This is a genomic window from Siccibacter turicensis LMG 23730 (assembly GCF_000463155.2).
GTDB classification, from domain to species: Bacteria; Pseudomonadota; Gammaproteobacteria; order Enterobacterales; family Enterobacteriaceae; genus Siccibacter; species Siccibacter turicensis.
The window spans coordinates 245,336-303,006 of sequence record NZ_AWFZ01000042.1 but is presented as its reverse complement, the minus strand read 5'-3'; the positions used below and the strand labels follow the sequence as shown (position 1 = coordinate 303,006).

The following is a 57,671-nucleotide window of genomic DNA, read 5'->3' as shown; positions in this document are numbered from 1 at the left end:
GGCCGAAGCAATCCGCCGTATCAGCAACGAAGAATCTATCTCAGCCATGTTCGAACATTAATCGGACTGCGCTTAAAGACCCGCTCCGGCGGGTTTTTTTATGATCCGTTGCTTTTGTATGATCTATGTTACCTTCATCTGTACCAGATGAAACAGATGATGCGCTCACGGATGATTTATAGTGAAACGTTCAACTTTCTCTCAGACACTGCCCTTTCGCGCCCTGATTGACGCCTGCTGGCGTGAAAAATATACCCTTTCCCGCCTGAGCCGCGACGCGGTCGCCGGTATCACGGTCGGCATTATTGCGATCCCCCTGGCAATGGCGCTGGCGATTGCCAGCGGCGTACCGCCCCAGTACGGCCTCTACACCGCCGCGGTAGCGGGCATCGTTATCGCATTAAGCGGCGGCTCGCGCTACAGCGTCTCCGGCCCGACCGCCGCGTTCGTGGTCATTCTCTACCCGGTGTCCCAGCAGTTTGGTCTGGCGGGTCTGCTGGTTGCGACCCTGATGTCCGGGGTATTTCTGGTGCTGTTCGGTCTGGCCCGCTTCGGGCGGCTTATCGAGTACATTCCGCTGCCGGTGACGCTGGGCTTTACCTCCGGGATCGGTATTACCATCGCCACCATGCAGATTAAGGATTTCTTCGGGCTGGAGCTGGCCCAGGTGCCGGAGCACTACCTGCCGAAAGTGGCGGCGCTGGTCGGCGCGCTGCCCACAGCCCACATGGGCGATGCGCTGGTCGGCATCGTGACGCTGGCGGTGCTGATCCTCTGGCCGCGTCTGGGCATTCGCCTGCCGGGACACCTTCCCGCGCTGCTGGCCGGATGCGGCGTGATGGCGCTGGTGATGCTCACCGGCAGCGAAGTCGCCACCATCGGTTCGCGTTTTCACTACCTTCTGGCTGACGGCAGCCAGGGGAACGGTATTCCGCAGCTGCTGCCGCAGTTTGCCCTGCCCTGGCACCTCTCCGGCCCGGCCTTCACCCTGAGCTGGGATAGCCTGACCGCCCTGCTGCCGGCGGCCTTTTCCATGGCGATGCTCGGCGCGATTGAGTCCCTGCTGTGCGCCGTTGTGCTCGACGGCATGACCGGCACGCGCCATAACGCGAACAGCGAACTGCTGGGCCAGGGGATCGGGAATATGGTGGCGCCGTTCTTCGGCGGCATTACCGCTACGGCCGCCATTGCCCGCTCGGCCGCCAACGTGCGCGCCGGGGCCACCTCGCCGGTATCAGCCCTGATCCACGCCCTGCTGGTGCTGCTGGCACTGCTGGCGCTGGCGCCGCTGCTCTCGTGGCTGCCGCTCTCGGCCATGGCAGCGCTGCTGCTGGTGGTGGCCTGGAACATGAGCGAGGCGCATAAAGTGGTGGCGCTGCTGCGTCGCGCGCCGAAGGACGACATCATCGTGATGCTGCTCTGCATGTCCCTGACGGTGCTGTTCGACATGGTGGTCGCCATCAGCGTCGGGATCGTGCTGGCCTCGCTGCTGTTTATGCGGCGCATCGCGCGGATGACCACCCTGGTGGCGCTGCCGGTTAGCGTAGAACCTGACGTTGCCGCGCTGCGCGTTACCGGGCCGCTGTTTTTCGCCGCGGCGGATCGCATCTTCAGTGAGCTGCTGGAGATGGCCCAGCAGAAGCGGGTAATTATCCTGCAGTGGGATGCGGTGCCGGTGCTTGACGCGGGCGGGCTGGATGCCTTTACCCGCGTGATTGAGAAGCTGCCGGCCGGGTGCGAATTGCGCATCTGCAACGTGGAGTTCCAGCCGCTGCGCACCCTGGCCCGGGCCGGTATTCAGCCGATTCCAGGCCGCCTGACGTTTTATCCTGATTTATCCCACGCCCTTGCGGCGTAACGGTTAACGCGATGCAGGCCCGTTCGCCTGCATCAGCGTACCGATGGCCTGCTGCAGCCAGGCCAGCATCGGCGCCGTCATCCAGGTGCCTTTGCTCAGATGAGGCTCCTCGGCCATCGCCTGACGAAACTTCATCTGTGTACGCGGATCGGTTCCCGCAAAGGAGCTGAACAGCGTGAGCCACGCCGCCGCGATGGCTTGCCCCTCTTCCCCCTGCGGCGATGCCTCGCTGCGTACCGCCTCGTTAAGCCTCGCCACCAGCGGCGGCCACTCCATCATGCGATCGAAATAGTGCGCGCGCGTCCAGGCAAACTCCTCCGGCGTAAGATAGCGCTGGTAGATTGCCAGCTTGCTTTCGGCAAAGGCCCGGGTAATGAAATCGAGGATCGCGGGCGTGATGCCGGTCTGGCGCTGCATCTCCGGTTCCGCATGGTGCATGGCATTGAGCCGGGTGAGAAACGCCGGATCGCCGGCGGTATCGCGCTCCAGCGTTTCCATCCAGCACGTCGCCAGCGCCTGGGCTTCCGGCGCCTCCGGGGCCACGTCGCGGGCCAGCAGATCCGTTGCCTCTGCGACAAGATCGCGCCACGCCTGCTGGCGGAGCGGATCCTGACGGGCAAACGGCAGTTGGGTCAGTTCATCGGGGGAAAACCATTTATCAAACATTGTCATCATCTCAAGTGTCGTGAGCCACGTCTGGAGATCGGGCTCATCCCCGGTTTGCAGTCCGCTTCGCAGCGTTGCCAGGCGCGCATGAAGCCGTTGCGCCTGGTCAATCTGCTCGCGCAGCATGGTCATCTGTCTGTCGATGACCTGCCCCAGGGAGAGCATGCCGCTCTCCAGCATCTCGCGCACCTCCGCCAGGCTTAATCCCATGCGCGTGAGCGCCTGAATGGCATACAGGCGCTGAACATCGCGCTGGCTGTATAACCGATAGCCCGCATCGCTGCGCGCAGAAGGCAGGAGCAAACCGATTTTTTCGTAGTGATGCAGGGTCCGCACCGTCACGCCTGCGTGCCTGGCCAGCTCCCCGGTCTGAAGTAACATCGGTCTCTCCTCTTCTGCTGCCCGCCACTCTGAAGCCTGACGTTACGTCAGGGTCAAGCATCTTACTAAAAAAAACGGCCCCCTGTCGGGAGCCGTTGTATCGGGCAGAATCTGAGGCTAGCTGTGATGCTGGTTGCGGCGGCAGCGTTTGTCATAGTGGCGTACCCACCAGTAGCGATCGCAGACCTGTTCATGTCCGCCGACGCGCGCGCCGGCCAGCCACAAAACGGCCCCGACGAAGATGCTAAGCACCGCGCCATGTGCGAAATACTGTGGCAGATCGAGCTGCGGCAGCTGGTTCAGGATGGAGTACCCAACACCCACTACCATTACCACCAGCCCTAACCCCATGAGAAAGTTACCGAGCAACGAAGCGTTTTTGCGTTTCATCTGTTACCTCCGGATCTTTCGTATGATGGAGAATATCCCCATTCGTGATGGGTAAAGTATAGGCAATGCGTATGGATACCCGATGCGGGATCGATCACATTTATTCACCGCCAACGGACAAAAGTTTACAAATAAGTTGATGAATTACATGATATTCGAATGATTCATGGCAGCAATTATTGGTTTATCCGGCCAAAAGTGTCGCGCGCTTTGTCATCCTGCCAGCCGCAAAGTACACTACGCGGCAAAATGCGTGGTTCAGGAAGAGAGTAATGACGATTAAGCTGATTGTTGGCCTTGCCAACCCGGGTGCCGAATACGCAGCCACCCGCCACAACGCCGGCGCCTGGTACGTGGACCTGCTGGCGGAGCGCCACCGCGCGCCGCTCAAAGAGGAGTCGAAATTTTTTGGCTACACCTCGCGCCTGACGCTGGCGGGCAACGACGTGCGCCTGCTGGTGCCAACCACCTTTATGAACCTGAGCGGCAAAGCCGTGGCGGCCATGGCCACGTTCTACCGCATCGCGCCGGATGAGATTCTGGTCGCCCATGACGAGCTCGACCTGCCACCGGGCGTGGCGAAGTTCAAACTCGGCGGCGGGCACGGCGGCCACAATGGCCTGAAAGATATCATCAGCAAGCTCGGCAATAACCCGAACTTTCACCGCCTGCGCATCGGGATTGGTCATCCGGGCGATAAAAACAAAGTCGTGGGCTTTGTGCTGGGTAAACCGCCGACCTCAGAGCAGACGCTTATTGATGACGCGGTAGACGAGGCGGCGCGCTGCACGGAAGTCTGGCTGGCTGACGGGCTCACCAAAGCCACTAACCGCCTGCACGCCTTTAAGGCACAGTAAGCGACTTTTCCCCTGCCGGGCCGGGATTTCCCCCCGTCCGGGCGAAGTTGCGTGTATAATAGCGGGCAAAGTCGTTATTTATATCGATGAGTTAACCCTAACTCTTTGATTAACAAGTTATTAAGGTGATGTAAACCATGGGATTTAAATGCGGTATCGTTGGCTTACCTAACGTGGGTAAATCTACCCTGTTCAACGCGCTCACCAAAGCAGGTATTGAAGCGGCGAACTTCCCGTTCTGTACCATTGAGCCGAACACCGGCGTGGTGCCGATGCCGGACCCGCGTCTGGATAAGCTGGCTGAAATCGTAAAACCGCAGCGTATCCTGCCGACCACGATGGAGTTCGTGGATATCGCGGGCCTGGTAAAAGGCGCCTCCAAAGGCGAAGGCCTGGGCAACCAGTTCCTGACCAATATCCGTGAGACCGAAGCGATCGGCCACGTGGTGCGCTGCTTTGAGAACGACAACATCATCCACGTGAACAACAAAGTCGATCCGGCTGAAGATATTGACGTTATCAATACCGAGCTGGCGCTCTCCGACCTCGACACCTGCGAGCGCGCGATTCATCGCGTGCAGAAGAAAGCCAAAGGCGGCGACAAAGACGCGAAAGCTGAACTGGCCGCGCTGGAAAAATGCCTGCCGCACCTGGAAAACGCCGGCATGCTGCGCGCCCTGCCGCTGACTGACGAAGACAAAGCGGCTATCCGCTACCTGAGCTTCCTGACGCTGAAGCCGACCATGTACATCGCTAACGTCAACGAAGACGGCTTCGAAAACAACCCGTATCTGGATCAGGTGCGTGAAATTGCCGCCAAAGAGGGTTCGGTGGTGGTCGCCGTGTGCGCCGCCGTAGAATCTGACATCGCCGAGCTGGACGATGCCGATCGCGACGAGTTTATGGCTGAGCTGGGCCTCGAAGAGCCAGGTCTGAACCGCGTGATCCGCGCCGGTTACGAGCTGCTGAACCTGCAAACCTACTTCACCGCCGGCGTGAAAGAAGTACGCGCCTGGACCATCCCGGTCGGCGCTACCGCTCCGCAGGCGGCCGGTAAGATCCATACCGACTTCGAAAAAGGCTTTATCCGCGCCCAAACCATCGCCTATGAAGATTTCATCACCTACAAAGGCGAACAGGGTGCCAAAGAAGCGGGCAAGATGCGCGCAGAAGGCAAAGACTACATCGTCAAAGATGGCGACGTGATGAACTTCCTGTTCAACGTCTAAGCACTCGCCTGGCTCACGGAATACCACAACGTCTTATCCCGGCTGACAAAACAAAAATCCACGCTCCGGCGTGGATTTTTTTTTGCTTCTCTACAGCGAGTAACAGACGCGTCAGGCTCGTTCTTTCAGGCCGTCGCCGTTACTCCTCTTTCTCCGGCAGCGCGGCCCACACCAGCAGTTTGCCTTGGACCAGCAGTATCGCCGTGCGCACCAGCAGGAAGGCGATAATCAGGTTGGTGAAGATGAACAGCGGTACCGCGATCGCCTGAAACAGGCCGGACGGGCTGGCGTGACCGAGATGTAAACCGGTGCTGGCCAGCGCCGAGACGCCAAACGAGAAGCTCCAGAACGAGGCGTTAAAGGGCTGGGCGAGATACCAGGGCATCAGACGCAGCATAAACAGCAGCTGGAGCAGGCCGTAGCCGAACAGCATTTTGGTGAACACGTCTGCCTGGCCGCCGTTGACCGCCAGCCAGGCGTTGCAGGCCACCAGCGCCGGGGCGAGCTGGATGCCGAGCGAGGTGCGCAGCGGCATCGCCAGCTCACCCGCGCTGCGCAGGCGGTGCAAAATAGCGGGTTCCAGGCTCAGCCATGAAAAAATCCCGGCGCCCAGAAACAGATACCCGGCATCGTGAAAGCCCAGCGCCCCGCAGGCCATGGCGCTGATAAAATTATTGGCGACGGTGGGAAGATAGAGGCCGGGCGTCGTGGCTTCCACCGGGTGCGTTCCGCGCCACAGGCCCGCCGACTGCCAGGCCGCGTAGCCAAGCTGCACCGTGACGCCAGTGCCAAACAGCACCAGCGCCGCCGGGCGATACCACGGCACCAGCCCCATCGCCACCAGCAGGGTGGTCGCCGGAAACAGGCTGATAAAGCTGCTCTGCACCGGGTGACGCAGCTCGCTCAGTACGGTGTGTGGAAAACGCAGCGTGCGGGTAATGAACGCGACGCTGAGCAGCGCCCAGATCGTCATCGCCAGCAGCACCAGCCCTTCGCCGATGTGTGGGCTGACCGGCCACAGGGTGCTGGCATAGCGCCAGGCAAACCCCATCCCGATAATCCCCAGCACCATGCCGTAATAGCCAGCCGGGAGGCTCAGAAATTTACGCGTCGTTGCTTTCTCATCCATCTCTGTTGTCTGCCTCTGGTTGATCGCGTACGTGCTGGCGCATCATGCCACTAAACCGGGGCGACCACTATGGCTATGCTTGCACTCCTTTACAAATCACGCCTTGCCCGATAGCGAGCCGCTCTCTATTCTCATGCCGATGAATCTCCTTGCCGGCACCGCCCATCAGAAACGACGACAGCTAAGAGCGCTCCTGCTTTTGGTCATCGCCTGCTGCGTGATGGTTATCTGTCTGACCCAGCGCGCATCGGTGCTGCATCAGATGCAGGTCAGAGCGGCGGCCTACACGGCGCAGGTTGCGGCCCCCGGCGGCGAGCAGACGCTGGCGCCGCCTTCGCTCTCGCCGTGCGAGCTGAGCGCCCACTCGGTGCTTGCCGCCCAGCCGTTGCACTTCGATACCGTTCTGCTGCTGCCCACGCTGCTGGTGCTGATGCTGGCCGCCCAGGTGATTATCCCGGTGCCTCAGCGCCCGGACGCCGTTCCCCGTCCTCCACTTCTGCGAATACACCTTACCAACTGCGTCTTCCGTGAATGATATCCCGGGCTTTACCCCGATCGATTAATCATTTACGGAGAAATAAACATGAGAATGCTGTTCAGGAGCCTTGGGTTCCTGTTGTTGAGCCTGTCCACCGCCTGCGCGGCGGCGCCCGGCTGGCTACCGCACGCCGCTGACGCCCATGCTCAGGTCACGGTGCGCAGCGATGCCCCGTCAGACGGCAAGGTGCGCCTGCTGCTCGACGTCACGCTGGATAAAGGCTGGAAAACCTACTGGCGCACCCCCGGCGACGGCGGGTTCCGGCCCACCATTGCCTGGGCTGATAACGCCGCCACCACGTGGCACTGGCCGCGTCCCACCCGCTTTGACGCAGCCGGTTTCACCTCGGTGGGCTACACCGATCGCGTCACCTTCCCGCTGGTGGTGACCACGTCTGCCACCGACCGACTGCAGGGTACGCTGACGCTCTCCACCTGCAGCAACCTGTGCGTGGTGAGCACCCTCCCGCTTGATGTGCCGCTCGGTGAGCAGGCCACCTCGGGCTTCGCCCAGGCCTGGTCAACGGCCATGGCCCTGGTGCCGTCCACCAACGGCAGGATCGCTGTCACCGATGCCGTCGCCGACGGCGGCACCCTCACCCTGACCGCCACCTCGCCGGACGGCTGGCAGCAGGCTGGACTGTTTTTCGACAATCCGCCCGGCGTGACGCTCTCGGAACCGCGGCTCAACGTCGAAGGTAACCAACTCACGGCGCGCCTGAGCGCCGCGGATGCGCACGGCGAGCCGGTTCGTGCCGCCGGATTGCCGCCGCTCTCGTTGGTGGCGTTCGACGGCGTGAACAGCCAGCAGCTCAGCGTGGCGATTGGCTCTCCCCGCGCCTTCTGGCAGACGGTAGCCATCGCGCTGGTTGGGGGGCTTATCCTCAACCTGATGCCGTGCGTACTCCCGGTGATGGGGATGAAGCTTGCCTCGCTGATGACGCTGGCCGGTAGCAGCCGTCGCCAGACCCGGCTGCGTTTTCTCGCTACCGCCGCCGGGATGCTGTTCTCCTTTATGGTGCTGGCGGGGGTGATGAGCGGCCTGCGGCTGTCAGGGGCCTGGATTGGCTGGGGCATTCAGTTCCAGCATCCGTGGTTCCTCGCCGGAATGGCCATCGTGACCTGGCTGTTCTGCTTCAGTCTCGCCGGCATGTTAACCCTGCGCCTGCCGTCGGGCCTGACCACCCGGCTGGCGACCGCCGGAGGCGCCGGGATGGGCGGCAGCTTTCTGGAGGGGGCCTTCGCCACGCTGCTGGCCACGCCCTGCACCGCGCCGTTTCTCGGTACCGCCGTGGCCGTGGCCCTGGCGGCTCCGCTGCCCGAGCTGTGGGCTATCTTTATCGCACTGGGAATGGGCATGAGCCTGCCGTGGCTGCTGGTGAGCCTGTTCCCCGGCGTGGCGCGAGTGATGCCGAAGCCGGGGCCGTGGATGGGCAGGCTGCGCGCCGGGCTGGTGGCGCTGATGCTGGGCTCCAGCATCTGGCTGATGTCGCTGCTGGTGCCGGACTGGGGCGCCCGGCCGGTGCTGATCGTCGGCGGCGCGATGGTGGCGTTTTTCCTTTACCGCTGTGCGGCACGCCTGCCGCGCCATCGGGAGAACCTGCGTAATCTGGCGTTCGCCGTCGTCTTTGGTGCCGGACTCTATGCGTTTCTGGCCCCCGCCCCGGCCGGGCGCACCAGCGCCCCGCTCGCCTGGCAACCCCTGAGCCAGTCCGCGCTTGATGATGCCCTGAAGGCGAATAAGCGAGTGCTGGTGGATGTCACCGCCGACTGGTGCCTGAACTGCCGGGTCAACGAGCTGCTGGTGCTTCACCGGCCTGAGGTGGTCGACGCCCTGACGAAGCCGGACATCGTGTTGTTACAGGGTAACTGGAGCCGGCCTTCGGTGGAGATTGAACGCTTTCTCAGCCGCTACGGCGCCAGCGGCATCCCGTTTAACGCCGTGTTTGGCCCGGCATCGTCCACGCCCGCGGTGATGTCGCCGCTGCTGAATAAAGACCACTTGCTGACTGCCCTGGAGCGCGCCGCGCCGCGTTCCCCCTCACAAATTGATAAGGAAAAATGATGAAAAAGAGGCTTCTGACCGCCGCCCTGCTGATCAGCCTGTCGGCGCACGCTGACACCGCGTCGCTCCCCGACCCCATCAGGCAGATGGAAAAACAGGGCGTTGAGATTGTAAAACCCTTCACCGCGCCGGACGGCAGCCAGGGGTGGCTGGGAAAATATCAGGATACCGGCGTTACCATGTACCTTACCCCGGACAAAAAGCATGTTATTTCAGGGTATATGTATGACGCCCAGGGCAATAACCTGAGTGAGAAGATCATCAATGATGAGATCTATCTCCCGGCGGGCCGCCAGATGTGGCAGCAGCTCGTCAGCGCCCCGGGGATTAAAGAGGGCAGCGACGATGCGGCCTGTAAGGTCGTGGTATTCGCCGATCCGTTCTGCCCGTACTGCAACAAATTCTGGGAGCAGGCGCAGCCGTACATTAAGGAGAAGAAGATCGTCACCACCACCCTGCTGGTTGGCGTGATTCGCCCGGACAGCGGGCAGTATGCCGCCGCCATCCTCGCCGCCGACGACCCGCGTCAGGTGTGGCACGACCTGGAATCCTCAAAAGGCAAGGTGAAACCGGCGCTCAACGATAAAACCCCGCGCGCGGTCTTTACGCAGATCCAGCGCAACCAGCAGCTGATGGAAGCGCTCGGCGCCAACGGCACCCCGGCAATCTATTACCTGAATAAGGATCGCGCCCTACAGCAGATTATCGGGCTGCCAAACCCCGAGCAGATGAAGAATCTGGTCGCCTGCCAGTAAGCCGTAAACGAAAAATCCACGCCGCGGCGTGGATTTTTTTTACTCTGCGTCAGCATCGGCGCCAGCGGCGGTTTGCTCAAGTGGTATCAGGGCCTCCAGCCGCTGGTGCAGCGCGTCCCGGATGTGATGCCAGGCGGTGCTGCCAAGCGGCAGCCGCAGCGGCGGATGCGCCATGTCACAGAACGCGATGGCGGTGCTTACCGTGCGGGTGGCGTCACCTTTAATGGTGAATGCCCCGGAGGCCAGCGCCCGCCGCATCTCCCCGGAGGCGGTAGCCTGATAGGCCGCAAGCGGTGGTGCCTGATCCAGCCCGTGGGCAAACTGCGTGCCGGTCGGCCCCGGCTCGGCCAGCATAAAATCAATCCCGAACGCCGACACCTCCTGCGCCACCGCCTCGATAAAGCCCTCGATGCCCCACTTTGAGGCGTGATAGAGGCTGAAGTTGGGATAAGCGATCTGCCCGCCTTCAGAGGAGATCTGCACGATGCGCCCTCCACCCTGACGGCGTAAAAACGGCAGCACGGCGCGGATCAGCTGGATGGAGCCGGTAAGGTTAGTAGCCAGCTGACGGGAAATCTGCGCGTCCGTCAGCTCTTCCGCCGCGCCGAACAGGCCGTACCCGGCATTGCTCACCACCACGTCAATGCGCGCTTCGCCGGCAAACGCCTGCGCTACCGCCGCCCTTACCGCCTCGCTGTCGGTGACGTCCATATAAAGCACCTGCAGCCTGTCGCCATAGCGCTGGTGCAGATCGTCCAGCGGCCCGGCTTTACGCAGCGTGGCCACCACGCTGTCACCACGCTGCAACAGCTGCTGGCAAAACTCACGCCCCAGGCCCGATGATGCGCCGGTAATAAACCATTTTTTCATTATGCTCTCCCGTGGGTTGTTGACATACCCAGCCTGCCACGGGATTACTGTTCAGATAATACCCATCAAATGCGATGTATTACTGGCGAAAAATCACTAATGAAACGACCCTCCTGGAACGATACCCTGATGTTCATTACCGTTGCCGAGCACCGCAGCTTCCGACGCGCCGCCGACCTGCTGGGCATGAAGCCCTCCACGCTGAGCCACGCGATAAAAGGGCTGGAAGCGCAGCTGCAGGTCCGCCTGTTCCAGCGCACCACCCGCAGCGTGTCCCTGACCGACGCGGGGCAGCATCTCTACCAGCGCCTGGTGCCGCTGGTGCGGGACATGGACGATGCGCTGGAAAGCGTGACCGCCATGGGCCAGACGCCCGGCGGCACGCTGCGCATCAACGGCAGCGATGCCGCTATTCGCCTGCTGATGCACCACGTAATACCGGACTTTACCCGTCAGTATCCGCGGATTGCCCTGGATCTGACCCTCGATAATGCCCTGAGCGACGTGGTTAAACAGGGGTTTGATGCGGGCATCCGGCTGTACGAAGACATTCCGCAGGATATGGTGGCCGTCAGGCTCAGCGGCGCGATACGGTTTCTCACTCTCGCCTCGCCGGCCTATCTGGCCGAGTCCGCGCCGCTCACCGTTCCCCAGGATTTGCTCCAGCACCGCTGCATCCGGCAGCGTCTGCCGGGTGGAAAGCGCTATGCCTGGGAGTTCGCCCGGGATGACGCAGCCTTTTCGCTGGATGTTCCCGGGGCGCTGACCCTCAACAGCAGCCAGCTGATGGTGGAAGCAGCCTGCGCCGGGATGGGGATCGTTTATGTGCCGGATATGTATGCCCGTGAAGCGCTGGCGCAGGGGCGGCTGGTCAGCGTGCTGGACGCGTGGCACGTCGCCTCCCGCGGTCTCTATCTCTATTTCCCGCACAACCGCCATCTCTCTCACAGCATGACGTTGTTCATCGAGACCGTGCGTCGTGCCGCCGCGTTTATCCCGCAGGAATAAGCGTAACCGGGCGCGATGTGACCGCCCGTTTTACCGCCGTCGATCCCGCGCCCGGGATCGCTCATCTGTGATTCAGCCCACACTCCGCCATGAAACCGGTTGCACAGAATATATCCGTTGCTAGCATGAAACCGGTTTCACACTCAACGTCACACAACCGATAACTAAAACCAGAGGGTAAACAACATGGCCGTTATCAGGGATTACAATAAGTTAGCGAGTGATATTCTGCGGGAGGTCGGCGGCGAGGCGAATATTACCAGCTTCACGCGCTGCGCCACTCGCCTGCGGCTGGTGCTGAACGAAACGCCCGCCGGAGCCAAAAGCGCGGTGCAGAGTTTGCCGGGCGTTATCGCCGTGGTGGAAAGCGGCGGCCAGTTTCAGGTGGTGATTGGCACCCACGTTGCCGACGTTCACGCCGCCCTCGCCGCGCAGCTTGGCGATGAGCACACCGGTACGCCGGGCAAACAGAAGACCCGCTGGTTCGATGCGGTGATTGCCACCATGTCGGCGGTGTTCGCGCCTATCGTCTATATCCTGGCCGCGGCGGGGATCCTGCAGGGGATCCTGATCGTGGTCGGCCTGATTGATGCGGGGGTAAAAACCTCCGGGGCCTACAGCATCCTGAACTTCATGTCCTGGACGCCATTTGCCTTCCTGCCGGCGTTTATCGCCATCACCGCGGCGCGCCACTTCAAGTGCAACCCCTTTATCGCCCTGCTGTGCTGCTGTGCGCTGATCAACCCCGAGTGGACGGCAATGGCGGGCCGCATCGCTAACGGAGAAAGCATCAACTTCCTGTTCTTCCCGCTCTCGGAAACCGTCTACACCTCATCGGTGCTGCCGCCGCTGTTCCTGGTCTGGGCGCTGTCGTGGCTGGAGAAGCGCGTTGAGCGCTTGCTGCCGGACGTGATCAGCCCGCTGTTCACCCCTCTGGTGTGCTTCGTGATCATCGTTCCGCTGACGCTTATCGTTATCGGCCCGGTGACCAACTGGGTGGCGCTGACCATTGCCGGGGGCTACAACACGCTGTTCGAGACGGCTCCCCCGCTGGCGGCGGCGCTGATCGGCGGCATCTGGCAGATTGTGGTGATTTTCGGGGTTCACTGGGGGATCACGCCGGTCATCATGGCTAACTTCGATACCCAGGGGTACGACTCCTTCCAGGCCTACCAGACCATTGCGGTGATCGGGCAGATGGCGGCGGTGTTTGGCGTGTTCCTGAAAACCCGCAACCGCGAGCTGAAAACCACCTCGCTCTCCGCCGGGGTCACGGCCATCTTCGGCATCACCGAGCCAGCAATCTACGGTGTGACGCTGCGCTTTAAGAAGCCGTTTATCTGCGGCTGCATCGGGGGTGCCATCGGTGCCGTGGTCGCGAGCCTGTTTGGGTCGCTCTACTATGCTTACGCGGCCCTGCCCGGCCTGTTTACCCTGGTTAACGCCATCAGTCCTGACGCGCCGATGTCGTTTATTGGCGAGCTGGTGGGCAGCGCCACCGCCATCGTCCTGACCATTGTGATGGTGCAGTTTATCGGCTTCGAGGATCCGGTTAACGAGGAGACGCTGACCGAGCCAGACACCGCCCCGACCAGCGGCGATACCACCGCAACGCCTGCCCCGGCCGGTGCAGCCCTGAGTCTGCTGAGCCCGCTGAGTGGCGACGTGATTGCCCTGCATAGGGTTAACGACGAGGCTTTTGCCGGAAAAGTGCTGGGGGACGGCATTGCCATTCGCCCCACCGAAGGGCGGGTCGTGGCCCCCTGCGATGCGCGGGTGGAGACGATGATTGATTCCCACCATGCCATCGGCCTGTCGTGCGCCAACGGTGCGGAGCTGCTGATCCACGTCGGCCTCAATACCGTTGCGCTCAAAGGGCAGCACTTCCGCCCGCTGGTCAAAGAGGGTGACTGGGTGCGCGCCGGCACGCCGCTGCTGGAGTTCGACCAGGCGGCTATTGAGCAGGCCGGGTACGATCTCACCACGCCGGTACTGGTGGTCAACAGCGACGAATTCCAGCTCACCACCCATCAGGCCTCCGGGGCGATTCGTCAGCAGATGCCGCTGATGAGCCTCGCCTGATCCCTCACGCATACTGCGACCGGCAGCGCCCGACTCTGCGGCGCTGCCAGCACATTTGCGATCCGCCCCGCCTGCATTATCATGTCCTGCGGCATACTGGCCGCAGGAATAATCAGACCCTGATGCATGCGCCCCGCCGCCTGCCATGATGAGTCACTGTCACCGAGGATGTTATGGTTACGATACTGGATGTCGCCAGAAGGGCTGGCGTGTCGAAAGCAACGGTTTCCCGGGCCCTCAACGGGAAAGTGTTCGTCAGTGACGACGTCAGGGCGCGCATTGATAAAGCCATCGAAGAAACCGGGTATCGCCCTAACCTGCTGGCCCGCAAGCTGGCGACCCGGGAATCCAACTCCGTGGGGCTGGTCATCACCAACCGCCTCTACAACGGTCCGTTTTTTTCGGCCATGATCTACCAGGCCGCCACCCTCAGCGAAGCCCACCAGCGGCAGCTGATCCTCGCCGACGGCAAAAACAGCAGCCAGCACGAGCGTGATGCAATTACCTTCCTGATGCAGCTGCGCTGCGACGCCATCATGATTTACCCCAAGTACCTGAGCGTTGAGGAGCTGGACGCGATCATCGACCAGAGCAGCGTGCCGGTGGTGGCGATTAACCGCGAGCTGAAGCGCCATCGCGCGCGCTCGGTGTTTGTCGATCACCATGCGTGCAGCGTGCAGATGACCCGCTACCTGCTTGAACAGGGGCATCGGCGCATTGCGTTTATTACCGGTGCGCCGGGTTCGCCGACCGGCGAACGTCGTCTTGCCGGGTATCTGGATGCCCAGGCCGGGGCGGGCATCACGCCGGATGCGGCGCTGGTGGTGCCCGGAAGCTGGACCACCGAGAGCGGCTACGAGGCCGGACGCGCCCTGCTGGCTGCCGGTATCCCGTTTACCTGCGTGCTGGCCGCCAATGACGATATGGCCATCGGTGCCGCAAAAGCCTTCAGCGAAGCCGGGCTGCGTCTGCCGGATGAGGTGTCGCTGGCCGGTTTCGATGATTCGATCATTGGCCGCTATGCAACTCCGGCCCTGACCACCATGCACATTCCAATGGATGAGATGATTGGCGATGCGGTGCAGATCCTGCTCTCGCCCGAGGATCGGTCGGCAACGCCTCGCCCGCCCTATGCCGGCACGCTGATAATTCGTGAATCTGTGGCACCGCCGCGTCAAGGGTGAGGTTGCCGGGTATCAGTATCCGTTATTTGAGAAGCCATGCTTAACTGTTGCGCAAGAAACTTATCCCGTTTGCGCAGTTATATATTTAAATAATGAATGTTTAACGGGCCCGCAGCGGGATGACCTCCGGGCCGATTCCCGGCGTTTCATTTGAAGACCCGTGCCCTCCTTATCCCAGCCGTAAATATTTTATTGGCTGACCGCTGGCCCTCTTGCCGATCCGCGTCTAAAATATCGTTTCAATTACAAGACGTTAAGATTGACTGCCGCGCTGCGTTCGCCGGCTTCACGGCACGCCTCCGCCGTCAGGGTAACGCCGCGGCCCTGGCGCCGCATTTTCGGGCGTCACGGTGCGCCGAATTTAATCGCCTGCGGGCGTTATTACGGCATTGAATTGTCAATCAGGCTATGTAAAATCACGGCTAACTTACTTTACTCATGCGATAACGTGTTGGCTCACCGGGTCAGGATGCTCCCTTACTCGCGCCCGCGAACACCGCCTGGGCTTCTCCCGCGACGTGGCTATTATTGCGCTGTCTCTCCGCGCACCGCAGCCGGGTTTACACCATCTATTCAGGGACAGTCACGATGAAATTGCGTAACCTATTAGCACTCCTTATTGTTGCCAGCGTGGTGGGGTGTAAGGCGCCGCCGCCGAAGATGACCGATGATACGCTGGTCACCAGTGAGGTAAACGGCGTGACCCTGACCCACCGCTACGCCGTCAGCGCCCCGACCGAATTTACCCCGGTCGATGCCAGCTACCGTGCGCTCTATCCGGGCTACATCATGAGTAAACCGGATTTTGGCGGGAAGGTAATCTCGCAGCTTGAGAGCGGCGGAACCTACACCGTGCTGGGCCAGGTGGAACACAACTGGCTGGCGGTAGCGGAGCAGGATAAGGATCAGCTGATTGGCTATGTGCCGCTGCGCGCGCTGGTGAAAAGCGAGCTCTACGCCCAGACGCTGAAAAGCGATCGCCCGCGTCCGAAACGTGCGGCGAAGAAATCCACCTGCGTCTCTATCGACAGCGCCAGCAAAGCCTGTCAGAACGCCAACAGCGGAACCTGGATCATCGACTAAGGCGCATTCGCGCCTTTCCTGCCGGGCGCTGCGCTGGCATCAGCACAGATTATGGAGCAAGTCCATAAGAAATAGCCCTGGAAATAAAGCGTGAAAATCGGTAAAACAAGCAGTTATCGCACCGCGCTCCGGCGTCATTCCCGGCGGTGCTCAGGGCTGTAATACCGCGTTTTCGCATCATTTATTCTGGCTAAGAAGGATTTTTATGAAAGTCTGGCTTTCGGGTCTGGCGTTGCTCCTGGCATCCTCCAGCGTCTGGGCAGGGAATTATCGCATCGTGCAATCTCCCTCGCAGAAGCTGGATGTCTGGATAGACAACATCAGCGATAACACTCCGCAAAGCTGGTGCAATGCCGACCTGCCGCTGCGTATCGTTGCTAACGGCGAAAAAGATCCCTCGATCCTCAACACCTTTATGCCCCGCCTGGGCGCCCTGCTGGAGAGCCAGTGCGCAAAACTGCAGCTGGTGAACTGGCGGCTGGACGATCCCCAGGGCAGCGTGCTGGCGAACGGCACCGCCACCAAAGCCAGCGAGTGGCAGATCACCATTGCCCCTGGCCCGGCGCTGAATGCCAACGCCAGCGAGCGCGCGCAGGACCTCTCTCCCCTCGCCGACCGCACCCCGTGGCTGGAGTTTACCCTGAAGGACGGCTGCCACCTGCGCACCTTCTGGCAGGGCGACGCCAACACCTCAGCGCTGTTCATTCCCAACGGCAAGTGTGAAAAAGGCGGCTGGCTGAACGGACGCAGTGAAGTGGTACAGCGTGGCGCGCACGGTGAAAAGCGTATGGAGATGACCTTTGTGCACGGTTTCCCGGTGATTGGTCTGCACCGCGACGCCAACGCCGATACCCTGCTTATCACCACGCTCAACAATGAACGCATGGTGGTCAGCAACGAGCACGCCCCGCAGAGCTGGATGATCCTGCCCTACGACGCCCAGCTGAACGGCTGGAAAACCACCGGCACCATTGCCGTCGAGGTGTCGCGTGAGATGGCGCTGGACGAACCGCGTTTGCAGGCGCGCCTCAACGAGGTGCGGAAGTTCTGGTCTGGCTGGCTTGAGCCGAACATCACCATTACCCTGCTGCTGATTGATTCTCTGCACCCGCAGCTGCGCGATCCCGCGGTGGGTGCCTGGCGCGCGCAGAAATAACCCTGAACCCTGGTACTATCGAGCAGAGATCTTTTCACCATGACAAATAACGATGTAACCCCACGTATTCCTGATGCTCTGCCGCCTGGATATCAGTTCGATGAGTTCGACATTCAGGAAGTGGTGGATTCAAGCAACGAGGGGCTGGTGTATCGGGCCTGGGACCGGCAGCTGGAGCGGCAGATCGCCATCCGGGAATACATGCCGCGGGCGCTGACCGTGCGCAACGATGATATGTCCCTGGTGCTGCGCAGCAAGCAGGATAACGCGGCCTTTACCGCCGGGCTGAACGCCTTTATTCAGGAAGCGCGCCTGGTGGCGCAGTTCAACCACCCGAATCTGATTCAGGTGCTGCGCTTCTGGGTGCGCAACGAAACCGCCTATACCGCGACGCTGTTCTATACCGGCGTGACGCTGGCCGAGCTGCACCAGCAGCAGCCGGAGCTTATCGACGAGGCGTGGATCCGCCGGATGCTGCCGATGGTCTGCGGTGCGCTGGATGCGCTGCACAAAGGCGACTACATCCATCGCGACATCACCCTGAAAAGCATCCAGATTCAGGAAAACGGCATTCCGCTGCTGCTCAACTCCGGGGCGCTGCGCCGCAGCGTTAACGGCATCGGGGATAACAGCAAAAGCCTGCTGCACCCCGGCTTCGCGCCGCTGGAGCAGTACACCGACGATCTGGAGAACCAGATTGGCCCCTGGACCGACATCTATGCCCTCGGGGCGGTGCTTTATACCCTGATCACCGGCACCTGCCCGCCGGCGAGCGTCACCCGCAGCATTCAGGACACCTGCAAGCCGCTGAGCGAGCTGCAGCCGGAGGGGTACTCTCCCGCGCTGCTGAACGCCGTGGATCGCGCGCTGGCGCTGAAGCCGGAAGATCGCCCGCAGTCCATCGAAGCCTTCGCCGCGCTGGCGGATATTTCGCTCAGCGAGACCGGCAGCGTGCCGGGCGCTACCCAGCCGGGCACCATGCTGGTTCCGGTTGAAGAGGAAGAGACCGCACCCGTGACGCAGCCGCTCTGGCTGCGCTACCGCACGCCGTTGCAGATTGCTGCCGGGGTCGTGGTGGGGGTGATTGCCGGGGCGCTGCTGTTCAGCGGCCACAGCGATCCCCAGCCGCCGGTTGCCGCTACCCAGAGCGCCGCGCCTGCGCCCTCTCAGCCTGCGCCCACGCTGGTGATGAGCGATGAAGACCGCAGCGCCCGGGTCTACATCCGCATGTACGAAGGCGAGCAGCTTGATGTGAACGGCAAAACGCAAAAAGTAGTGCCCGCTGCCAACGGTTACGGCTTCCTGGCCCTTGCGCCGGGCGAGTACCGCATCGACCTGCGCAGCCGCAGCGGCGTGCGCAGCACGAAACTCGCGGTGGAAACGCCAGGCACCTGGCTGCTCAATCCTCAGCCATAATCCGCCTCGCCAGCGCTGCCCCTTCGGTCGGCGCTGGATTCCCCTCTCCTTTCCGTCTCCCCCTTTCTGCGCTCCCCGGCGCAAAGAATGCGAACCACCCGGACAAAAACGTGCGGCTTTTCCCCGCCTCGGGAAAATTCAGCTAAGGTTTTCATTGGGTTGATCGCAATCGTAGTGGGTTCGGCTACCCACCCGAAAAGGAGATTTATTAATGACTACACCAGTTCTGCGTCGTTCCACGTCGTTGCTGTTTGCTGTGCAACTGGCATTAGGTGGCGCGTTCTTTATGCTCTCTGCACCGCCAACGTTTGCCGAGGAAGCCCAGGCGCAAACACAGCCGCAGCCCCCGGATGTGCTGCTCGGGCCGCTGTTTACCGACGTGCAGAGCGCAAAGCTCTTCCCGGATCAGAAAACCTTTGCCGACGCGGTACCGAAAAGCGATCCGCTGATGATCCTCGCCGATTACCGGATGCAGCGTAACCAGTCCGGCTTCGACCTGCGCCACTTCGTGGACGTGAATTTCACGCTGCCCGCGAAGGGCGAACAGTATGTCCCACCGAAAGGCCAAAACCTGCGTGAACACATCGAGGGCCTGTGGCCGGTACTGACGCGCACCACCGACAGCGCGGGCAAATGGGATTCGCTGCTGCCGTTGCCGAAGCCCTACGTGGTGCCGGGCGGGCGTTTCCGTGAGGTCTATTACTGGGACAGCTATTTCACCATGCTGGGCCTGGCCGAAAGCGACCGCTGGGACACTGTCGAAGATATGGTAACCAACTTCGGCCACCAGATTGATGCCTGGGGCCATATCCCTAACGGCAACCGCAGCTACTACCTGAGCCGCTCCCAGCCGCCGTTCTTCTCGTTTATGGTGGAGCTGTTGGCAACCCACGATAAAGACGCACTCAAAACCTGGCTGCCGCAGCTTAAAAAAGAGTACGCCTACTGGATGGAGGGCAGCGACGGTCTGGCGCCGGGCGAAGCCCATAAGCGGGTGGTCAAGCTCAAAGACGGCTCGGTGCTTAACCGCTACTGGGACGATCGCGACACCCCGCGCACCGAGTCCTGGCTTGACGATGTGACCACCGCGAAGAACAACCCGGATCGTCCGGCCACGGAGATTTATCGCGATCTGCGCGCCGGGGCTGCGTCTGGCTGGGACTTCAGTTCACGCTGGATGGATAACCCGCAGCAGCTCGGCTCCATTCATACCACCAGCATCGTGCCGGTGGATCTCAACGCCCTGCTCTATCAGCTGGAGAAAACCCTCGCCAGCGCCAGCACCGCCGCAGGCGACGCCGCCGGTGCGGAACGCTACAGCGCCTTAGCCAACGACCGCCAGCGGGCGATGGAAGCGAACCTGTGGAACGATAAGCGCGGCTGGTACGCCGATTACGATCTGCGTAAAAACGCGGTGCGCGACCAGCTGACCGCCGCCGCGCTCTATCCGCTGTACGTGAAAGCCGCGGCCCGGGATCGGGCGGAGAAAGTGGCAGCCGCCACCCGCGCGCAGCTGTTGAAAGCCGGCGGGCTGGCCACCACTACGGTTTCTACCGGCCAGCAGTGGGACGCGCCGAACGGCTGGGCGCCGCTGCAGTGGGTTGCCACCGAAGGGCTGAACAACTACGGGCAGAAAGCGCTGGCCATGGACATCATCTGGCGCTTCCTGACCAACGTTCAGCACACCTACGACCGCGAGCACAAGCTGGTTGAGAAGTACGACATCAGCTCCACCGGTACCGGCGGTGGTGGCGGGGAGTACCCGCTGCAGGATGGCTTCGGCTGGACCAACGGCGTGACGCTGAAAATGCTCGATCTGCTGTGCGGTAAAGAGAAGCCGTGCGACGAGGTGCCTACCACTCGTCCGGGCAGCAGCGAGACGCAGCCGGCCAGCACACCGGCCCCACAGCCTGCACAAACGTCAGCGCAGCCTCAGGCGCCGCAGCCTGCCCGGCAACCGGCGCAGCCTCAGGCCCAACCGGAAACGGCGGCGCCGGCAACCGCAGAGTAAGCCCCACACCTGCTACCATTTTTGGTAGCAGGTTTTTTCCTCCCCGCCTCGCTCCCGCTTACTCGCCCGGCCTCTCCCGCCCATTCACCTGTCTTTTCAAGGGAATTGCCCCGTCGGTATCCTGCGTTTACCACTTGAAACCTACAAACAATAACGATAATAATTCGCATTACTTTTTAGGCCGCGCGCTTCGCTTTTTCACCGGCCTGTTTCACACGTTGATTGATGGACAACACTATGACGATGGCTTTTCGCGTAAAACGCTCTGCGCTGCTGTGCGCGCTGGCGCTCACCTCCTCCACGCTGCTCGCCGCTGAAGATACCGTGGTGGTAACAGCCGCCCCGGCGGAGACCGCCACTTCCACCACGCAGGGCTACCGGGTCACCACCAGCACCGGCGCCACCAAAACCGACCAGCCGCTGATCACCACCGCCCAGTCGGTCTCGGTGGTGACGCGACAGCAGATGGAAGATCAGGGAGCGAGCAACATCAGTGAAGCCCTGAGCTATACCCCTGGCGTGTTCAGCAATATCGGCGGGGGCGCCACGCGCTTTGACGCCATCGGCCTGCGTGGTTTCCACGGCGGCGACGTGGACAATATCTTCCTCGACGGCATGCGCCTGATGAGCGATGGCGGCAGCCATAACATTCTGCAGATCGACCCCTGGTTTATTGAGCGCGTGGACATCATTAAAGGGCCCTCCTCCTCGCTCTACGGCCAGACCATTCCCGGCGGGCTGGTGAACCTCACCTCGAAGCGGCCGCAGTTCCGCTCCGAAGGCCATTTCCGCCTCTCCGCGGGAACGCAGAACACCAAAGTCGGGGCGTTTGACTATACCGATGCGATCAACGACCAGTGGGCGTTTCGCCTGACCGGCATTACCCGCAATACCGATACCCAGTACGACAACACCCGCGAGGAGCGCTACGCCATCTCCCCGTCGCTGCTCTGGCAGCCGGACGATGACACCAGCCTGCTGCTGCGCGCCTATCTGCAAAAGGACCCCTCCGGCGGCTATCACGGTTCGGCACCGATCGAGGGCTCGCTGTATGCCCACAACGGGAAAAAGCTGCACAACGACTACAACGAAGGCGATCGGCTGGATGGCTATCAGCGTCGCGAGCAGCTCTACAGCGTTGAGTTCAACCACCGCTTCGACGACGTGTGGTCGGTACACTCCAGCGGCAGCTACACCCACAGCAATGCCAACCTGAATCAGGTCTACCAGACCGGCTGGGATGGCGACAGCGATCGGCTGAAACGCGGCTACGTGGGTTCTCAGGATTCGCTTGACGCCTGGTCCACCGATAACCGCCTGCAGGCTGATTTCGCCACCGGCGAGCTGAAGCATACCGTAACGCTGGGGGCGGAGTACCACCGCTACCGCAACGATATTTTCAGCACCGCAGGCAGTGCCGCGCCGCTGAATCCGTTTACCGGTGAAACCGCGCAGACCGGGCATGTCATCACCGATGCCTATACCAACGACAACAACCGTCGCTACTACCAGGCCGGGGCGTACCTGCAGGACGATATGGAGTGGAACCGCTGGCACGTGGCGCTCTCGGGCCGCTACGACCGCGTGGTGGCGAAGCAGGTCAGCAATACCTTTAACACCACCTATCGCCGTTCGGACGATAAGGTCAGCGGCCGCGCGTCGGTGCTCTACGCCTTTGAAAACGGGCTGTCGCCTTACCTGAGCTACAGTCAGGCGCTGACGCCGTCGATCCTGCCGAGCGCCACCGGGGAACTGTTGCCGCCGAGCACCGCCGAGCAGTATGAAGCGGGCCTGAAGTATCAGCCGGTCGGCACCTCGGATATGTACAGCATCGCGGTGTTCGATCTCACCCAGAAAGATGTCTCCCAGCGCGACGAGAACGTCGAGCCGGCCACCTACTATGCCGCCGGAGACGTCCACTCCCAGGGCGTGGAGCTGGAGGCGCGTAACCAGCTAACGCCGCGTCTGAGCACCCTTGCGGGCTATACCTGGAATCGGGTGAAGTTTGAGGATTCGCTGGGCGGGAAAGACGGCAATACCCCGCTGCTGTCGCCGGACCAGATCGCCTCGTTCTGGGCGCACTATCAGTTTGATTACGGCATCAGCGCCGGGGCCGGGGTGCGCTACATTGGCAAGCAGTGGGCAGACGATCAGAACACCCACCGCATCGGGTCCGTCACGCTGGTGGATGCGATGGTGAAAGCGGATCTGGGGGCATGGAACAGCGCGATGAAAGGCGCGTTTGTACAGCTGACCGCCAACAACCTTGGCAATCGGGAGTACGTGTCAGGCTGCTACACCACCAACTGCTACTGGGGCGCGGAGCGCTCGGTGGTGGCGACGGTGGGATACGATTTCTGATTGCAGAATGCAAAAACGGCCCCTCAGGGCCGTTTTTTTATTGCCGTTGCGCTTAGTTACGACGCAGCAGCCTGAACACCGCCAGCACCACAATGGCACCCACAACCGCGACCATAAAGCTGCCCAGGTTGAAGCCGGTGACATCGCCACCGATGCCGAAGAACGTAGCGAGCCAGCCGCCAACCACCGCACCGACGATACCAAGAATGATGGTCAGAATGAAGCCACCGCCATCGCGGCCAGGCATGATGAATTTAGCAATGATGCCCGCGATAAGGCCAAAAATAATCCACGCCAGGATACCCATGTGTTACGTCCTCTTTTGTTGTTAATCCAGAGGCGACGTCAGGCCGTTCCCTGAGGTCGCCGTGAAATAAGTATAGGCAAGGAATTGAAAAAGGTGAGGAATATCACGAATTGATATTAAGTGTGGCTACAAAAAAGTTAAGCAGTTTAGTTTATGTTTTGGCGGGCGCTGCCGATAACAGCCCCTGATACTCTTTTTTCATTCCGGCGAGGCTTTCTGGTGTGAGCAATTATAATGAGCAGTTTCTGAAACAACATCCTCTGGCCGTGCTGGGGGTGCTGCGCGATCTGCAAAAACAGCAGGTGCCGGTGCGCATCTCCTGGAGCGGCGGACAGCTTATCAGCCGCATCCTTGATGCCAGCAACGAGCGCCTGGTGCTGGACTTTGGCAGTCAGGGCTGGGAAAACCAGAGCGTGCAGCGCGCGGAACACATCGAGCTGGGAGCCGAAACCGAAGGCGCGAAGGTGGAGTTCGCCCTGCCAGGGCTGACCGCCGATGAGTATCAGGGGCTGCCGGCGTTTGTCACTCCGCTGCCAACCGCGCTGTGGTTTGTTCAGCGCCGGGAGTTTTTCCGCATCAGCGCGCCGGTGCAGCCCGCCTGCCACTGTACGGCGATGATGCCGGACGGCAGTCCGCTGCGCTTTCGCTTATCCGATATCTCGGTAGGCGGCATGGGTGCGCTGGCAGAGGGTCAGCTACCGGAAACCCTCAGCGAGGGCATGATGTTCCCGCACTGCGAGGTGGATCTGATTGAGTGGGGGAAATATCACTTTGATATGCAGCTCGTCACAATCTCGAACCGCACCTTTGTGGACAGCAAGAATCACACCGTCAGCACGCCCCGCCTGAGCTTCCGCTTTCTTAACGTTAACCCGTCGACGGAGCGTGAACTGCAACGCATTATCTTCTCGCTGGAACGGGCCGCCCACGAAAAGGCAAGCCGCGTTCGCTGATCACATCGCCGCCATCGCCTGCTGCACTTTCCACAGATAGCGCGGCGCCTGAGGCGATGGATGCTTGTCCACCACGTGCTGATAAAACTCCTGCGGGCTGAGATCGTTGATCTCCTCAATGGCCGCTTTGCGGTCGGAGGAGAAGGTCCGCAGCAGCGCCCCGGCGCCGTTGACGTAGGAAACGACCAGCGCGTACTGCATGGTCTGCGGATCCTCAATGCCGGCAAGAATGCCGTGCTCAAGAATACTCAGATAGGCCGTACCGATGTCGATATTCCGCTGCGGATCTTTCAGCTCGCTGGTGGAGGGCTGTCCGCGCCACCCGAGATGGCGATAGACCTCTTTCCCGGCGGTGGAGGCTTTAATCTGCATCAGCCCTACCGCGTTCGAAGCGCTGACCAGCTCCGGTTTGCCGCCTGACTCCACGGCGATAATGGCGGTAATCAGACGCGGGCTGACGCCGTACTGCGCGCCGGACTGTTCGCTGAACGGCATCCACTGCAACGCCCGGCTGGTTGGCGCCTGCGCCTGCCAGGGCACGCTGTTGTAGTCAGGCTTGCTGCTGCACCCTGCCAGAAACAACGCCAGAATAATCAATCCTCTTAACTTCACAGCACACTTCCTCATCGCGTTAAACAAACAGGCCCGCACAACATAAAGCGGATGACCGCTTCGCCGCAAGCGCACGCGTTCTCAAAAGTGCGGCTCCCTGCGGCGCGCTGAAGTATAACCGGCGGATGACAAGCCGGGCGCGACACGGCATGATATTTTGCTCACTCGTCTTGCACAGGAAGCTGCTATGTCCGTATTTCAGTTGATCGCCCCCTCAGGCTACTGCCTGCAACAGGAAGCCGCCCGGCGCGGCGTGGCCCGTCTTGAGGCCGGGGGGCATCAGGTGTATGGACAGGCCGCCATCCCGCGGCGTTACCAGCGTTTTGCCGGCACCGATGCGGAACGCCTGGCGGACATCAACGCCCTGGCCACCCTGCCCGCTACGGTGGATATCGTGATGCCGGTGCGCGGCGGGTACGGCATGAGCCGTCTGCTTCAGGACGTGGACTACGCGGCGTTGCGCGCGCGTCAGGCGACCGACCCGCTGTTAATCTGCGGGCACAGCGATTTTACCGCGCTCCAGATGGCGCTGCTGGCGAACGGCAACGTGATGACCTTCAGCGGCCCGATGCTGGCGGGTAACTTCGGGGCCGAGACGCTGGATGCGTTTACCCTGCACCACTTCTGGATGGCGCTGCGCCAGCCGCGGTTTACCCTTGAGTGGGCGGGCAGCGGCCCGGCCTGTGCCGTGGAAGGCCAGGTATGGGGCGGCAATCTGGCGATGATCGCCTCGTTAGTGGGTACCCCGTGGCTGCCGGCCATTGAGGGAGGGATCCTGGTGGTGGAGGACATCAACGAGCACCCGTTCCGCGTGGAGCGCATGCTGCTCCAGCTGCTCTACGCCGGGGTGCTGGAGACGCAGCGGGCGCTGGTGCTCGGCAGCTTTAGCGCCAGCGCCCCCAACGACTACGACGCCGGGTACAGTCTGGACGCGATGTGTGAGACGCTGCGCGCCCGCCTGCCGATCCCGGTTATCAGCGGTCTGGCTTTCGGCCACGAGCCGCAAACCGTAACGCTGCCGCTGGGTGCCAGGGGCGAACTGACTCACGACGGGACGCACACGCGCCTGACCCTGAGCGGGCATCCGGTGCTGCGCGAAGCGGAAAAAAACACATTCACCACTCTTATCGAACAATCACCTCGTTGATAATTGTGGTATACCCATAATACTTATTAGATGTTGCAGGTGTGTTGACGTCACTCACCGCCAACGGCCATAAGCCGGGCGGAAGAGGCGCATCATACACCTGCCGGTCAGATATCAGGCATCACGATTGGCACATTGATTGAAGGAGAAGACGCACTTTGGACGCAGGGGCGGTGGTTAGTTTATTTATTATGGGTTCGGTACTGGTAACCTTCAGTATTCTCTTGAGTTCGTTTTCATCCCGTCTCGGTATTCCTATCCTGGTTATCTTTCTCGCCATCGGCATGCTGGCGGGTGAGGACGGCATCGGCGGCATTCCGTTTGATAACTATCCCTATGCCTATCTGATCAGTAACCTGGCGCTGGCGGTGATCCTGCTTGATGGCGGGATGCGCACCCAGGCCAGCTCGTTTCGCGTTGCGCTCGGTCCCGCGCTCTCGCTGGCCACGGTGGGGGTGCTCATTACCTCCGGCCTGACGGGCATGGCCGCGGCGTGGCTGTTTGACCTCAACATCATTGAAGGGCTGCTGATCGGCGCGATCGTCGGCTCCACCGATGCCGCCGCGGTGTTTTCGCTGCTCGGCGGCAAGGGGCTGAACGAGCGCGTGGGCGCCACCCTGGAGATTGAGTCCGGCAGCAACGACCCGATGGCGGTGTTCCTGACCATCACCCTGATTGAGATGATCAAGCTGCACAATACCGCGCTTGACTGGATGTTCGTGGTGCACATTATCCAGCAGTTTGGACTGGGTATCGCGCTGGGCCTCGGCGGCGGCTACCTGCTGCTGCAAACCATCAACCGCATCGATCTGCCGCCGGGGCTTTACCCTCTGCTGGCTCTGAGCGGCGGGATTCTGGTGTTCGCGGTGACCACCGCGCTCGACGGCAGCGGTATTCTGGCGGTCTACCTGTGCGGCTTTATCCTCGGCAACCGGCCAATCCGCAACCGCTACGGCATCCTGCAAACCTTCGACGGCATGGCCTGGTTGGCGCAGATTGGCATGTTCCTGGTGCTTGGCCTGCTGGTGACGCCCTCGGATCTGCTGCCTATCGCCATCCCGGCGATCCTGCTTTCTGCCTGCATGATTTTCATTGCCCGTCCGATGTCGGTGTTCATCTCCCTGCTGCCGTTCCGCGGGTTTAAGCTGCGCGAGCGTATTTTCATCAGCTGGGTCGGGCTGCGCGGTGCGGTGCCGATCATCCTCGCGGTGTTCCCGATGATGGCCGGGCTTGAGAATGCGCGGCTGTTCTTCAACGTGGCGTTCTTCGTGGTGCTGGTGTCGCTGCTGTTCCAGGGCTCATCCCTGAGCTGGGCGGCGAAGCGCGCCAAAGTGGTAGTGCCGCCGGTGGGCCGTCCTGTGTCGCGGGTCGGGCTGGATATTCACCCTGAAAATCCCTGGGAGCAGTTCGTCTATCAGCTCAGCGCCGATAAGTGGTGCGTGGGCGCTGCGCTGCGCGACCTGCATATGCCGTCTGAAACGCGCATTGCCGCGCTATTCCGCGATAACGTGCTGCTGCACCCTACCGGCAGCACCCGGCTGCAGGAAGGCGATGTGCTGTGCGTGATTGGCCGCGAGCGCGATCTCCCTGCCCTCGGCAAGCTGTTCAGCCAGTCGCCGCCGGTGGCCCTCGACCAGCGCTTCTTCGGTGACTTTATTCTTGAAGCCAGCGCCCGCTTCGCCGATATCGCGGTGATTTACGGTCTGGATCTGGATGACAATTTCGATACCCAGCAGACGCTGGGCGAGATGGTGCAGCGCAAGCTTGGCGCAGCGCCGGTCGTCGGCGACCAGATTGCCTTTGCCGGGATGATCTGGACGGTGGCGGAGAAAGAGAATAACGACGTACGGAAAGTGGGGGTACGCACCCAGCAGGATGAGGCGGAGTAACCCGCCTCGGGTAATACGTTACACTGTCACGACTGGCACCCGTGGGGCAAGGGCTGACATCAGCTCATACCCCACGGTACCGCTGGCGCTCGCCACATCATCGATCTTAATCTCCTCTCCCCACAGCTCTACCGGGCTGCCGATACCGGCTTCCGGACAGGGCGTTAAATCCACCGCCAGCATATCCATCGAGACGGTACCCACCGTGCCGGTTCGCCCCCCCTCCACCAGCACCGGCGTGCCGTCCGGGGCGTGGCGCGGATAGCCGTCGGCATAGCCGCCAGCCACGATACCGATCCGCTGCTCCCCCTGAGCACGGTAGCGGCTGCCGTAGCCGACGCAGGCCCCGCGCTGTAGGGTCTGGATGCCGATAATCTGGCTTTTCAGGCTCATCACCGGGCGCAGGCCGCTGGCGGCAATGTCCTGCCACTGCCCGCTCGGCGAGGCGCCGTAGAGAATGATGCCGGGCCGCACCCAGTCACAGTGCGTCTCCGGATGCCAGAGCGTGGCGGCCGAATTCGCCAGCGAACGGCGGCAGGCCAGCCCTTCCGCGGCCTGCTCGATGCGCCGCATCGGTTCGGTCACCCCATCGGGTTTGTCGGCGTCGGCGAAGTGCGCCATCAGCGTCAGATCGCCGACGTTCGGAATAGCGCGTAGCTGCTGCCAGAGAGTCTGGACGCGCTCCGGGGCAAACCCCAGCCGGTTCATGCCGCTGTTCATCTTCAGATAGACATCAAGCGGGGCCGCCAGCTTCGCGTTCGCCAGGGCTTTCACCTGCCAGTTGCTGTGCAGGCTGGTGGTCAGCCGGTACTGGTCAAACAGCGGCAGCTCATCGGCATGAAAGAAGCCCTCCAGCATCAGAATCGGCCCCTTCCAGCCGCGTTCGCGCAGCAGAATCGCCTCTTCGATATTGAGCAGGGCGAAGCCGTCGGTGGTGCCGAGCGCGTTCCACACGCGATCCAGACCGTGACCGTAGGCGTTCGCCTTCACCACCGACCAGACGCGTGACGCAGGCGCGGCCCGGCGGACGATATGTAAATTGTGGCGCAGCGCGTCAAGATTGAGGCTCGCCGTAACGGGACGGGACATCACCACTCCTTGCTATTGATGGGCGCCATGCCACTGCTGTGCGCCGGAGGGGGTAAAGCGTGCGTCATAGCGGGCAACCGACAGATCCTCAAACGGGATCGCCGGGGTGCGGCCCGATATCACATCGCTCAGCAGCTGACCGGAGCCGCAGGCCATGGTCCAGCCGAGTGTGCCGTGCCCGGTATTGAGCCACAGGTTTTTGTACGGTGTGCGCCCGACAATGGGCGTGCCGTCCGGGGTCATCGGGCGCAGACCGGTCCAGAAGGTGGCCTGCTCGATATGTCCGCCGCGCGGATAGAGGTCGCGCACCACCATCTCCAGGGTTTCACGGCGCGGTTGCAGCAGCGCGGTGTTGAACCCGACGATCTCCGCCATGCCGCCCACGCGGATGCGGTTGTCAAAGCGGGTGATGGCGATCTTGTAGGTTTCATCCAGCACCGTGGAAACCGGTGCGCCATTCTCGTCGGCGATGGGGATGGTCAGCGAGTAGCCTTTCAGCGGGTAAACCGGAATATCAACGATGCCCTTGAGCATCGCCGTGGAGTAAGAGCCAAATGCCATGACGTAGCCGTCGGCCTTAATCACCTCGTTGTTCGCGCACTTCACGCCGTAGATGTTCTGCCCTTCATACAGCAGGCGATCCACCGGCGTGTTGTAGCGGAACACCACCCCCGCCTCTTCGGCCATCTTCGCCAGCCGCTGGGTAAAGAGCTGACAATCGCCGGTTTCATCGTTGGGCAGACGCAGCCCGCCGGTCAGCTTGTTGGCCACCGCCGCCAGCGCCGGTTCGGCCTCGGCCAGACGGTGTGATTCGAGCAGCTGCCAGGGCACGCCCGCCTCCTCCAGCACCGCGATATCCTTGGCGGCGTTTTCGTACTGCTGGGCGGTGCGGAACAGCTGCAGCGTCCCACCCTGGCGCCCTTCATACTCGATGCCGGTCTCGCTGCGCAGCGTCTTCAGGCAGTCGCGGCTGTATTCCGCCAGCCGCACCATGCGTCCTTTGTTTTCCTGGTAGTGGCGCATGTCGCAGTTGCGCAGCATCTGCCACATCCAGCGAAGCTGGAAGGCGCTGCCGTCGAGGCCGATAGCCAGCGGCGCGTGACGCTGAAACATCCACTTGATGGCCTTGAGCGGCACGCCGGGCGCTGCCCAGGGTGCGGCATAGCCCGGTGAGATCTGCCCGGCATTGGCCGCGCTGGTCTCCAGTGCCGAGCCGTCTGCCCGATCAACCACGGTCACGTCATGCCCGGCCTGACGTAAATACCAGGCGGTGGTCACGCCGACCACGCCACTTCCCAGCACCACTACACGCATATCCACTCCGCTTCGAGGTAAAAGAATAATCTTCTGATTACAAATTGATAACTCAGTTGAAAATGTTATTCAACATAGGCCTTTTTTATGGTGACTTGCCTCACACATCACCGTGTTCGCGCGGGACCGCCGCTGGCAGGATCTCGCTCTGCGCTTTGTTTTTCCGCAGCGTAATATTCTGTTGAACAGCGGGAATGCCGCCAATTTCCATCGGGAAATCACAAAGAAAAAAATTTGACCGCCTGCGCTATCTGGACCGCGTGTTCTATGCTTGAGAATGAGGCTCTTACCTGAAAAAGAGTCCCCCACAATGAGGGCGCGCTAATGGCTACAGTAACTGATTACAGTATGAAGGATGCCACCCGACTGAGCGACGGACCCGACTGGACGTTCGAGCTGCTCGATGTCTATCTGGCGGAGATTGACCGCGTGGCGAAGCTCTACCGCCTCGACACCTACCCGCACCAGATTGAAGTTATCACCTCCGAGCAGATGATGGACGCCTACTCAAGCGTAGGGATGCCGATCAACTATCCGCACTGGTCGTTCGGGAAAAAGTTTATCGAGACGGAACGCCTCTACAAACACGGCCAGCAGGGCCTGGCCTATGAGATTGTGATTAATTCCAATCCCTGCATCGCCTATCTGATGGAGGAGAACACCATCACCATGCAGGCGCTGGTGATGGCGCACGCCTGCTACGGCCACAACTCGTTTTTCAAAAATAACTATCTGTTCCGCAGTTGGACCGACGCCAGCTCCATCGTCGACTACCTGATTTTCGCCCGCAACTACATCACCGAGTGCGAGGAGCGGTACGGGGTCGAGGAAGTGGAGAAGCTGCTCGACTCCTGCCATGCCCTGATGAACTACGGGGTGGATCGCTACAAGCGTCCGCAGAAAATCTCGCTGCAGGAGGAGAAAGCGCGCCAGAAAAGCCGCGAGGCCTATCTGCAAAGCCAGGTCAACATGCTGTGGCGCACCCTCCCCAGACGCGACGAGGAAAAAACCGTCGCCGAAGCGCGCCGCTACCCCGCCGAGCCGCAGGAGAACCTGCTGTACTTTATGGAGAAGAACGCGCCGCTGCTGGAGCCGTGGCAGCGTGAGATCCTGCGCATCGTGCGCAAGGTAAGCCAGTATTTCTATCCGCAGAAGCAGACCCAGGTGATGAACGAAGGCTGGGCGACGTTCTGGCACTACACCATCCTCAATCATCTCTATGACGAGGGGAAAGTGACCGACCGCTTTATGCTGGAGTTTCTTCACAGCCACACCAACGTGGTGTTCCAGCCGCCCTACAACAGCCCGTGGTATACCGGTATCAACCCCTACGCGCTGGGCTTTGCGATGTTCCAGGATATCAAGCGCATCTGCCAGTCGCCTACCGAGGAAGACCGCTACTGGTTCCCGGAGATTGCCGGGTCAGACTGGCTGGAGACGCTGCATTTCGCGATGCGCGATTTTAAAGACGAGAGCTTTATCAGCCAGTTCCTGTCGCCGAAAATCATGCGCGACTTCCGCCTGTTCGCCGTGATGGATGACGATCGCCACAACTACCTGGAGATTGCCGCGATCCATAACGAAGACGGTTACCGCGAGATCCGCAACCAGCTCTCCTCCCAGTACAACCTCAGCAACCTGGAGCCGAACATCCAGGTATGGAATGTCGACCTGCGCGGCGACCGCTCGTTAACCCTGCGCTATATTCCGCAGAATCGCGCTCCGCTGGACAAGGGGCGTCGTGAAGTGCTGAAGCACGTGCATCGTCTGTGGGGGTTTGATGTGACGCTTGAGCAGCAGAATGAAGACGGCAGCGTGGAGCTGCTCGAGCGCTGCCCGCCGCGCATGAACATGCTGTAAGCGCGATGCTCGCGCCATAAAAAAGGCCACCTCGCGGTGGCCTTTTTGTTTAGCGACTGTGCATCGCCAGATCGCCCGGCATGGTTTTTTGCATCCGGTGCCAGATCTCGCCGCTGTCATGGCCATAGCGACGGACGGTTTCATACACCTTGTCGTGTTGCCCTTCGCGGCACAGCGTGGCGAGGGTGTGGTAGAAGCCCAGCGCCAGGCTACGCGCCTCCGGATTGGAGAAGTAGTGGCGGCCAATGCGGGTGTACAGCCCCTTCATCCCGTTGATGATAAGCCCGTAAATGGGGTTACCGGACGCGAACGCCAGCCCGCGGAAGATGTTGTAGTCGAGCTGGGCAAAGGCGTCAGCGTGATCTTCCACTTCATCGGCGGTCGCCAGCACCCGCTGCGCATCCTCAGGATGCTGACGGAACGCGGTGCGAATAAAGATGGTTGAAATGTTGGTACGCACCGAGAGCAGATTATCAATCAGCTGCGGTACGCTTTCGTGATCGAGCCGCGCCAGCGTTTCGAGGATGTTGAGGCCGGAGGTTTCCCAGAAGTTGTTCACTTTTGTGGGCTTACCGTGCTGGATGGTTAACCAGCCATCACGGGCGAGGCGCTGCAAGACTTCACGAAGTGTGGTGCGGGTAACGCCAATTAATTCAGAGAGTTCACGTTCAGCAGGGAGGATCGAACCGGCAGGGAAACGATTATTCCAGATGCTTTCGATAATATACTCTTCCGCGAAACCCGCAGGGCTTTGCGCCTTAATCACCATAGAGAGATTTCCATTACATTGCTTTAGCAAATTCACTCATCATACCAGAGGCGCCGGGGCGCAGATAGCAGCATGCAACCGCAAAAAGGGGATCGTTCTTCGATTTTTGTCAATGAGTGTCAGGTTGCGTTAGCATTTGCGCCTTGCCTGCGGCGCGCCTGTCCTCTACCCTGAGTCGTGACCTCTCTTTTTACCGCTCGTACGGGAACAATTTCGTGGAAATTTCATACGGCCGCGCCGTTTTTCGTAACTTTTTAGGTCAGTCCCCTGACTGGTACAAACTGACACTTCTGGCTTTTCTGGTAATCAACCCCATCGTCTATGTCGTTAACCCCTTCGCCGCAGGCTGGCTGCTGGTGGTGGAGTTCATCTTTACCCTCGGTATGGCGCTGAAGTGCTACCCGCTGTTGCCGGGCGGTCTGCTGGCTATTGAAGCCGTGGCCATCGGCATGACCAGCGCCGAACGCGTGCGGGAAGAGATTGCCGCCAACCTCGAAGTGGTACTGCTGTTAATTTTCATGGTGGCCGGCATCTGGTTCATGAAGCAGCTGCTGCTGACCGTGTTCACCCGCCTGCTGCTGTCGCTGCGCTCCAAGACGCTGCTCTCGCTGGCGTTCTGCCTCGCGGCAGCATTCCTGTCGGCCTTCCTTGATGCCCTGACGGTTATCGCCGTGGTGATCAGCGTCGCGGTCGGGTTCTACGGGATTTACCATCGCGTGGCCTCGAAAGGCGACAACGCCGCTGAGCTTCACGATGACTCAGGGCTGGAGAGCGAAACGCAATCCACGCTCGAGCAGTTCCGCGGCTTTTTACGCAGCCTGATGATGCACGCCGGGGTCGGTACAGCGCTGGGCGGCGTCATCACCATGGTCGGCGAGCCTCAGAACCTGCTGATCGCCCAGACCGTGAAGTGGGACTTCGTGGAGTTTATGCTGCGCGTGGCGCCGGTGAGCCTGCCGGTGCTGGTGCTCGGCCTGCTGACCTGCGTGCTGCTGGAGAAGACCCGCCGCTTCGGCTACGGCGAGCCGCTCCCGGAGAAAGTGCGTCAGATCCTGCGCGACTATGAAGATAAAGCCAACGCCAGCCGCACCCGCCAGGAGCGCATGCGGCTAATTGTGCAAGGCATTATCGGCGTCTGGGTGATTGTGGCCCTCGCCCTGCATCTGGCTGAGGTGGGACTTATCGGCCTGTCGGTGATTATCCTCGCCACCTCGCTATGCGGCGTCACGGACGAGCACACCATTGGCAAAGCCTTTACCGAGTCCCTGCCCTTCACCGCCCTGCTGACCGTGTTCTTTGCGGTGGTGGCGGTGATTATCGACCAGCGCCTGTTCACGCCTATTATCGGCTACGTGCTGCAGGCGGAGCCGCAGTCCCAGCTTTCGCTGTTCTATCTGTTTAACGGCCTGCTGTCGTCGGTATCGGATAACGTGTTTGTGGGGACGGTGTACATCAACGAAGCGAAGCACGCGTTCGAACAGGGCGTTATCTCGCTGGAGCAGTATCACCTGCTGGCGGTAGCGATCAACACCGGCACCAACCTGCCGTCGGTGGCGACGCCAAACGGCCAGGCCGCGTTCCTGTTCCTGCTGACCTCCTCCCTGGCGCCGCTGATCCGCCTCTCCTATGGCCGCATGGTGTGGATGGCGCTGCCTTACACCGTGGTGCTCACCCTCACCGGCTGGCTGTGCGTGGAGTACACGCTGTTGCCGGTCACCGACTGGCTGCTTGCCAGCGGGCTTATCGCAAAATAATCGTCTTGTCGGGCTGCTTCTGGCCCGACAGACGCCGTTTCGTCAGATATTTTTTGACAGCGTGGTGGCGGGCGGCACGTTTTCGTTTACACTGCCGCTTTACCGCATAATGCAGGGAAACGGGATTATGTTGCGATATTTGAATCAGTGCTCGCGCGGACGGGGTGCCTGGCTGCTTATGGCCTTCACGGCGTTTGCCCTTGAGCTGGTGGCACTCTATTTCCAGCACGTGATGCTGCTCAAGCCGTGCGTACTGTGTATCTATGAACGCTGCGCGCTGTTCGGCATCATGGGCGCGGGACTTGTGGGTGCCATCGCCCCCACCACACCGCTGCGCTACGGGGCGATTGCGCTGTGGATTTACAGCGCCTGGGAAGGATTACGGCTCGCCTATGAGCACACCATGATCCAGCTTCACCCTTCTCCGTTCGCCGTCTGCCCGTTTGCCGCGAAGTTTCCGACCTGGCTGCCCCTCGACAAGTGGCTGCCGCAGGTGTTCGTGGCGTCCGGTGACTGCTCGGTTCGTCAGTGGGAGTTTTTAACCCTGGAGATGCCGCAGTGGCTGATGGGTATTTTTGCCGCCTACCTGCTGGTGGCCGTGCTGGTGCTGATTGCCCAGCCGCTGAAACCCAAACGGCGCGATCTGTTCGGTCGCTAAACAAAACGCTCCCCCGGGAGCGTTTTTTCGTTCTGCCGCCTGGCTTCTTTGCCGCAGGCTTTCCTATACTGAGATCTGTGTCCGGCAACTGAGGAGGAATGATGCGCTATTACATGACGCAAGTAGAAAAAGACAATCCTAATGATGCACCCGAGTCCGGCGACAAACAGCCGACGCCGACAAAGAAATAGATAGATAGCATAAAGGTCGCTTCGGCGACCTTTTTTATGCCCTGATGGCAGGGAGAGCGTGACGTGACAATCAGACGATCGTGTCGTCGAGCACGCGGTGGATCACCGCCGACAGTTCGTTGATTTCAAACTTCGCCACGTAGGCATCGGCCCCTACTTTACGCACGTGCTCTTCGTTGGCGCTACCGGACAGCGAGGAGTGGATCACTACCGGGATGCGCTTGAGCTTCTCGTCCAGCTTGATGTTACGCGTCAGGGTAAAGCCGTCCATCTCCGGCATTTCCAGATCGGTCAGCACCATGGCGATGCGGTCGCCAATCGGTACCCCTTCCGCCTGCGCCTCTTTGGCCATCAGCTTGATTTTGTCCCAGGCTTCGAGACCGGTATTGTGCATCAGTGCCGGGATACCCATGCTTTTCAGGCCCTGCTCCAGCATGGTACGCGCCACTTTGGAATCTTCCGCCACGATAGCCACCGCGCCAGGCTTGATGTTGAAGGTGCGATCCTTCACTTCCTTCACCGGTACATCGCGGGCAGACGGGATGATGTCGTACAGGATCTGCTCCACGTCCAGCACCATGGCCAGCTCATTGCTCTGCTTGTCATCGTCCAGACAAGCGATGCTGGTGATGTTCCGGGTGCTCATGGCCGACTCGGCCGGGTGCACCTGGTTCCAGTTCAGACGCACAATGTTATCGACCGCTTCCACCGCAAACGCCTGGGTGCTGCGCGCATACTCGGTCACCAGCAGCAGATTCAGCCCGGTGGTCGGGGTGCAGCCGGCAACGGCTGGCAGGTCAATGACGGGAATGATCTGGTCGCGAATGCTGACTACGCCCAGCAGCGGAGACTTCATACCCGCCGCGCGGGTGATGGACGGCATCGGGACGATTTCCCGTAGCTTGAATACGTTGATGCCAAACAGCTCGGACTTGTCGGCGTGCGGTGCCATGCCCAGACGAAACAGTAGCAGCTCGAACTTGTTCGACAGCGCCAGGTTCGCGCGTTCATCAATCTCTTTCTGAAAGTTATCCACTTTTCCCTCCACGGTATTCGGATCGTTGTTAGCTCATGAGGGTCAGGAATGGTGGTTAACGTAATATCCACATTGCTGCCAGACACGTGCGTTACAGATTTCGCTCTGAAGGAGTTATCGACAGACTGCGGGAAAAATACAGGTCAGGGGCAAAGAGTTTTTCGTGCCTGGGGGGTAAAGCAGACGGCGGTAAGCGCAGGAGGTGGACAGAACGGGCGGAGGGCGATGCTGCTCGCGCTGTCAGCCAGCGCGAGCAGAGGGGATCAGTAGGAGGCGGCTTCGCCCAAGGGGCGCGTTTTGAAGCGGCGGTGCACCCAGAGGTACTGCTCCGGCGCGCGCAGGATCTCGTCCTCGATCACCTTATTGATATAGCCGGCGGCGGCCTGCTCGTTACCCGACGGATAGTCGGTCAGCATGTTGCCGATATAGAGGCGGTAGCCAGCGTTGTCTTTGCGACGGATCATGGTGATGGTGAGCATCGAGGCGCCAGAAAGACGAGAGATAACGTAGGTCCCGTTGGTGGTCGCGGTATTTTCCATCGCGAAGAACGGCGCAAACACGCTGCCCTTGCGGCCATAGTCCTGATCCGGCGCGAACCACACGGCCTCGCCCTTCTTCAGCGCGCCCACCAGCCCTTTCAGGTTGCGGCGGTCGATCATCGCTTTGTTGGAGCGCAGGCGCCCGCGGGTCTGCACCCACTCAAGTACCGGGTTGTTGTGCGGGCGATAGGTTGCCATCATCGGGCGGCAGAGCCCCATCACGCGTCCGCCCAGCTCAAGCGACATAAAGTGGACGCCAACGACCATCACGCCTTTGCCCTGATCCAGGGCGTGTTGCAGGTTGGCAAAGCCTTCGACGTCGAAATGCTTACGCAGTCGCGCATCGCTCCAGAACCAGGCCATCCCGGTTTCGATCAGCGCCATGCCAAGAGAGGTAAAGTTATCGGTAAGCAGCGTGTTGCGCGACGCCGCTTCCATTTTCGGGAAGCATAATTCCAGATTGCGGTTGGCAACGTATTCACGTTTCTTCAGAAACGGACGCGCCAGACGCCCCAGGGTACTGCCGAGTTTCGCCAGCACCGGATAGGGTAATTGCACCAGCAGCCACAGAATGGAGACGCCGGTCCAGGTTAACCAGTGACGCGGATGTAAAAAATGTGTTTTAAATGTTTGTGACATTCAGAGTTATCTACATGCAAGAAATAGAGTGGTAGCCACGATGAGACGAAATTAACGCCGTTCTCACGATGCGCTACGATATTACGAGGTGTAAGCAGACCATTATTGAATAAGGGTGTTATTACTGCGTCGAGCCGGGTATGAAGAGACCAGGAGTCTGGCAACAGAAGAGTCAGAACTGTTACAGCGACGATTCGCAATTAGTGCTTACGATGCACCGAACCGGCGCAAAATGATACTTTTATTTCGTAAAGTCATTCAAAGAGTATGTCCGGGTGTGAACAGCGGCGCGCGCAGCAGAAGCCACTATTCACACGGGTAACAGACAGCCGCCTACGGATGCGTTTCCCGCCAGCGGTCAATCATCTCCTGGGTCACATCCTCCTTATAGCACAGCGGTGATTCCCCACCGGCGCGGCTCCATGCGCTGCGCTTGCCGCAGGCGCTGCCGTTGCGCGCCCGGTTGAACGGGCAGGCGCAGTTACCTGAGTAGCTGGCAATGGAGTCCTGAATAATCTGCCGGGTAATTTGCTCATCGCTGAGGCGCGCTTCCCGTGCGGCCGCCGTGTTACCTGCCGTCAAACCGATCGCCAGCGCGACCAACATGCCTGCTAACCTGAGGTTCACTATGTCTGTTCCAGAAGGGAGAAGCGCTCACGCTATCACGCTCCGCGCAAGAGACTATTGATTAAAAGCAACCTTAGAAATAATGCATTTAAGAGGGTTCTTACCCATTAGCTCATATTTATTAATAATTAATAAAGCTGAAGTAATATAATTAGCGTGGTATTGAGCGTAAAGCAAGTGAGAGAGAAATCCCCTTTAATGTCTTTTTCGCGCGGAAATAATCGCGCCCTTTACCAAAAATAAAAAGGGAATAAGATTAACCTGAAGCTGGTTCAGGCGCAGAAAATAGCGTTTTCTGCACCACAAGCACATGCCCTCCCTGAAGCGGGAGAGCGGCTGAGGGAATTACTGCGCCCAGTCGGGTTTGTTTAATATGTGGTCCTGCCAGTCGCGCACTTCGGATTCACGCACCGCGATATGGCGCACCGAAATACGCTCGCCGTGTATCGCCGCTTTGGAACCGGTGAGCAGCGGATGCCAGGCCGGGAGCGGCTTTCCTTCCGCCAGCAGGCGATAGGCGCAGGTGTGCGGCAGCCACTCAAAGGTCGGCAGGTTTTCACGGGTCAGTTTGATGCAGTCTGGCTCGTACTCGAAGCGGCGTTCGTAGTTACGGCACTGGCAGGTTTTGATGTTGAGCTGGCTGCAGGCGACGTTGGTGAAATAGATTTCATCAGAGTCTTCGTCCATCAGCTTGTGCAGACAGCACTGGCCGCAGCCGTCGCACAGTGACTCCCACTCTGCGTCACTCATTTCATCCAGGGTTTTGCTCTGCCAGAACGGGGTGTCAGCCATATCGTTTACCACATCTCATCTTGCGGGTGCCGTCGGGTAGGCCGGCACGTAAAAAGTTCCTGAGCGGCCCGCGTATGCCCGGCGGCGGTTGCGGCACGGGCAAGCAGGCCCAAAGGCGGAGGCGGATTCTACCAGCTGCGCGGCCCGCACGCAAAGCGGGCCGGTAAAGGCCGGGCGGGTCAGAGCACCCGGGTGGAGACAGACTGGCCGTTGAGGCTGAGCTGTAGCTCGTCGCCGCTGGCAAGCGGCCCCACCCCTTCCGGCGTGCCGGTCAGGATCACATCCCCGGCGCGCAGGGTGAAGAAGCGGCTCATGTAGGCGATAAGCGGCACCAGGGGGTGAATCATATCCGCGGTCGAGCCGTGCTGGCGCGTTTCGCCGTTAATGCGCAGCTCCAGCGTGGCGCGCTGCGGATCTCCCTCGAAGGCCGCGGCGGGAATAAACCCGGAAATCGGACAGGCGTTGTCGAAGGCTTTTGCTTTCTCCCACGGCCGGCCCGCCTTTTTCAGCTCGCCCTGGAGATCGCGCAGCGTCAGATCGAGCGCAATGCCATACCCGGCAATCGCCTGGCTGACGTGCTCTTCAGATGCATGACGCAGAGTCGAGCCGATCAGCACCGCCATCTCCACTTCGTGATGCACCGACCCCAGCCCCTGGGGCAGAGAGATCGGCTGACGCAGATCGCACAGCGCGGTTTCCGGCTTGATAAACAGCACCGGCTCCTCCGGCGTGGCGCTGCCCATCTCCTGAATATGCTTTGCGTAGTTGCTGCCCACGCACACGACTTTGCTTACCGGATAATCCAGCAGGGCGCCCTGCCAGTTATGATGTTGATACATACCTTCCCCCTGTCCTCAGGTGCGTTGAAGAAATACTATCCGCGTCCGGCGGCGGGCGTGTCAATCGCCGATAATCGCGTCGGCCATCGTGCCGATACTGATGGCAAAGTACCACGAGCGGTTCCAGTGCATCAGGGTGCGAAAATTTGGATAGACCATAAAGGCCCGGTTCTCGCCATCCTCCGGCAGAATGATCCACGCTTCCCGGTCAATATTCGCCAGCGGCGCGCCGTCGGCCTTTGTTACCCCGTCCTCACGCCATTCACGCACGCTTTTACCCTGCCCGCTTTCCGTGCCGGCCCGCGCCCGGTCAAACCCCGTCGGCAGACGCACCTCACGTCCCCAGCCCTCACCTTTCTGCCACCCCTCCTCGGCCAGATAGTTGGCCGTCGAGGCGAAGATGTCATCGCTGTTGTTCCAGATGTCGATTTTGCCGTCGCCGTCGCCATCGACGCCGTAGCGCAGATAGGAGCTGGGCATAAACTGGTTTTGCCCCATCGCGCCGGCCCAGGAGCCCTTCATGCTGCTGGCATCGATATCGCCCCGGTCCACCATCTTCAGTGCGGCCAGCAGCTCATTGGTGAAGAAGGTTTCGCGGCGGCCTTCAAACGCCATGGTCGCCAGCGCCGAGAAGATATCCTCTTTCCCCTGAATCTTGCCGAAACGGCTCTCCATGGCCCAGAGGGCGACAATATAGTGCGGCTGCACGCCATACTGGCGACCAATACGCGCCAGGGCGTGGCGGTGCAGGTGCGCCTGACGACGCGCTTCCTGGACCTTATCCGGCGTGACCACGCGTTTCAGATAGTCATCAAGCAGCACCTTCTGCTCAAGCTGCCCGCGGTCTGACTTCACCACGCGATCGACAAAGTGGATACCGGCGAAAGCGCTGGTCAGGGTTGGCTCGCTGATGCCGCTGTCGCGCGCCTTCACTTTCAGGGTTTCGACCCAGGCGGGAAATTCAGCGGGATCGCGGCCGGTTTCGGAGAGCCGGGTGGCGGCGGGCGGGGTGGCGTCAGGGGTGGCGCCGGGTTGCGCATAGCCTGCGCCTGGGAGAATCAGGGCGCTGACAACCAGGCCCGTGGTAAGACATTTCATGCGTTTTCCTGGGGGTTAACACCATAACATCAGGTTAATTTAGCCAGGAAAACGCCAGCGTGCGCTGGAAATACTATTTATTGCTCTGGGACGCTAAATGTTCTTTCAGCAAATTTTCCGGCGGCGGGGGTAATTGTAAATAATATCCCTGCGCGCTGAGCATTTCTTTCACCTTACTCAGATCGGCATGGGCTAATTGTTTTTTACCGTCCAGCGGCAATAACATCGTCAGAATCGGCTGACCGAAACTTTGCATTAACTCTGCGGGTACCCGAGAGAAATCGTCTCTTTTTTCGACATACAGATAGGTCTGGTCGCGCTTGTTACTTCTGTAGATTGCACAAAACATACTTTTGCTCTGATTTAACCGGTTGGTGACTTGCCTCAATATAATAGTGACTATAACATGCCTGATAGTCTTCGGAATATCACTCCGTTAAGGGTGATTCAAACTGAATTGAGTAAGGCCAGGATGTCAAACACGCCGATTGAGCTTAAAGGAAGTAGTTTCACCTTATCTGTGGTTCATTTGCACGATGCAAACCCTGAGATAATCCGTCAGGCTCTGGAAGACAAGATTGCCCAGGCGCCCGCCTTTTTAAAGAATGCGCCGGTGGTTCTGAACGTTTCCCAGCTCAATGGCAACACAAACTGGGCGCAGCTGCAGCACATCATTGCGCAGAGCGGTCTGCGGGTCGTGGGCATCAGCGGCTGTAAGGACGAGCGTTTAAAGTCGGATATCGCCCGAGCAGGGCTGCCTTTACTGAGTGAAGGTAAAGAGAAAGCGCCCCGGACAACACCCGCTGACCCGTCCGACACCCCGCCTCCCGCTGCGCCTGTTGCTACACCGGTCACAAAATCACGCTTAATTGATACCCCGATCCGTTCCGGGCAGCGTATTTATGCACCACATTGTGATTTGATTGTCACAAGCCATGTCAGCGCAGGCGCGGAGCTTATCGCTGACGGCAATATTCATATTTATGGGCACATGCGCGGACGCGCCCTTGCCGGTGCGAGCGGCGACAAGGACGCCCAGATTTTTTGTACCCACCTTGCGGCGGAGCTGGTCTCCATCGGGGGTGAATACTGGCTGAGCGATCAGATCCCGGCCGAATTCAATGATAAAGCAGCGCGCCTGAAGTTAGTGGACGGCGTGCTGACAGTCGAACCTTTGTATTAAGCCCTTTTTAACAAGGAACACCTTTATGGCACGCATTATTGTTGTTACATCGGGTAAAGGAGGCGTTGGCAAGACCACCTCCAGCGCGGCCATCGCGACGGGCCTGGCCCAGAAAGGGAAGAAAACCGTGGTTATCGATTTCGATATCGGTTTACGTAACCTTGACCTGATTATGGGCTGTGAGCGCCGCGTCGTTTACGATTTCGTTAACGTCATTCAGGGCGACGCCACGCTGAATCAGGCGCTGATCAAAGACAAACGTACCGAAAACCTGTTTATTCTTCCGGCGTCGCAAACCCGTGATAAAGACGCCCTGACCCGCGACGGTGTGGAAAAGGTGCTGGATGAACTGCAGACCATGGAATTCGACTTCATCGTCTGCGACTCCCCGGCAGGGATTGAAACCGGCGCGCTGATGGCGCTCTATTTCGCTGACGAAGCGATCATCACCACCAACCCGGAAGTCTCGTCGGTGCGTGACTCCGACCGTATTCTGGGCATTCTGGCCTCCAAATCGCGCCGCGCTGAACGCGGTCAGGACGCCATCAAAGAGCACCTGCTGCTGACGCGCTACAACCCAGGCCGCGTAAGCAAAGGCGATATGCTGAGCATGGAAGATGTGCTGGAAATCCTGCGTATACCGCTGGTTGGCGTAATCCCTGAAGATCAGTCCGTGCTGCGCGCCTCTAACCAGGGCGAGCCGGTGATTCTGGATTCAGAGGCTGATGCCGGCAAAGCTTACGCCGACACCGTCGATCGTCTTCTGGGAGAAGAACGCCCTTTCCGCTTCATTGAAGAAGAAAAGAAAGGATTCCTCAAACGCCTGTTCGGAGGATAAGTTATGGCTTTACTCGACTTTTTTCTCTCCAGAAAAAAGAACACTGCCAATATCGCTAAAGAGCGATTACAGATTATTGTTGCGGAGCGCCGTCGCAGCGACGCCGAACCGCATTATTTGCCGCAGCTCAAGCGCGATATTCTGGAAGTCATCTGTAAATATGTCCAGATCGATCCCGAAATGGTGACCGTGCAGCTGGAACAGAAAGGCGATGATATCTCGATTCTGGAACTTAACGTTACGCTACCAGAAGCGGAAGAAACGAAATAATCGTGATAAATAACCCAGGCATGCCTGGGTTATTTTTTTGTGCTCGCTGCGCGTCCCCGACCTTATTCTGACTGGGTCGCCTGAAAACCCTGTAATTATATCCAGCGCTCTCAGAGGGTATTAAGCAGTGCGGTTAACGGTTCTGCCAGTAATTCCCCGCGCCAGCCGCTGATTAATTCCGGCAGGCTATTTTGCGGTTTCAACTTCCAGTGCCAGTTCAGCAGCTGATTAATCTGCCGGCGCGACGCCAGTAATTCCGCACTCACGCCCTTCTCTTCGCCAACCTTCTGCACCAGCGCTTTAATGTCTTTGAAGATTTTACGGTAGCCGGGCATGTCCACCAGATTAACCAGCGGTTCCGGGAGTGCATCCTCGGGCAGCGCCTGTGCGGTGGCGACCATATCCACCAGGGTTTTGCCGTGGAAGCGGATTTCGCTGCCGGAGAGTCCGAGGCTGCTCAGTTCACCGAGGCTCGACGGCATGTAGCGCGCCACCTGCCAGAGATTCTCTTCGCGCACCACAAAATTAACCGCCATATCACGCTCGCGGGCATGACGCAGACGCCAGGCGGCCAGCAGCTTCAGGCAGGCCAGCTGACGCGGGCGCAGCTGCCAGGCGTTGCCAATTTCACGCCACGCCTCGTCAGGGCTCAGGACATCGCTGCGGCGCTTAATCATCAGGCGACACTCGTCCAGCGCGGCGGGGAGCCAGCCGGAGGCCTCGGTTTTCGCCACCAGCTGGTGCGCAATCGGCAGCAGATACCAGACGTCCGCCGCGGCGTATTCGCACTGGCGCTCGGTCAGCGGGCGGGCCAGCCAGTCGGTGCGGGATTCGCTCTTGTCGAGCTTCACCCCGGTCCAGGCTTCCACCATGGTGGCAAAGCCGCAGGAGAGCGGCTGCCCGGTAAACGAGGCCAGAATCTGGGTATCGATCATCGGGTCAGGCATCACGCCGAAACGTGACGAGAACACTTCCAGATCCTCACTGCCCGCGTGCAGGAACTTGGTGACCGCGCTGTCGGTAAGCAGCGAGGTGAACGGCGTCCAGTCGGTGATCGGCAGCGGATCGATCAGGGCCAGATGCTCCCCGTCGAAAACCTGAATCAGGCCAAGCTGCGGATAGTAGGTGCGCGTGCGGACGAACTCGGTGTCCAGGGCAATAGCGGGAGAGTGACGTACGGCATCGCACAGGGCGCGCAGCGCGTCATCGGTCGTGATCATCTGATAATTCAAATTGCTTTCTCTCAGGTTTGCGCCCATAAAAAACGCCGGCTTAGCCGGCGTCAGGCGACGGAAACAACGCTCAGGGGGTATTGTTGCCTGGCTTTGTCGCTTCGTCACGTAATTCTCGCCGCAAAATTTTGCCGACGTTGGATTTCGGCAGCTCGTCGCGGAACTCCACCAGCTTCGGCACTTTATAGCCGGTGAGATGGCGGCGGCAGAAGGTGATAAGGGCTTCCTGGGTCAGCCCCTCCTCTTTCTTGACCACGAAAATCTTCACCGTCTCGCCGCTTACGCCCGCCGGGACGCCGACGGCGGCAACTTCATGCACGCCGCTGTGCTGCATCACCACGTCTTCGATTTCGTTCGGATAGACGTTGAAGCCGGAGACCAGAATCATGTCTTTTTTGCGGTCAACGATGCGCAGGAAGCCTTCGTCATCCATCACCGCGATATCGCCGGTTCTCAGCCAGCCGTCGATGAGGATCTCATCCGTGGCATCCGGGCGCTGCCAGTAGCCCAGCATCACCTGCGGCCCTTTAACGCACAGCTCGCCCGGCTCACCGTGGGGAACCTCATTCCCGGCATCATCCACCAGCTTCGCCTCGGTGGACGGCACCGGTAAACCGATGCTGCCGCTGTGGTAGTCGATATCGTGCGGGTTCACGCTCACCAGCGGCGCGCACTCGGTCAGGCCGTAGCCCTCCAGCAGAAACTGCCCGGTGAGCTTCACCCAGCGATCGGCCACCGCCTGGTGAACCGGCATGCCGCCCCCGGCTGAGAGGTGGAGCGTGGAGAAGTCGAGCGCCTGAAACTCTTTGTTATTGAGCAGCGCATTGAACAGCGTGTTGACCCCGGTCATCGCCGTGAAGGGGTGCTTCGCCAGCTCTTTGACCAGGCCCGGTATATCGCGCGGGTTGGTGATAAGCAGGTTGGTGCCGCCAAGCTCGATAAACAGCAGGCAGTTCATGGTCAGCGCAAAGATGTGGTAGAGCGGCAGCGCGGTCACCACCAGCTCCTGCCCGCGAAGCAGCAGCGGGCCGTAGGTGGCGTTGACCTGCTCAAGGTTGGCGAGCATGTTGCGGTGCGTCAGCATCGCGCCCTTGGCAACGCCTGTGGTGCCGCCGGTGTATTGCAGAAATGCCAGGTCTTCACCCAGCAGCTCCGGCTTTACGTACTGCAGGCGATAGCCCGCCTGCAGCGCGCTGCGAAACGAGATGGCGTCGGGCAGGTAGTATTTCGGCACCAGGCGCTTCACGTATTTCACCACGAAGTTGACCAGCGTACCTTTGGCGCTGGAGAGCTGATCCCCCATGCGGGTCAGAATGACGTGCTTCACCTGGGTGTTCTGCACCACTTTTTCGAGGGTATGGGCAAAGTTGGAAACGATGATAATGGCGCTGGCGCCGCTGTCGTTGAGCTGGTGCTCCAGCTCGCGCGGGGTGTAGAGCGGGTTGACGTTGACCACGACCATGCCGGCGCGCAGGATGCCGAACAGCGCAACCGGGTACTGCAGCAGGTTTGGCATCATCAGCGCCACGCGGTCGCCCTTGCTCAGGCCCAGCCCCTGCTGCAAATAGGCGGCGAAGGCGCGGCTGCGCTCTTCGAGTTTGCGGAAGGTCATCATCTCCCCCATATTCATGAACGCAGGCCGGTCGGCGTAACGCGCCGTGGCATGCTCGAACATCTCGACAAGCGACTGGTAACGGTCGGGGTTGATTTCGGCCGGCACATCGGACGGATAGCGGTTAAGCCACACCTTATTCACTACATCACCTCTGAAATTGCTGTTTGTCGTCATCACAACCCCAACCAAATAAACAAGCCGTTAACATAATATTAACTCAGCGTACCAGTTTATTAATTAACCCGATCTCAGGTTGCGAAGCGCGTCACTAATTATTTTTTTGAGCCATAACAAACAAAGAGACAGCGAACCGGCCGCTGTCTCTTTGTTTGATAAATAAAGGAATTATTCAACGACGTTGCGGATTACCCCGGGTCCGGGGTTGTACCACCCTCCGGTCCCAAAGCCGTAACCGCCGCGCCACGGCTGCGGTCCCCAGAACCAGGGATCGATAGGCTGTGGCGGCATGACGACCTGCTGGGTAACGCGCCAGCGTTTGTAGCCCTGCACCTGCATCACGAGAAATTTATAGGGGGTATTGCCGATTTTTCCGTCGGCGGTGCCCGCGATCGGCCCCACTACGGTGACCAGCTGATTACGGAAGTCCACCGGGTCGAGAAAACCGCTGACGTCGGCATAGATGCGACCGCGCGACGGTTCGTTCAGGGTCGGGCGCGCGCCCTCGTCCAGACGCACGGTGGCAATCTCAAGCCGGGTTTTTCCCTGCTGATTATCGACCGACAATACTTTGCCGCCGAAACGCGCCTCCTGGCCGATAAACAGTTCCGGCGCATTCATCACCCGCGCCAGATCCTGCTGCGGCATCGCACTGGTGCCTTTGATGGCATCGGGTACGGTGACACAGCCGGAAAGCAGCGTTGCCGCTGCAAGAAGACAACCTGCCAGTACGTTATGGCTTACCATATGTGCGACTCCTGAACGCCGCCCGCGGGCGATGCGCAATTACTCTCTGCCTGGCAGTTTTTTCCAGGCCACTTCATTTCGCAGGTAAACCGGTTCGGTGTGTTCTACCGTCGTGGTCAGCCCCTGCGCCAGCTTGTGCGCTGCCAGCGGCAGCATATCTTCGGCGCTGGGCAGCAGGACACCGCCATCACGCAGGGTAAGGGGGCAGCCAGCGGCCATATCAGGCCAGGCCTGCCAGCCCGTCCCGGCCGTCGCCCACTCGCCGTCAAACGTCGCCAGACGAGCGGTAACGGCGTCCGGCTTCAGCACCGCTTCGGTCTCTTCGCCCTGCCAGTTGCCCGCGGCATCGCGCTGATACTCGGCCCAGTAGACCTCGCCCATGCGCGCGTCGATTGCCACCAGCACGCGGCTGGCACCGGTTTTACGCCACGTCCCTTCTGCCATGGTGGCAAGGGTCGAGACGCCGATCATCGGCAGGTTTGCCCCAAAGGCCAGCCCCTGCGCAATGCCGATACCGATGCGCACGCCGGTAAAGCTTCCCGGCCCGCGACCAAAGGCCAGGGCGTTAATATCAGACAATAAAACCCCCGCCTGGTTCAGTGTGTCGCGCACCATAGGCAGGATGCGTTGGGTATGTTCCCGGGGGCAGAGTTCAAAACAGGCGTGGGTGGTGCCGTTGTCCAGCAGCGCTACCGAACAGGCTTCGGTAGCGGTATCAATTGCCAGAATTCGCATGGGATAAGCGCTCTCGCATCAGCTAACAATAAAAGTGGCGCGGATAGTATCACACTCTGTGACAAATTACCGGGCCTCGGGATCGGAGAGAAACGCGGCGGCGCGCTCGATGTCACGGGTACGGGGCGCCGGCGGCAGGCTGGCGAGGAACACGGCGCCGTAGGGGCGCATCACCAGGCGATTGTCGCAGATCACCAGCACACCGCGGTCGGCGGTATCGCGGATAAGACGCCCGACGCCCTGCTTCAGGGTGATCACCGCGTCGGGCAGCTGCACGTCGTCAAACGGGTCGCCCCCGCGCAGACGGCAGTCCTCCATGCGCGCCTTGAGCAGCGGATCGTCCGGGGAGGTAAACGGCAGTTTGTCGATGATCACCAGCGACAGCGCGTCGCCGCGCACGTCCACCCCTTCCCAGAAGCTGCTGGTCGCCACCAGCAGGGCATTGCCTGCGGTAACGAACTGCTCAAGCAGCTGGCTCTTGCTGGTTTCGCCCTGCATCAGCACCGGGATGGTCATGCTGGCGCGGAACTGCTCCGCCAGCTCGCGCATCATGGCGTGGGAGGTGCAGAGCATAAAGCAGCGCCCGTTGTTGGCATCAATAAGCGGCTTGAGCATGCGTGCCAGCTGCCGCCCCGCTCCCGGCTGGTTGCTCTGGGGCAGGTTGCGCGGCACGCACAGTAGCGCCTGACTGGCATAATCGAACGGACTGGGCAGCAGCAGCGTTTTCGCCTCGTCCACCCCAAGCCGGGCGGTGAAGTGATGCATCTCTTCGTTTACCGAGAGCGTCGCCGAGGTAAAAATCCAGCTGCCGGGCTGCTGGGCCATCACTTCTTTAAACTTCTCGGCCACCGTCAACGGGGTTAACGCGAGGGTGAAGTGACGGGCGTTGCACTCGTACCAGTAGCTGTAGCCCGGCTGGTTAATCTCTTTTAACCGCTTGAGCCGCGCCCGGTAGAGGGTGGCGCGCTCAAAGGCGCTGTCGAGCATCGCCGAGCGGCCAAGCGACAGCTTCGCCACGTCGTAGCACAGCTCCAGGGCGTCATCGAGCAGCAGCAGCGCCCGGCTGATGGAGGCATCGGCCAGCAGTTCACGCAGGTTGCCGCGAAAGCCCGGCTCGCCGAGCTGCAGTCGAAAATCCTGCGCGCTCTGGGCCAGGCGGTCGGCGCATTTCTGCAGCTGCTGGGTATCTTTGAGTTCGGTGCGATATGCAATGGTGATGTCTTTCGCCAGATCCATCAGCTGGCGGCTGGAGAGCGACTGACCAAAATACTGGCTGGCGATGTCCGGCACCTGGTGGGCTTCATCGAAGATCATCACATCGGCCTGCGGGATCAGCTCACCAAAGCCGCCCTCTTTCACCACCATGTCGGCCAGGAACAGATGGTGGTTGACCACCACCACATCGGCGTCCATCGCTTTCTTACGGGCTTTCACCACGAAGCAGTCTTTATACAGCGGGCAGTCGCTGCCGAGGCAGTTATCGTTGGTGCTGGTAACCAGCGGCCAGGCGTGGGAGTCCTCGGCAACGCTGGCGCAGGTGCTGATGTCGCCGTCCAGCGTCTGGTTTGCCCAGCTGCGCAGGATCACCACATCGCTCAGCACCTGCACCGGCAGATCGCCCCCGGCAATCGCCTGCTGCTCCAGACGCTCAAGGCACAGATAGTTGGAGCGGCCTTTCAGCAGCGCCAGCTTGCCTCTGAATTCGAGGGCGCGTGCCACGGTGGGCAGATCGCGGCTGTAGAGCTGATCCTGCAATGCCTTCGAGCCGGTCGAGATGATGACTTTCTTCCCGGAGCGCAGCGCCGGCGCCAGGTAGGCGTAGGTTTTACCTGTCCCGGTTCCCGCTTCCACCACCAGCGGCTCGGCCCGCTCGATTGCCCCGGCCACCGCGTCGGCCATCTGGCGCTGTGGTTCACGCGGTTTAAAACCGGGTATCGCTTTTGCGAGTTGCCCGTCAGCTGCGAAATCGTCCGTCACACTACCCCCTGTGGAAATTGCCAGTGATTATGTCAGGGCAGCTCGCTTTTAGCCAGCCGAAGAGATGACGCGCGGCACACAATATGGCAGGCTTGCAGGCCACTGAATGGAACAGAAAAAGGAAACAGCGATGACAATCGTACGCATCGATCCCGCAGACCGCTGGTCTGACGCGGTTATCCACAACCAGACGATCTACTACACTGGCGTGCCGGAGAATCTGGAAGGCGACGCCTATGAACAAACCGTGAATACCCTGGCGCAGATCGACACGCTGCTGACCGCGCAGGGAAGCGACAAGTCGCGCATCCTTGACGCCACGATCTTTCTTGCCGACGGTGACGACTTCGCGCTGATGAATAAAGCCTGGGATGAGTGGGTTGTGGCAGGCTCCGCGCCGGTGCGCTGCACCGTGCAGGCCCGCCTGATGAACCCGCGTTACAAGGTGGAAATCAAGATTATCGCCGCCGTGTGATGGCGGGCCGCCACCCGGCTGAGGTGGCGGTTTACGCGCTACTCGTCGTCTTCATCCTCAAAACGCGCCACGATGCGCTCGCCTGTGTGGTTCTCGCGCAGCTCCTGGGCCACCGTCGCAATCGCTTCTCCGCTGCTCATCCCTTTTGACATCAGGTCATGAATTCGCTCGACGGCCTGCTGCTGCTGCTCATGGGTTAGTGAAGGTAAACCTGCAAACATGATCGACTCCTGATACATTGGCGGGCTGGTATTATTTCATGTCGCCACCGGGGTTGCCAGCAATGGTCTTACCTCTGCTCTATGGATGTATAACGGATGTCTGACGTCACACCTCACCCGCTGTCACTGCTCCCACTGCCCTGGGAGGCGGATGCCGCCGAACGCTACTTTGCGCCGCTGGCGCATCAGCCCTGGGCGATGCTGCTCCACTCCGGCCATGCCGATCACCCGCACAGTCGTTTCGATATGCTGGTCGCCGATCCGCTGATCACCCTGCAAACCCAGGGGGAGATTACGCATATCGACAGCGCGCAGGGGGGGCAGACGTCACGCGCCGATCCCCTGACGCTGCTGCATGACAGGCTCGAGAGCCTCGGGTGGCAGAGCGAGCCGGATGAGGCGCTGCCGTTTACCGGCGGTGCGATGGGGCTGTTTGGCTACGACCTCGGGCGGCGGTTTGAAACCCTGCCGCAGCGCGCCGAGGCCGACGTGCAGGCGCCGGATATGGCGGTGGGCATCTATGACTGGGCACTGATTGTCGACAACCAGCTGCAAAAGGTGACGCTGGTGAGCCACGGGGATGCCGGGGCCAGACTGGCCTGGCTCAACGCCCAGCCTCGCGCTGAGCGCCCTACGCTGCGTCTCACCACGCCGTGGGAGGCCAACATGACCCGCGCCGAATACGGGGAGAAGTTCCGTCAGGTGCAGGCCTGGCTTGCCAGCGGCGACTGCTATCAGGTTAACCTGGCCCAGCGCTTTGCCGCGCAGTACACCGGCGACGAGTGGCAGGCGTTTGTGACGCTCAACGCCCAGAACCGCGCGCCGTTCAGCGCTTTCCTGCGGCTGCCGCAGCACGCCATCCTGAGCCTTTCGCCCGAGCGCTTTATTCACCTGGCCCGCGGCCAGATCGCCACGCGTCCGATTAAGGGCACCCTGCCGCGTCTGGCCGATGCCGATGCCGATGCTCGCCAGGCGCAGCGTCTGGCCCAGTCGCCCAAGGATCGCGCGGAGAACCTGATGATTGTCGATCTGATGCGCAACGATATTGGTCGGGTTGCCGCTCCGGGCAGCGTGCGGGTACCGGAGCTGTTCGTGGTTGAGCCGTTCCCGGCGGTGCATCATCTGGTGAGCACCATCACCGGGACGCTGCCAGACAGGCTACACGCCACCGATCTGCTGCGCGCCTGCTTTCCGGGCGGGTCGATTACCGGCGCGCCCAAGGTGCGGGCGATGGAGATCATCGAAACCCTTGAGCCGCAGCGGCGCAACGCGTGGTGCGGCAGCATCGGCTATATCAGCGCCTGCGGCACGATGGACACCAGCATCACCATCCGCACGCTGACCGCCCAGGCGGGTACGCTGTACTGCTCCGCGGGCGGGGGTATCGTAGCCGACAGCGAAGAACAGGCGGAGTACCAGGAAACGTTTGATAAAGTTAACCGTATCTTACGCAATCTGGAGCCGTAGCCGATGGACCTGACGCTCGACACCTTCTTATCCCGTTTTCAGCTGCTGCGGCCCGAGCCGAGCCGTAACGCCCTCAACCAGCGCCAGGCCGCGGTGCTGGTGCCGATTGTCCGCCGCCCGCAGCCCGGCCTGCTGCTGACCCAGCGGTCGGCGCGGCTGCGCAAGCACGCCGGACAGGTGGCGTTCCCCGGCGGGGCCGTGGATGCCACGGATGCCTCGTTGATTGCGGCGGCGCTGCGGGAAGCCGAAGAGGAGGTGGCGATTCCCCCGGCGTCGGTGGAGGTGATCGGCATTCTGCCGCCGGTGGACAGCGTGACCGGGTTTCAGGTCACGCCGGTGGTAGGCATTATTCCGCCGGATCTGCACTATCATGCCAGCGAAGATGAAGTGGCGGCGGTGTTCGAGATGCCGCTGGCCGAGGCGCTTAACCTCGGGCGCTACCACCCGCTGGACATTCACCGCCGCGGCGATGCGCATCGCGTGTGGCTCTCGTGGTATCAGCACTATTTCGTGTGGGGCATGACCGCGGGCATCATTCGTCAGCTTGCGATCCAGTTGGGGGTCAATCCCGATCGACGGCTGGAGTAAGAAGTGTCATCCACAGGCCAGAAGTGTGCGACAGCCCCAGTTGTTTACATCATAACCAGGCTATACTTCAGACATAAATGCTGCAAAACAGCGCCTTAACCAAAATAGTGTATTAGGCATATTTGCTTTACCTATTAGTTTAATTCATGTGAATAGTTACGTTCCGTATGCGATTACCTCTTACACTAGCCGCTGATCTAACATCGTCATCTGCACGCCAGATGCCCCTGGCAGGAGTTAAAAAGTGATTAGTATATTCGACATGTTTAAGGTGGGTATTGGTCCCTCCTCTTCCCACACCGTCGGGCCAATGAAGGCCGGGAAGCAATTCGTCGATGATCTGGTCGAAAAAGGGATACTGCACGACGTCACGCGCATCGCCGTAGACGTGTACGGCTCCCTGTCGCTCACCGGTAAAGGCCACCACACGGATATCGCCATTATTATGGGGCTGGCCGGTAACGAACCCGCAACGGTTGATATCGACGCCATCCCAGCGTTCATTCGCGACGTGGAAACGCGCGAGCGCCTGCTGCTGGCCCAGGGTCAGCACGAAGTCGATTTCCCGAAAGACAACGGTATGCGTTTTAGCAGCGATAACCTGTCGCTGCACGAAAACGGTATGCAGATCCACGCCTTCAAGGGCGATACCCTGCTGTACAGCAAAACCTATTACTCCATCGGCGGTGGTTTCATCGTTGATGAAGAGCACTTCGGCAAAGACGTGGTGGGCGAAGTGGACGTGCCCTACCCGTTCAAATCCGCCCAGGAGATGCTCGGCTACTGCAAAGAGACCGGTCTGTCGCTCTCCGGTATGGTGATGCAGAACGAACTGGCGCTGCACAGCAAAAGCGAAATTGAAGCCTACTTCGCTGACGTCTGGCAGACCATGCGTGCCTGTATCGATCGCGGCATGAACACCGAGGGCGTGCTGCCTGGGCCGCTGCGCGTACCGCGCCGTGCCTCTGCCCTGCGCCGCCTGCTGGTCTCCAGCGATAAGCTCTCGAACGATCCGATGATCGTGGTGGACTGGGTCAACATGTTTGCCCTGGCGGTAAACGAAGAGAACGCCGCCGGTGGCCGCGTGGTAACGGCGCCGACTAACGGTGCCTGCGGTATCGTTCCGGCGGTGCTGGCCTACTACGACCACTTTATCGAGTCGGTCAGCCCGGACATCTACATTCGCTACTTCCTCGCCGCCGGTGCGATTGGTGCGCTGTATAAGATGAACGCCTCTATCTCCGGTGCCGAAGTGGGCTGCCAGGGTGAAGTGGGCGTGGCCTGTTCCATGGCCGCGGCCGGCCTTGCCGAGCTGCTGGGCGCCAGCCCGGAGCAGGTGTGCGTTGCCGCTGAAATCGGTATGGAGCACAACCTCGGTCTGACCTGCGATCCGGTTGCGGGTCAGGTGCAGGTGCCGTGCATCGAGCGTAACGCCATCGCCTCGGTGAAGGCCATCAACGCCGCACGTATGGCGATGCGCCGTACCAGCGAGCCGCGCGTCTCTCTCGACAAGGTTATCGAAACCATGTACGAGACCGGGAAAGACATGAACGCCAAGTACCGCGAAACCTCCCGCGGCGGGCTGGCGATAAAAGTCCAGTGTGACTGACCCCTCAGGCGCCGCATTGCGGCGCCTTTTTATTTCCTGCTTCGTTTCCCGCCGCTCGTCATAATACCCACTACACTCAAACTATCACTTCGGGCACTGCAGGCCTGGGGATTAACGGGTACTTGCGATGCATACAGCGCAGCGGATCATCAGAAACTACCGCCGAAAGCGGCTGAGCGTGTGTATTTCTCTGGCCGTCGCCGCGCTGTTTCTCACGCTTAGCGTACGGTTTATCAGTGAGCGTAACCTCTACGAGCGTCAGATCACCGATTTCAGCCAGCGGGCCATTCTGTCGATTGAAGCGCTGCTCGCACCGCTGGAAAAAGTGGGGGAAGATCTCGCCCCGCTGGTGGGCCACACCTGCACCGAGGCGCACCTTCCGCTGCGGGAACAGGCGGCACGATTGCAGATTGTGCGTGCCATCGCGCTGGTCGATAACGGTGTGCTCTACTGCTCCAGCATTTTTGGCGCGCGCGGCGTGATGCTGAATCAGCTTCAGCCTCGTCTGCCCTCGCCGGTGCAGCAGCTTTTGCTGTCCACCGACCAGGTGCTGCTGAAAGGCACCCCGGTGCTGATCCGCTGGCTTCCCACCTCGCTCAACGGCCAGAGCGGCGTGATGCAGATCATCAATATCGAACTTATCACCAGCCTGGCGATTACCCCCGATCATCCGCTTATCCGCCGGGTGCTGTTTAACGTCGGGCCTAACCATCTGGAGTATGGAAGTGACGTGCGCCCGCCGCCTGAGGGCGAACGCGAAAGCAGGCAGGTGTTCCCCTCCTCCCGCTATCCCTTCTCGGTAACGGTCATCGGCCCTACGCCGGAGTATCTGGCGTGGCGAGACCTGCCGGGCCAGCTGCCGCTGGCGCTGATCCTGAGCCTGTTGATTGGCTATATGGCCTGGCTGGCGACGGCGGGCCGAATGAGCTTCTCATGGGAGATCAATCTCGGCCTGGCGGCCCGGGAGTTTGAAGTGTTCTGCCAGCCGCTGCTCAGCGCCCGCACCCAGCAGTGCGTCGGGGTAGAGATTCTGCTGCGCTGGAACAACCCGCGCCAGGGGTGGATCTCCCCGGATGTGTTTATCCCGCTGGCGGAGCAGCAGAACCTTATCGCCCCGCTCACCCGCTATGTTATGACCGAGACCGTTCACCAGCTGCACTATTTCCCGGCCGACAGCGCGTTTCACATCGGCATCAACGTGGCTGCCAGCCACTTTCACCACGGGGCGATACTGGATGACGTGCGGCGTATCTGGCTCAGCGCCCATCCCCAACAGCAGCTGATTCTGGAGCTGACCGAGCGCGACGCACTGCCGGATGTCGATCACCGGATGGTGCGGGAGCTGCATCGTTACGGGGTGAAGCTGGCCATTGACGATTTCGGCACCGGGCAGAGCGCCCTGTCGTATCTGGAGAAACTCCATCCTGACGTGCTTAAGATCGACAAATCGTTTACCGCCGCGATTGGGACGGATGCGGTTAACTCAACGGTGACGGACATCATTATTGCGCTGGGGCAGCGGCTGAACATTGAACTGGTGGCGGAGGGGGTAGAAACCGAGGCGCAGGCAGCGCATCTGAAGCAGCACGGGGTGACGTTTTTACAGGGCTATCTCTATGCGAAACCGATGCCGCTGCGTGAGTTTCCGCAATGGCTGGCAGGCAGAACGCGCCCACCTGCCAGACATAACGGACAGGCTATCCCGGTATTACCGGTTCAGTAACGTCTTACTCTTCTTCGTCATCATGCTGCGATTTATCGCGGGTGATGCGAACCATGTCCACACGATAGTCGTTCGCTTCGACGATGGTGATATGCAGCGGCGGTACGTGGATCACGTCGCCGGCACACGGAATGCGACCGTTGGCGTTGATCACCAGCCCGGCAACCGTGGCGATATCTTCCTCTTCATCCACCAGATGATCGACGTCCAGCGCCTGCTGGATGGCGTGCAGGTCGGTTGACCCTTTCACTAACCAGCCGTCACCGTCAAAGACGATCTCCGGGGTTTCATCGGCATCCGGGAACTCGCCGGCGATGGCTTCCAGCACGTCAAGCGGCGTGACCAGACCCTGTACCACGCCAAACTCGTTATTGACGATAACGAAGCTGCCGCGGGCGCGACGGAGCACGCCAAGCAGGTTGATCGGGTCAAGGGTTTCAGGCACCACGATGGCCGGCGAGGCCGAGGCGATAGCCGCCACGTCAACACCCTCTTCCAGGGCCACCAGCAGCTCTTTGGCACGCACGATACCAATGATCTCATCCAGCTCGCCACGGCACACCGGGAACAGGCTGTGCGGCGACGACAGCAGCTGCTGACGGATCTCATCAACGCTCAGGTTGGCATCCACCCAGCTGATTTCGCCGCGCGGGGTCATGATGCTGCGCAGCGAACGCTGGGCCAGCGTCAACACGCCGTTGATCATATAGCGCTCTTCTTCCGCAAAGGCTTCATCCGGGATGTGCACCACCGACGAGGTATTGTTGGTGTCCGGCTCGCTCTGGGCAGAGGATTTACGACGACCGCCCATCAGACGCAGGATCGCATCGGCCGTACGGGCGCGCAGCGGCTGCGTTGACTGATGGCGAATGAAGTTACGACGTGCGATCTGGTTGAAGAACTCAATGATCACCGAGAAGCCGATAGCCGCGTAGAGGTAACCTTTCGGGATATGGAACCCGAAGCCTTCCGCCACCAGGCTCAGACCAATCATCAGCAGGAAGCTCAGGCAGAGCACCACGACCGTCGGATGTTCGTTCACAAAACGCGTCAGCGGCTTCGAGGCCAGCAGCATCACGGCCATGGCGATAATCACCGCCGCCATCATTACCGGCAGATGGTTCACCATCCCGACCGCGGTAATCACCGCGTCGAGCGAGAACACCGCATCAAGAATAACGATCTGTACCACCACCACCCAGAAGCTGGCGTACCCCTTACCGTGGGATTCGTCATGCTGCCGGTTTTCAAGCCGCTCGTGTAGCTCAGTGGTGGCTTTAAACAGCAGGAATAGCCCCCCCACCAGCATAATCAGGTCGCGCCCCGAGAAGGTGAAGTCCCAGACGCTGAACAGCGGACGCGTCAGCGTGACCATCCACGATATCAGCGACAACAGGCCGAGACGCATAATCAGCGCCAGCGACAGGCCGATCAGACGCGCTTTATCACGCTGCTTCGGCGGCAGTTTATCGGCGAGGATCGCGATGAAAACCAGGTTATCGATACCGAGGACAATTTCCAGAACGACAAGCGTTAACAGCCCCACCCAAATTTGGGGGTCCATCAAGAATTCCATGACAAGCTCCTGCTTAAGGAAAGACTAAACGGCACTCCGGCATCTGCGGGCGCTGAAGGGAAAAGTATATGTGATGTTGGGCGAGAT

Annotated in this window: 53 protein-coding genes (2 of these 53 running past the window's edge); 29 read left to right on the top strand and 24 right to left on the bottom strand. The window is 60.4% G+C overall.

The genetic code is table 11. The features are described from left to right. Positions 1–61, top strand: partial view of a ribose-phosphate diphosphokinase gene (gene prs, locus DW58_RS13445; protein ID WP_024549799.1) — the 3' portion only. Its footprint begins 887 nt before the window's first position; the window shows 61 of its 948 coding nt (coding positions 888–948); the start codon falls outside the window, past its left edge; the stop codon is at positions 59–61. 120 nt (positions 62–181) lie between these two features. After that, a complete protein-coding gene (gene dauA, locus DW58_RS13440) occupies positions 182–1,858 on the top strand; it encodes a C4-dicarboxylic acid transporter DauA (protein ID WP_024549798.1) in 1,677 nt (558 codons plus the stop codon). Between the two features lie 3 nt (positions 1,859–1,861). On the opposite strand, the gene DW58_RS13435 is transcribed toward dauA, so the two are convergent. Together DW58_RS13435 and ychH are read right to left on the bottom strand one after the other, a co-directional pair. Then, entirely contained in the window at positions 1,862–2,905 is a 1,044-nt protein-coding gene (locus tag DW58_RS13435) for a MerR family transcriptional regulator (protein ID WP_024549797.1), read from the bottom strand. A gap of 117 nt (positions 2,906–3,022) precedes the next feature. Beyond that, positions 3,023–3,295, bottom strand: a complete 273-nt coding sequence (ychH, locus tag DW58_RS13430; RefSeq protein ID WP_024549796.1) for a stress-induced protein YchH — start codon at positions 3,293–3,295, stop codon at positions 3,023–3,025. A gap of 272 nt (positions 3,296–3,567) precedes the next feature. Here ychH and pth point away from each other — a divergent pair, with 272 nt between their 5' ends. Continuing rightward, positions 3,568–4,152, top strand: coding sequence for an aminoacyl-tRNA hydrolase (gene pth / locus DW58_RS13425; RefSeq protein WP_024549795.1), 585 nt, complete (start codon positions 3,568–3,570; stop codon positions 4,150–4,152). A 137-nt stretch (positions 4,153–4,289) separates the two neighbouring features. Beyond that, complete coding sequence (ychF, locus tag DW58_RS13420; protein ID WP_024549794.1) at positions 4,290–5,381, top strand: redox-regulated ATPase YchF; 1,092 nt, start codon at positions 4,290–4,292, stop codon at positions 5,379–5,381. Positions 5,382–5,520: 139 nt separating this feature from the next. On the opposite strand, the gene tehA is transcribed toward ychF, so the two are convergent. After that, a complete protein-coding gene (gene tehA / locus DW58_RS13415; protein WP_024549793.1) occupies positions 5,521–6,510 on the bottom strand; it encodes a dicarboxylate transporter/tellurite-resistance protein TehA in 990 nt (329 codons plus the stop codon). A gap of 220 nt (positions 6,511–6,730) precedes the next feature. On the opposite strand from tehA, the gene DW58_RS13410 reads away from it, so the two are divergent. The 3 genes from DW58_RS13410 to dsbG are packed head-to-tail and all read left to right on the top strand — an operon-like array spanning position 6,731 to position 9,867. Further along, entirely contained in the window at positions 6,731–7,045 is a 315-nt protein-coding gene (locus tag DW58_RS13410) for a hypothetical protein (RefSeq protein WP_029696645.1), read from the top strand. A 48-nt stretch (positions 7,046–7,093) separates the two neighbouring features. After that, positions 7,094–9,112 carry a protein-disulfide reductase DsbD family protein gene (locus DW58_RS13405; protein WP_024549791.1) on the top strand — a complete coding sequence of 673 codons (2,019 nt, stop codon included), beginning with the start codon at positions 7,094–7,096 and terminating at the stop codon, positions 9,110–9,112. After that, positions 9,112–9,867, top strand: coding sequence for a thiol:disulfide interchange protein DsbG (dsbG, locus tag DW58_RS13400; protein ID WP_024549790.1), 756 nt, complete (start codon positions 9,112–9,114; stop codon positions 9,865–9,867). Before DW58_RS13405 ends, dsbG begins: the two co-directional genes overlap by 1 nt. Positions 9,868–9,906: 39 nt before the next feature. Here the strand turns inward: dsbG and DW58_RS13395 are convergent, their stop codons facing one another. After that, a complete protein-coding gene (locus DW58_RS13395) occupies positions 9,907–10,737 on the bottom strand; it encodes an SDR family oxidoreductase (protein ID WP_196811675.1) in 831 nt (276 codons plus the stop codon). Between the two features lie 99 nt (positions 10,738–10,836). Here DW58_RS13395 and DW58_RS13390 point away from each other — a divergent pair, with 99 nt between their 5' ends. The 8 genes from DW58_RS13390 (at position 10,837) to DW58_RS13355 (ending at position 23,038) form a co-directional block, all read left to right on the top strand. Next, the gene (locus tag DW58_RS13390; protein ID WP_024562584.1) at positions 10,837–11,745 is read left to right on the top strand and encodes a LysR family transcriptional regulator; all 909 of its coding nucleotides are present in this window, start codon (positions 10,837–10,839) and stop codon (positions 11,743–11,745) included. A 186-nt stretch (positions 11,746–11,931) separates the two neighbouring features. Beyond that, positions 11,932–13,827, top strand: coding sequence for a beta-glucoside-specific PTS transporter subunit IIABC (locus DW58_RS13385; protein WP_029593025.1), 1,896 nt, complete (start codon positions 11,932–11,934; stop codon positions 13,825–13,827). Between the two features lie 173 nt (positions 13,828–14,000). Continuing rightward, a complete protein-coding gene (locus DW58_RS13380; RefSeq protein ID WP_024548977.1) occupies positions 14,001–15,011 on the top strand; it encodes a LacI family DNA-binding transcriptional regulator in 1,011 nt (336 codons plus the stop codon). 588 nt (positions 15,012–15,599) lie between these two features. After that, positions 15,600–16,094, top strand: coding sequence for an SH3 domain-containing protein (locus tag DW58_RS13375; RefSeq protein WP_024548978.1), 495 nt, complete (start codon positions 15,600–15,602; stop codon positions 16,092–16,094). 205 nt (positions 16,095–16,299) lie between these two features. Further along, positions 16,300–17,250 (top strand): hypothetical protein, encoded by a 951-nt coding sequence (locus DW58_RS13370; protein ID WP_024548979.1) that lies wholly within the window; start codon positions 16,300–16,302, stop codon positions 17,248–17,250. A 39-nt stretch (positions 17,251–17,289) separates the two neighbouring features. Beyond that, positions 17,290–18,666, top strand: a complete 1,377-nt coding sequence (locus DW58_RS13365; RefSeq protein ID WP_024548980.1) for a serine/threonine protein kinase — start codon at positions 17,290–17,292, stop codon at positions 18,664–18,666. Between the two features lie 211 nt (positions 18,667–18,877). Further along, entirely contained in the window at positions 18,878–20,677 is a 1,800-nt protein-coding gene (gene treA / locus DW58_RS13360; RefSeq protein ID WP_024548981.1) for an alpha,alpha-trehalase TreA, read from the top strand. Positions 20,678–20,914: 237 nt separating this feature from the next. Beyond that, on the top strand, positions 20,915–23,038 hold the full coding sequence (locus DW58_RS13355; RefSeq protein WP_024548982.1) for a TonB-dependent siderophore receptor: 2,124 nt from the start codon (positions 20,915–20,917) through the stop codon (positions 23,036–23,038). A gap of 52 nt (positions 23,039–23,090) precedes the next feature. Here the strand turns inward: DW58_RS13355 and DW58_RS13350 are convergent, their stop codons facing one another. Continuing rightward, complete coding sequence (locus DW58_RS13350) at positions 23,091–23,345, bottom strand: GlsB/YeaQ/YmgE family stress response membrane protein (RefSeq protein WP_024548983.1); 255 nt, start codon at positions 23,343–23,345, stop codon at positions 23,091–23,093. Between the two features lie 221 nt (positions 23,346–23,566). On the opposite strand from DW58_RS13350, the gene ycgR reads away from it, so the two are divergent. Further along, positions 23,567–24,298, top strand: a complete 732-nt coding sequence (gene ycgR / locus DW58_RS13345; protein ID WP_024548984.1) for a flagellar brake protein YcgR — start codon at positions 23,567–23,569, stop codon at positions 24,296–24,298. Here ycgR and emtA read toward each other — a convergent pair whose 3' ends face one another. Then, entirely contained in the window at positions 24,299–24,910 is a 612-nt protein-coding gene (emtA, locus tag DW58_RS13340) for a membrane-bound lytic murein transglycosylase EmtA (protein WP_024548985.1), read from the bottom strand. 187 nt (positions 24,911–25,097) lie between these two features. Here emtA and ldcA point away from each other — a divergent pair, with 187 nt between their 5' ends. Together ldcA and DW58_RS13330 are read left to right on the top strand one after the other, a co-directional pair. Beyond that, positions 25,098–26,057 carry a muramoyltetrapeptide carboxypeptidase gene (ldcA, locus tag DW58_RS13335; protein ID WP_024548986.1) on the top strand — a complete coding sequence of 320 codons (960 nt, stop codon included), beginning with the start codon at positions 25,098–25,100 and terminating at the stop codon, positions 26,055–26,057. 158 nt (positions 26,058–26,215) lie between these two features. Continuing rightward, positions 26,216–27,946: a potassium/proton antiporter gene (locus DW58_RS13330; protein WP_024548987.1), complete on the top strand. Its 1,731-nt coding sequence runs from the start codon at positions 26,216–26,218 to the stop codon at positions 27,944–27,946. A gap of 18 nt (positions 27,947–27,964) precedes the next feature. On the opposite strand, the gene dadX is transcribed toward DW58_RS13330, so the two are convergent. Together dadX and DW58_RS13320 are read right to left on the bottom strand one after the other, a co-directional pair. Continuing rightward, positions 27,965–29,035: a catabolic alanine racemase DadX gene (gene dadX / locus DW58_RS13325; protein ID WP_024562585.1), complete on the bottom strand. Its 1,071-nt coding sequence runs from the start codon at positions 29,033–29,035 to the stop codon at positions 27,965–27,967. Between the two features lie 12 nt (positions 29,036–29,047). Then, a complete protein-coding gene (locus DW58_RS13320) occupies positions 29,048–30,349 on the bottom strand; it encodes a D-amino acid dehydrogenase (RefSeq protein WP_029593023.1) in 1,302 nt (433 codons plus the stop codon). A 324-nt stretch (positions 30,350–30,673) separates the two neighbouring features. On the opposite strand from DW58_RS13320, the gene DW58_RS13315 reads away from it, so the two are divergent. After that, positions 30,674–32,209, top strand: coding sequence for a SpoVR family protein (locus DW58_RS13315; protein WP_024550951.1), 1,536 nt, complete (start codon positions 30,674–30,676; stop codon positions 32,207–32,209). Positions 32,210–32,258: 49 nt separating this feature from the next. On the opposite strand, the gene fadR is transcribed toward DW58_RS13315, so the two are convergent. After that, positions 32,259–32,978 (bottom strand): fatty acid metabolism transcriptional regulator FadR, encoded by a 720-nt coding sequence (gene fadR / locus DW58_RS13310; protein WP_024550952.1) that lies wholly within the window; start codon positions 32,976–32,978, stop codon positions 32,259–32,261. Between the two features lie 215 nt (positions 32,979–33,193). Between fadR and nhaB the strand changes: the two genes are divergently transcribed. Beyond that, positions 33,194–34,732 carry a sodium/proton antiporter NhaB gene (gene nhaB, locus DW58_RS13305; RefSeq protein WP_029593021.1) on the top strand — a complete coding sequence of 513 codons (1,539 nt, stop codon included), beginning with the start codon at positions 33,194–33,196 and terminating at the stop codon, positions 34,730–34,732. Positions 34,733–34,859: 127 nt separating this feature from the next. Next, a complete protein-coding gene (dsbB, locus tag DW58_RS13300) occupies positions 34,860–35,390 on the top strand; it encodes a disulfide bond formation protein DsbB (RefSeq protein ID WP_024550953.1) in 531 nt (176 codons plus the stop codon). 261 nt (positions 35,391–35,651) lie between these two features. Here the strand turns inward: dsbB and DW58_RS13295 are convergent, their stop codons facing one another. The 7 genes from DW58_RS13295 to DW58_RS13260 form a co-directional block, all read right to left on the bottom strand. Further along, positions 35,652–36,617: a chemotaxis protein gene (locus tag DW58_RS13295; protein WP_024550954.1), complete on the bottom strand. Its 966-nt coding sequence runs from the start codon at positions 36,615–36,617 to the stop codon at positions 35,652–35,654. 263 nt (positions 36,618–36,880) lie between these two features. Then, a complete protein-coding gene (lpxP, locus tag DW58_RS13285; RefSeq protein ID WP_024550214.1) occupies positions 36,881–37,795 on the bottom strand; it encodes a kdo(2)-lipid IV(A) palmitoleoyltransferase in 915 nt (304 codons plus the stop codon). Between the two features lie 333 nt (positions 37,796–38,128). Beyond that, entirely contained in the window at positions 38,129–38,401 is a 273-nt protein-coding gene (locus DW58_RS13280) for a hypothetical protein (RefSeq protein ID WP_152525603.1), read from the bottom strand. Between the two features lie 366 nt (positions 38,402–38,767). Beyond that, positions 38,768–39,214 carry a YcgN family cysteine cluster protein gene (locus tag DW58_RS13275; protein ID WP_024550212.1) on the bottom strand — a complete coding sequence of 149 codons (447 nt, stop codon included), beginning with the start codon at positions 39,212–39,214 and terminating at the stop codon, positions 38,768–38,770. Positions 39,215–39,393: 179 nt separating this feature from the next. Further along, on the bottom strand, positions 39,394–40,053 hold the full coding sequence (locus DW58_RS13270; protein ID WP_024550211.1) for a fumarylacetoacetate hydrolase family protein: 660 nt from the start codon (positions 40,051–40,053) through the stop codon (positions 39,394–39,396). Positions 40,054–40,113: 60 nt separating this feature from the next. Continuing rightward, positions 40,114–41,151 carry a lytic murein transglycosylase gene (locus DW58_RS13265; RefSeq protein WP_024550210.1) on the bottom strand — a complete coding sequence of 346 codons (1,038 nt, stop codon included), beginning with the start codon at positions 41,149–41,151 and terminating at the stop codon, positions 40,114–40,116. A 73-nt stretch (positions 41,152–41,224) separates the two neighbouring features. After that, complete coding sequence (locus DW58_RS13260) at positions 41,225–41,500, bottom strand: YcgL domain-containing protein (protein ID WP_024550209.1); 276 nt, start codon at positions 41,498–41,500, stop codon at positions 41,225–41,227. A gap of 123 nt (positions 41,501–41,623) precedes the next feature. On the opposite strand from DW58_RS13260, the gene minC reads away from it, so the two are divergent. From minC to minE, 3 genes are read left to right on the top strand one after another with little or no spacing between them, the layout of a single operon-like run. Continuing rightward, positions 41,624–42,334: a septum site-determining protein MinC gene (gene minC / locus DW58_RS13255; RefSeq protein ID WP_024550208.1), complete on the top strand. Its 711-nt coding sequence runs from the start codon at positions 41,624–41,626 to the stop codon at positions 42,332–42,334. 25 nt (positions 42,335–42,359) lie between these two features. Continuing rightward, positions 42,360–43,172, top strand: a complete 813-nt coding sequence (minD, locus tag DW58_RS13250; protein WP_024550207.1) for a septum site-determining protein MinD — start codon at positions 42,360–42,362, stop codon at positions 43,170–43,172. 3 nt (positions 43,173–43,175) lie between these two features. Beyond that, the gene (minE, locus tag DW58_RS13245) at positions 43,176–43,442 is read left to right on the top strand and encodes a cell division topological specificity factor MinE (protein WP_007762212.1); all 267 of its coding nucleotides are present in this window, start codon (positions 43,176–43,178) and stop codon (positions 43,440–43,442) included. Positions 43,443–43,552: 110 nt separating this feature from the next. On the opposite strand, the gene rnd is transcribed toward minE, so the two are convergent. From rnd to DW58_RS13220, 5 genes are all read right to left on the bottom strand, one after another. Then, positions 43,553–44,674 (bottom strand): ribonuclease D, encoded by a 1,122-nt coding sequence (gene rnd, locus DW58_RS13240; RefSeq protein WP_024550206.1) that lies wholly within the window; start codon positions 44,672–44,674, stop codon positions 43,553–43,555. A 70-nt stretch (positions 44,675–44,744) separates the two neighbouring features. Continuing rightward, entirely contained in the window at positions 44,745–46,430 is a 1,686-nt protein-coding gene (gene fadD, locus DW58_RS13235) for a long-chain-fatty-acid--CoA ligase FadD (RefSeq protein WP_024550205.1), read from the bottom strand. Positions 46,431–46,634: 204 nt separating this feature from the next. Further along, positions 46,635–47,213: a Slp family lipoprotein gene (locus DW58_RS13230; protein ID WP_024550204.1), complete on the bottom strand. Its 579-nt coding sequence runs from the start codon at positions 47,211–47,213 to the stop codon at positions 46,635–46,637. A 39-nt stretch (positions 47,214–47,252) separates the two neighbouring features. Next, positions 47,253–47,948, bottom strand: coding sequence for a tRNA (adenosine(37)-N6)-threonylcarbamoyltransferase complex dimerization subunit type 1 TsaB (tsaB, locus tag DW58_RS13225; protein WP_024550203.1), 696 nt, complete (start codon positions 47,946–47,948; stop codon positions 47,253–47,255). A 66-nt stretch (positions 47,949–48,014) separates the two neighbouring features. Beyond that, positions 48,015–49,925, bottom strand: coding sequence for an ATP-dependent DNA helicase (locus tag DW58_RS13220; protein ID WP_024550202.1), 1,911 nt, complete (start codon positions 49,923–49,925; stop codon positions 48,015–48,017). 130 nt (positions 49,926–50,055) lie between these two features. On the opposite strand from DW58_RS13220, the gene DW58_RS13215 reads away from it, so the two are divergent. After that, the gene (locus tag DW58_RS13215; RefSeq protein ID WP_024550201.1) at positions 50,056–50,400 is read left to right on the top strand and encodes a RidA family protein; all 345 of its coding nucleotides are present in this window, start codon (positions 50,056–50,058) and stop codon (positions 50,398–50,400) included. 38 nt (positions 50,401–50,438) lie between these two features. On the opposite strand, the gene DW58_RS13210 is transcribed toward DW58_RS13215, so the two are convergent. Continuing rightward, positions 50,439–50,621 carry a YoaH family protein gene (locus DW58_RS13210; RefSeq protein ID WP_024550200.1) on the bottom strand — a complete coding sequence of 61 codons (183 nt, stop codon included), beginning with the start codon at positions 50,619–50,621 and terminating at the stop codon, positions 50,439–50,441. Positions 50,622–50,717: 96 nt separating this feature from the next. Between DW58_RS13210 and pabB the strand changes: the two genes are divergently transcribed. From pabB to DW58_RS13190, 4 genes are all read left to right on the top strand, one after another. After that, positions 50,718–52,088, top strand: coding sequence for an aminodeoxychorismate synthase component 1 (pabB, locus tag DW58_RS13205; RefSeq protein WP_024550199.1), 1,371 nt, complete (start codon positions 50,718–50,720; stop codon positions 52,086–52,088). Between the two features lie 3 nt (positions 52,089–52,091). After that, the gene (locus DW58_RS20990) at positions 52,092–52,676 is read left to right on the top strand and encodes a CoA pyrophosphatase (protein WP_024550198.1); all 585 of its coding nucleotides are present in this window, start codon (positions 52,092–52,094) and stop codon (positions 52,674–52,676) included. 244 nt (positions 52,677–52,920) lie between these two features. Continuing rightward, positions 52,921–54,285 (top strand): L-serine ammonia-lyase, encoded by a 1,365-nt coding sequence (gene sdaA, locus DW58_RS13195; protein WP_024550197.1) that lies wholly within the window; start codon positions 52,921–52,923, stop codon positions 54,283–54,285. A 127-nt stretch (positions 54,286–54,412) separates the two neighbouring features. Continuing rightward, positions 54,413–56,008, top strand: coding sequence for an EAL domain-containing protein (locus DW58_RS13190; protein WP_024550196.1), 1,596 nt, complete (start codon positions 54,413–54,415; stop codon positions 56,006–56,008). Between the two features lie 4 nt (positions 56,009–56,012). Here DW58_RS13190 and yoaE read toward each other — a convergent pair whose 3' ends face one another. Both yoaE and DW58_RS21590 read right to left on the bottom strand, forming a co-directional pair. Then, entirely contained in the window at positions 56,013–57,584 is a 1,572-nt protein-coding gene (gene yoaE / locus DW58_RS13185) for a CNNM family cation transport protein YoaE (RefSeq protein ID WP_024550195.1), read from the bottom strand. Next, a protein-coding gene (locus tag DW58_RS21590) for a protein YoaL (RefSeq protein ID WP_409371874.1) crosses the window boundary here: on the bottom strand, positions 57,572–57,671 show its 3' portion. It continues 59 nt past the right edge of the window; 100 of the gene's 159 nt are visible here — the last part of the coding sequence; the start codon falls outside the window, past its right edge — the gene reads right to left on this strand; it ends in the stop codon at positions 57,572–57,574. Before DW58_RS21590 ends, yoaE begins: the two co-directional genes overlap by 13 nt.

What these genes read in the sequence shown, in the direction of transcription:
- fadR (WP_024550952.1), bottom strand. Translation starts at nt 32,978, where the DNA reads ATGGTGATTAAGGCGCAAAGCCCTGCGGGTTTCGCGGAAGAGTATATT.
- yoaE (WP_024550195.1), bottom strand. Translation starts at nt 57,584, where the DNA reads ATGGAATTCTTGATGGACCCCCAAATTTGGGTGGGGCTGTTAACGCTT.
- ychF (WP_024549794.1), top strand. Translation starts at nt 4,290, where the DNA reads ATGGGATTTAAATGCGGTATCGTTGGCTTACCTAACGTGGGTAAATCT.
- treA (WP_024548981.1), top strand. Translation starts at nt 18,878, where the DNA reads ATGACTACACCAGTTCTGCGTCGTTCCACGTCGTTGCTGTTTGCTGTG.
- tehA (WP_024549793.1), bottom strand. Translation starts at nt 6,510, where the DNA reads ATGGATGAGAAAGCAACGACGCGTAAATTTCTGAGCCTCCCGGCTGGC.
- ychH (WP_024549796.1), bottom strand. Translation starts at nt 3,295, where the DNA reads ATGAAACGCAAAAACGCTTCGTTGCTCGGTAACTTTCTCATGGGGTTA.
- minD (WP_024550207.1), top strand. Translation starts at nt 42,360, where the DNA reads ATGGCACGCATTATTGTTGTTACATCGGGTAAAGGAGGCGTTGGCAAG.
- DW58_RS13280 (WP_152525603.1), bottom strand. Translation starts at nt 38,401, where the DNA reads ATGTTGGTCGCGCTGGCGATCGGTTTGACGGCAGGTAACACGGCGGCC.
- minC (WP_024550208.1), top strand. Translation starts at nt 41,624, where the DNA reads ATGTCAAACACGCCGATTGAGCTTAAAGGAAGTAGTTTCACCTTATCT.
- tsaB (WP_024550203.1), bottom strand. Translation starts at nt 47,948, where the DNA reads ATGCGAATTCTGGCAATTGATACCGCTACCGAAGCCTGTTCGGTAGCG.
- DW58_RS13380 (WP_024548977.1), top strand. Translation starts at nt 14,001, where the DNA reads ATGGTTACGATACTGGATGTCGCCAGAAGGGCTGGCGTGTCGAAAGCA.
- DW58_RS13435 (WP_024549797.1), bottom strand. Translation starts at nt 2,905, where the DNA reads ATGTTACTTCAGACCGGGGAGCTGGCCAGGCACGCAGGCGTGACGGTG.
- pabB (WP_024550199.1), top strand. Translation starts at nt 50,718, where the DNA reads ATGTCTGACGTCACACCTCACCCGCTGTCACTGCTCCCACTGCCCTGG.
- dsbG (WP_024549790.1), top strand. Translation starts at nt 9,112, where the DNA reads ATGAAAAAGAGGCTTCTGACCGCCGCCCTGCTGATCAGCCTGTCGGCG.
- DW58_RS13350 (WP_024548983.1), bottom strand. Translation starts at nt 23,345, where the DNA reads ATGGGTATCCTGGCGTGGATTATTTTTGGCCTTATCGCGGGCATCATT.
- DW58_RS13190 (WP_024550196.1), top strand. Translation starts at nt 54,413, where the DNA reads ATGCATACAGCGCAGCGGATCATCAGAAACTACCGCCGAAAGCGGCTG.
- DW58_RS13410 (WP_029696645.1), top strand. Translation starts at nt 6,731, where the DNA reads ATGGTTATCTGTCTGACCCAGCGCGCATCGGTGCTGCATCAGATGCAG.
- DW58_RS20990 (WP_024550198.1), top strand. Translation starts at nt 52,092, where the DNA reads ATGGACCTGACGCTCGACACCTTCTTATCCCGTTTTCAGCTGCTGCGG.
- DW58_RS13395 (WP_196811675.1), bottom strand. Translation starts at nt 10,737, where the DNA reads ATGAAAAAATGGTTTATTACCGGCGCATCATCGGGCCTGGGGCGTGAG.
- dsbB (WP_024550953.1), top strand. Translation starts at nt 34,860, where the DNA reads ATGTTGCGATATTTGAATCAGTGCTCGCGCGGACGGGGTGCCTGGCTG.
- DW58_RS13370 (WP_024548979.1), top strand. Translation starts at nt 16,300, where the DNA reads ATGAAAGTCTGGCTTTCGGGTCTGGCGTTGCTCCTGGCATCCTCCAGC.
- DW58_RS13390 (WP_024562584.1), top strand. Translation starts at nt 10,837, where the DNA reads ATGAAACGACCCTCCTGGAACGATACCCTGATGTTCATTACCGTTGCC.
- DW58_RS13385 (WP_029593025.1), top strand. Translation starts at nt 11,932, where the DNA reads ATGGCCGTTATCAGGGATTACAATAAGTTAGCGAGTGATATTCTGCGG.
- DW58_RS13275 (WP_024550212.1), bottom strand. Translation starts at nt 39,214, where the DNA reads ATGGCTGACACCCCGTTCTGGCAGAGCAAAACCCTGGATGAAATGAGT.
- DW58_RS13355 (WP_024548982.1), top strand. Translation starts at nt 20,915, where the DNA reads ATGACGATGGCTTTTCGCGTAAAACGCTCTGCGCTGCTGTGCGCGCTG.
- lpxP (WP_024550214.1), bottom strand. Translation starts at nt 37,795, where the DNA reads ATGTCACAAACATTTAAAACACATTTTTTACATCCGCGTCACTGGTTA.
- pth (WP_024549795.1), top strand. Translation starts at nt 3,568, where the DNA reads ATGACGATTAAGCTGATTGTTGGCCTTGCCAACCCGGGTGCCGAATAC.
- DW58_RS13375 (WP_024548978.1), top strand. Translation starts at nt 15,600, where the DNA reads ATGAAATTGCGTAACCTATTAGCACTCCTTATTGTTGCCAGCGTGGTG.
- DW58_RS13215 (WP_024550201.1), top strand. Translation starts at nt 50,056, where the DNA reads ATGACAATCGTACGCATCGATCCCGCAGACCGCTGGTCTGACGCGGTT.
- DW58_RS13365 (WP_024548980.1), top strand. Translation starts at nt 17,290, where the DNA reads ATGACAAATAACGATGTAACCCCACGTATTCCTGATGCTCTGCCGCCT.
- DW58_RS13270 (WP_024550211.1), bottom strand. Translation starts at nt 40,053, where the DNA reads ATGTATCAACATCATAACTGGCAGGGCGCCCTGCTGGATTATCCGGTA.
- dadX (WP_024562585.1), bottom strand. Translation starts at nt 29,035, where the DNA reads ATGTCCCGTCCCGTTACGGCGAGCCTCAATCTTGACGCGCTGCGCCAC.
- DW58_RS13260 (WP_024550209.1), bottom strand. Translation starts at nt 41,500, where the DNA reads ATGTTTTGTGCAATCTACAGAAGTAACAAGCGCGACCAGACCTATCTG.
- DW58_RS13265 (WP_024550210.1), bottom strand. Translation starts at nt 41,151, where the DNA reads ATGAAATGTCTTACCACGGGCCTGGTTGTCAGCGCCCTGATTCTCCCA.
- DW58_RS13230 (WP_024550204.1), bottom strand. Translation starts at nt 47,213, where the DNA reads ATGGTAAGCCATAACGTACTGGCAGGTTGTCTTCTTGCAGCGGCAACG.
- DW58_RS13320 (WP_029593023.1), bottom strand. Translation starts at nt 30,349, where the DNA reads ATGCGTGTAGTGGTGCTGGGAAGTGGCGTGGTCGGCGTGACCACCGCC.
- DW58_RS13405 (WP_024549791.1), top strand. Translation starts at nt 7,094, where the DNA reads ATGAGAATGCTGTTCAGGAGCCTTGGGTTCCTGTTGTTGAGCCTGTCC.
- ldcA (WP_024548986.1), top strand. Translation starts at nt 25,098, where the DNA reads ATGTCCGTATTTCAGTTGATCGCCCCCTCAGGCTACTGCCTGCAACAG.
- DW58_RS13315 (WP_024550951.1), top strand. Translation starts at nt 30,674, where the DNA reads ATGGCTACAGTAACTGATTACAGTATGAAGGATGCCACCCGACTGAGC.
- DW58_RS13210 (WP_024550200.1), bottom strand. Translation starts at nt 50,621, where the DNA reads ATGTTTGCAGGTTTACCTTCACTAACCCATGAGCAGCAGCAGCAGGCC.
- minE (WP_007762212.1), top strand. Translation starts at nt 43,176, where the DNA reads ATGGCTTTACTCGACTTTTTTCTCTCCAGAAAAAAGAACACTGCCAAT.